At 68.4% G+C, this 47,822-nt stretch carries 46 protein-coding genes; 19 read left to right on the top strand and 27 right to left on the bottom strand.

The features are described from left to right. Positions 1–35 precede the first annotated feature (35 nt). The 5 genes from ATE62_RS18000 (at position 36) to mtgA (ending at position 4,765) form a co-directional block, all read left to right on the top strand. Positions 36–989 carry an RluA family pseudouridine synthase gene (locus tag ATE62_RS18000; protein ID WP_058808979.1) on the top strand — a complete coding sequence of 318 codons (954 nt, stop codon included), beginning with the start codon at positions 36–38 and terminating at the stop codon, positions 987–989. 82 nt (positions 990–1,071) lie between these two features. Continuing rightward, positions 1,072–1,974, top strand: coding sequence for an RNA polymerase sigma factor RpoH (gene rpoH, locus ATE62_RS17995; protein WP_058808978.1), 903 nt, complete (start codon positions 1,072–1,074; stop codon positions 1,972–1,974). Between the two features lie 11 nt (positions 1,975–1,985). Beyond that, positions 1,986–2,822 (top strand): LytR/AlgR family response regulator transcription factor, encoded by an 837-nt coding sequence (locus tag ATE62_RS17990; RefSeq protein WP_058808977.1) that lies wholly within the window; start codon positions 1,986–1,988, stop codon positions 2,820–2,822. 78 nt (positions 2,823–2,900) lie between these two features. Continuing rightward, positions 2,901–4,010 (top strand): M23 family metallopeptidase, encoded by a 1,110-nt coding sequence (locus ATE62_RS17985; RefSeq protein WP_058808976.1) that lies wholly within the window; start codon positions 2,901–2,903, stop codon positions 4,008–4,010. Positions 4,011–4,054: 44 nt separating this feature from the next. Next, positions 4,055–4,765 (top strand): monofunctional biosynthetic peptidoglycan transglycosylase, encoded by a 711-nt coding sequence (gene mtgA / locus ATE62_RS17980; protein WP_058808975.1) that lies wholly within the window; start codon positions 4,055–4,057, stop codon positions 4,763–4,765. 212 nt (positions 4,766–4,977) lie between these two features. Here the strand turns inward: mtgA and ATE62_RS17975 are convergent, their stop codons facing one another. The 8 genes from ATE62_RS17975 to ATE62_RS23695 all read right to left on the bottom strand — a co-directional run bounded on the left by ATE62_RS17975 (position 4,978) and on the right by ATE62_RS23695 (position 12,675). Continuing rightward, positions 4,978–5,394: a hypothetical protein gene (locus ATE62_RS17975; protein ID WP_156420595.1), complete on the bottom strand. Its 417-nt coding sequence runs from the start codon at positions 5,392–5,394 to the stop codon at positions 4,978–4,980. 91 nt (positions 5,395–5,485) lie between these two features. Continuing rightward, positions 5,486–6,022, bottom strand: a complete 537-nt coding sequence (locus tag ATE62_RS17970; RefSeq protein WP_058808973.1) for a J domain-containing protein — start codon at positions 6,020–6,022, stop codon at positions 5,486–5,488. A 55-nt stretch (positions 6,023–6,077) separates the two neighbouring features. Beyond that, positions 6,078–6,863 carry a polyphosphate kinase 2 family protein gene (locus ATE62_RS17965; RefSeq protein ID WP_058808972.1) on the bottom strand — a complete coding sequence of 262 codons (786 nt, stop codon included), beginning with the start codon at positions 6,861–6,863 and terminating at the stop codon, positions 6,078–6,080. Positions 6,864–6,949: 86 nt separating this feature from the next. Further along, positions 6,950–7,891: a hypothetical protein gene (locus ATE62_RS17960; RefSeq protein ID WP_156420594.1), complete on the bottom strand. Its 942-nt coding sequence runs from the start codon at positions 7,889–7,891 to the stop codon at positions 6,950–6,952. Between the two features lie 58 nt (positions 7,892–7,949). Beyond that, positions 7,950–8,822, bottom strand: coding sequence for an alpha/beta fold hydrolase (locus ATE62_RS17955; RefSeq protein WP_058808970.1), 873 nt, complete (start codon positions 8,820–8,822; stop codon positions 7,950–7,952). Between the two features lie 119 nt (positions 8,823–8,941). Beyond that, positions 8,942–10,732 carry an aspartate--tRNA ligase gene (gene aspS / locus ATE62_RS17950; protein ID WP_058808982.1) on the bottom strand — a complete coding sequence of 597 codons (1,791 nt, stop codon included), beginning with the start codon at positions 10,730–10,732 and terminating at the stop codon, positions 8,942–8,944. Between the two features lie 102 nt (positions 10,733–10,834). Then, positions 10,835–12,346, bottom strand: coding sequence for an FAD-binding protein (locus ATE62_RS17945; RefSeq protein WP_058808969.1), 1,512 nt, complete (start codon positions 12,344–12,346; stop codon positions 10,835–10,837). Next, a complete protein-coding gene (locus ATE62_RS23695) occupies positions 12,346–12,675 on the bottom strand; it encodes a hypothetical protein (protein WP_058808968.1) in 330 nt (109 codons plus the stop codon). The genes ATE62_RS17945 and ATE62_RS23695 overlap by 1 nt, the downstream gene beginning before the upstream one ends. A gap of 106 nt (positions 12,676–12,781) precedes the next feature. On the opposite strand from ATE62_RS23695, the gene rnd reads away from it, so the two are divergent. Then, the gene (gene rnd, locus ATE62_RS17935) at positions 12,782–13,972 is read left to right on the top strand and encodes a ribonuclease D (RefSeq protein WP_058808967.1); all 1,191 of its coding nucleotides are present in this window, start codon (positions 12,782–12,784) and stop codon (positions 13,970–13,972) included. Here rnd and ATE62_RS17930 read toward each other — a convergent pair. Genes ATE62_RS17930 through ATE62_RS17915 form a run of 4 tightly spaced genes read right to left on the bottom strand, consistent with a single transcriptional unit; the run spans position 13,969 to position 19,539 of the window. Beyond that, positions 13,969–15,453, bottom strand: a complete 1,485-nt coding sequence (locus ATE62_RS17930; protein WP_058808966.1) for a Ppx/GppA family phosphatase — start codon at positions 15,451–15,453, stop codon at positions 13,969–13,971. The genes rnd and ATE62_RS17930 overlap by 4 nt on opposite strands. 5 nt (positions 15,454–15,458) lie before the next feature. Further along, positions 15,459–17,627 carry an RNA degradosome polyphosphate kinase gene (locus ATE62_RS17925; protein WP_058808965.1) on the bottom strand — a complete coding sequence of 723 codons (2,169 nt, stop codon included), beginning with the start codon at positions 17,625–17,627 and terminating at the stop codon, positions 15,459–15,461. Then, on the bottom strand, positions 17,618–18,271 hold the full coding sequence (locus ATE62_RS17920) for an HdaA/DnaA family protein (RefSeq protein ID WP_058808964.1): 654 nt from the start codon (positions 18,269–18,271) through the stop codon (positions 17,618–17,620). Before ATE62_RS17920 ends, ATE62_RS17925 begins: the two co-directional genes overlap by 10 nt. After that, entirely contained in the window at positions 18,271–19,539 is a 1,269-nt protein-coding gene (locus tag ATE62_RS17915) for a hypothetical protein (RefSeq protein ID WP_058808963.1), read from the bottom strand. Before ATE62_RS17915 ends, ATE62_RS17920 begins: the two co-directional genes overlap by 1 nt. An 85-nt stretch (positions 19,540–19,624) precedes the next feature. Between ATE62_RS17915 and purM the strand changes: the two genes are divergently transcribed. The 4 genes from purM to ATE62_RS17895 all read left to right on the top strand — a co-directional run bounded on the left by purM (position 19,625) and on the right by ATE62_RS17895 (position 22,852). After that, entirely contained in the window at positions 19,625–20,743 is a 1,119-nt protein-coding gene (gene purM, locus ATE62_RS17910) for a phosphoribosylformylglycinamidine cyclo-ligase (RefSeq protein ID WP_058808962.1), read from the top strand. Then, a complete protein-coding gene (gene purN, locus ATE62_RS17905) occupies positions 20,736–21,686 on the top strand; it encodes a phosphoribosylglycinamide formyltransferase (RefSeq protein WP_058808961.1) in 951 nt (316 codons plus the stop codon). The genes purM and purN overlap by 8 nt, the downstream gene beginning before the upstream one ends. A gap of 2 nt (positions 21,687–21,688) precedes the next feature. Then, positions 21,689–22,318 carry a hypothetical protein gene (locus ATE62_RS17900; protein WP_058808960.1) on the top strand — a complete coding sequence of 210 codons (630 nt, stop codon included), beginning with the start codon at positions 21,689–21,691 and terminating at the stop codon, positions 22,316–22,318. 135 nt (positions 22,319–22,453) lie between these two features. Further along, positions 22,454–22,852 carry a hypothetical protein gene (locus ATE62_RS17895; RefSeq protein ID WP_058808959.1) on the top strand — a complete coding sequence of 133 codons (399 nt, stop codon included), beginning with the start codon at positions 22,454–22,456 and terminating at the stop codon, positions 22,850–22,852. A gap of 54 nt (positions 22,853–22,906) precedes the next feature. Here the strand turns inward: ATE62_RS17895 and ndk are convergent, their stop codons facing one another. From ndk to ATE62_RS17875, 4 genes are all read right to left on the bottom strand, one after another. Further along, the gene (gene ndk / locus ATE62_RS17890; RefSeq protein ID WP_058808958.1) at positions 22,907–23,329 is read right to left on the bottom strand and encodes a nucleoside-diphosphate kinase; all 423 of its coding nucleotides are present in this window, start codon (positions 23,327–23,329) and stop codon (positions 22,907–22,909) included. Between the two features lie 99 nt (positions 23,330–23,428). Next, positions 23,429–23,950: a GAD domain-containing protein gene (locus tag ATE62_RS17885; RefSeq protein WP_058808957.1), complete on the bottom strand. Its 522-nt coding sequence runs from the start codon at positions 23,948–23,950 to the stop codon at positions 23,429–23,431. Between the two features lie 72 nt (positions 23,951–24,022). Further along, the gene (locus tag ATE62_RS17880; RefSeq protein ID WP_058808956.1) at positions 24,023–24,472 is read right to left on the bottom strand and encodes a DNA polymerase III subunit chi; all 450 of its coding nucleotides are present in this window, start codon (positions 24,470–24,472) and stop codon (positions 24,023–24,025) included. A gap of 127 nt (positions 24,473–24,599) precedes the next feature. Then, complete coding sequence (locus ATE62_RS17875; protein WP_058808955.1) at positions 24,600–26,042, bottom strand: leucyl aminopeptidase; 1,443 nt, start codon at positions 26,040–26,042, stop codon at positions 24,600–24,602. Positions 26,043–26,172: 130 nt separating this feature from the next. On the opposite strand from ATE62_RS17875, the gene ATE62_RS17870 reads away from it, so the two are divergent. From ATE62_RS17870 to rsmA, 4 genes are all read left to right on the top strand, one after another. Continuing rightward, a complete protein-coding gene (locus ATE62_RS17870) occupies positions 26,173–28,470 on the top strand; it encodes an LPS-assembly protein LptD (RefSeq protein WP_058808954.1) in 2,298 nt (765 codons plus the stop codon). Positions 28,471–28,616: 146 nt separating this feature from the next. Further along, complete coding sequence (locus ATE62_RS17865; RefSeq protein ID WP_058808953.1) at positions 28,617–29,957, top strand: peptidylprolyl isomerase; 1,341 nt, start codon at positions 28,617–28,619, stop codon at positions 29,955–29,957. Then, on the top strand, positions 29,957–30,976 hold the full coding sequence (gene pdxA, locus ATE62_RS17860; RefSeq protein ID WP_058808952.1) for a 4-hydroxythreonine-4-phosphate dehydrogenase PdxA: 1,020 nt from the start codon (positions 29,957–29,959) through the stop codon (positions 30,974–30,976). The genes ATE62_RS17865 and pdxA overlap by 1 nt, the downstream gene beginning before the upstream one ends. Then, positions 30,973–31,800, top strand: coding sequence for a 16S rRNA (adenine(1518)-N(6)/adenine(1519)-N(6))-dimethyltransferase RsmA (gene rsmA, locus ATE62_RS17855; RefSeq protein WP_058808951.1), 828 nt, complete (start codon positions 30,973–30,975; stop codon positions 31,798–31,800). The genes pdxA and rsmA overlap by 4 nt, the downstream gene beginning before the upstream one ends. A 169-nt stretch (positions 31,801–31,969) precedes the next feature. Here the strand turns inward: rsmA and ATE62_RS17850 are convergent, their stop codons facing one another. The 3 genes from ATE62_RS17850 to guaB form a co-directional block, all read right to left on the bottom strand. Further along, positions 31,970–32,524, bottom strand: coding sequence for a tetratricopeptide repeat protein (locus ATE62_RS17850; protein ID WP_231736310.1), 555 nt, complete (start codon positions 32,522–32,524; stop codon positions 31,970–31,972). After that, complete coding sequence (locus ATE62_RS17845; protein ID WP_058808950.1) at positions 32,518–33,708, bottom strand: RsmB/NOP family class I SAM-dependent RNA methyltransferase; 1,191 nt, start codon at positions 33,706–33,708, stop codon at positions 32,518–32,520. Before ATE62_RS17845 ends, ATE62_RS17850 begins: the two co-directional genes overlap by 7 nt. 163 nt (positions 33,709–33,871) lie before the next feature. Further along, positions 33,872–35,329: an IMP dehydrogenase gene (gene guaB, locus ATE62_RS17840; protein ID WP_058808949.1), complete on the bottom strand. Its 1,458-nt coding sequence runs from the start codon at positions 35,327–35,329 to the stop codon at positions 33,872–33,874. Positions 35,330–35,558: 229 nt separating this feature from the next. Between guaB and ATE62_RS17835 the strand changes: the two genes are divergently transcribed. Beyond that, a complete protein-coding gene (locus ATE62_RS17835) occupies positions 35,559–37,148 on the top strand; it encodes an acyl-CoA dehydrogenase family protein (protein WP_058808948.1) in 1,590 nt (529 codons plus the stop codon). Beyond that, the gene (locus ATE62_RS17830) at positions 37,148–38,395 is read left to right on the top strand and encodes an MFS transporter (protein WP_058808947.1); all 1,248 of its coding nucleotides are present in this window, start codon (positions 37,148–37,150) and stop codon (positions 38,393–38,395) included. The genes ATE62_RS17835 and ATE62_RS17830 overlap by 1 nt, the downstream gene beginning before the upstream one ends. A gap of 10 nt (positions 38,396–38,405) precedes the next feature. On the opposite strand, the gene ATE62_RS17825 is transcribed toward ATE62_RS17830, so the two are convergent. From ATE62_RS17825 to ATE62_RS17810, 4 genes are all read right to left on the bottom strand, one after another. Continuing rightward, positions 38,406–39,173 carry an SRPBCC family protein gene (locus ATE62_RS17825; RefSeq protein WP_058808946.1) on the bottom strand — a complete coding sequence of 256 codons (768 nt, stop codon included), beginning with the start codon at positions 39,171–39,173 and terminating at the stop codon, positions 38,406–38,408. A gap of 13 nt (positions 39,174–39,186) precedes the next feature. Continuing rightward, positions 39,187–39,786, bottom strand: coding sequence for an ArsR/SmtB family transcription factor (locus ATE62_RS17820; RefSeq protein WP_058808945.1), 600 nt, complete (start codon positions 39,784–39,786; stop codon positions 39,187–39,189). A gap of 281 nt (positions 39,787–40,067) precedes the next feature. Beyond that, on the bottom strand, positions 40,068–40,700 hold the full coding sequence (locus ATE62_RS17815; RefSeq protein ID WP_058808944.1) for a D-Ala-D-Ala carboxypeptidase family metallohydrolase: 633 nt from the start codon (positions 40,698–40,700) through the stop codon (positions 40,068–40,070). Next, positions 40,697–41,350 carry a 5'-methylthioadenosine/S-adenosylhomocysteine nucleosidase family protein gene (locus tag ATE62_RS17810; RefSeq protein WP_058808943.1) on the bottom strand — a complete coding sequence of 218 codons (654 nt, stop codon included), beginning with the start codon at positions 41,348–41,350 and terminating at the stop codon, positions 40,697–40,699. The genes ATE62_RS17815 and ATE62_RS17810 overlap by 4 nt, the downstream gene beginning before the upstream one ends. A 388-nt stretch (positions 41,351–41,738) precedes the next feature. On the opposite strand from ATE62_RS17810, the gene ATE62_RS17805 reads away from it, so the two are divergent. From ATE62_RS17805 to ATE62_RS17795, 3 genes are all read left to right on the top strand, one after another. Beyond that, complete coding sequence (locus ATE62_RS17805; protein ID WP_058808942.1) at positions 41,739–42,689, top strand: bile acid:sodium symporter family protein; 951 nt, start codon at positions 41,739–41,741, stop codon at positions 42,687–42,689. Between the two features lie 161 nt (positions 42,690–42,850). Then, positions 42,851–44,062, top strand: coding sequence for a toxic anion resistance protein (locus ATE62_RS17800; RefSeq protein ID WP_058808941.1), 1,212 nt, complete (start codon positions 42,851–42,853; stop codon positions 44,060–44,062). 15 nt (positions 44,063–44,077) lie between these two features. Beyond that, positions 44,078–44,797: a hypothetical protein gene (locus ATE62_RS17795; protein WP_231736309.1), complete on the top strand. Its 720-nt coding sequence runs from the start codon at positions 44,078–44,080 to the stop codon at positions 44,795–44,797. A 9-nt stretch (positions 44,798–44,806) separates the two neighbouring features. Here ATE62_RS17795 and ATE62_RS17790 read toward each other — a convergent pair whose 3' ends face one another. The 4 genes from ATE62_RS17790 to ATE62_RS17775 form a co-directional block, all read right to left on the bottom strand. After that, positions 44,807–45,976, bottom strand: a complete 1,170-nt coding sequence (locus ATE62_RS17790) for a helix-turn-helix transcriptional regulator (protein ID WP_058808940.1) — start codon at positions 45,974–45,976, stop codon at positions 44,807–44,809. 222 nt (positions 45,977–46,198) lie between these two features. Beyond that, positions 46,199–46,525, bottom strand: a complete 327-nt coding sequence (locus ATE62_RS17785) for a hypothetical protein (protein WP_058808939.1) — start codon at positions 46,523–46,525, stop codon at positions 46,199–46,201. Then, positions 46,522–47,055 carry an RNA polymerase sigma factor gene (locus tag ATE62_RS17780; RefSeq protein ID WP_058808938.1) on the bottom strand — a complete coding sequence of 178 codons (534 nt, stop codon included), beginning with the start codon at positions 47,053–47,055 and terminating at the stop codon, positions 46,522–46,524. Before ATE62_RS17780 ends, ATE62_RS17785 begins: the two co-directional genes overlap by 4 nt. Before the next feature lie 4 nt (positions 47,056–47,059). Then, positions 47,060–47,704, bottom strand: a complete 645-nt coding sequence (locus tag ATE62_RS17775; protein WP_058808937.1) for a hypothetical protein — start codon at positions 47,702–47,704, stop codon at positions 47,060–47,062. Positions 47,705–47,822: the final 118 nt, after the last annotated feature.

The following is a 47,822-nucleotide window of genomic DNA, read 5'->3' as shown; positions in this document are numbered from 1 at the left end:
TTGAAAATCCGCCCCCCAACCCCATATCGCGGCCAATGCAGGGGGATGACGAAGTTTTGACCGTGGCGCTCGGCGAGTGCGCCGCCGGCCTGCGCCTCGACCGCGCGCTCGCCGAGGCCCTGCCCGAACTTTCGCGCGAACGGCTGAAGACCCTGATCAAGGGCGGCCGCGTCACCGATGCGCAGGGCACCACGCTGTGGGACCCCGCGGCGAAGGCGGTGCCCGCGACGCTCGCCTTGCGGCTTCCGAAGCCCGCCCCGGCGCATAATGTCGCGCAGGACCTGAACCTCGTCGTCGCCTATGAGGACGAACATCTGATCGTCGTCGACAAGCCCGCCGGGCTGGTCGTCCACCCGGCGGCGGGCAATCTCGACGGCACGCTCGTCAACGCCCTGCTCCACCATTGCGCGGGGCAATTGTCGGGGGTCGGCGGGGTCGCGCGGCCGGGGATCGTCCACCGCATCGACAAGGACACCAGCGGGCTGATCGTCGCCGCCAAGCACGACAAGGCGCACGAGGGGCTCGCCAAGCAATTCGCCGCGCACAGCATCGACCGCCGCTACCTCGCAGTCGCGACGGGACGGCCGATGCCCGCGAACGGCCGCGTCGACGCCGCGCTCGCACGCTCGAGCACCAACCGCAAGAAGATGGCGGTGGTCGCCGAAGGCCGCGGCAAGCATGCGGTGACGCATTACCGCTCGATCGAGCCGCTCAATGGCGCGACGCTGATCGAATGCCGGCTCGAAACCGGGCGGACGCACCAGGTGCGCGTCCACATGACGCATATCGGCCATCCGCTGGTCGGCGACCCGGTCTATGGCCGCGCCAAAAAGCCGCTGTCGGACGTGCTCAAAACGCTGGGTTTCGCGCGGCAGGCATTGCACGCGGCCCATTTGGGCTTTATTCATCCGGTGAGCGGTAACGCCATCGCGCTCGACAGCGAAATACCCGCGGATATGCGGGAACTGATCGACAAATTGCGCGTTTAAGTTTCGAATGAAAATCTATCTCGACCGGCGGAGCCAACCGCGGCATATTTTCTCCAAAGACTGATAGGGAAGACGCTCTCCTATGGCTAATAAAAGCAATGTTCCGGCAGTGGTGCCCGCGCTCGGCGGTGAGGCGAGCCTGAACCGCTACCTGGCCGAAATCCGCAAATTCCCCCTGCTCACCCCCGAGCAGGAGTTCATGCTCGCCAAGCGTTTCCAGGAACATGGCGACAATGAAGCCGCCGCGCAGTTGGTGACCAGCCACCTCCGCCTCGTCGCGAAGATCGCGATGGGCTACCGCGGCTATGGCCTGCCGGTCAGCGAGCTGATCAGCGAAGGCAATATCGGGCTGATGCAGGGGGTGAAGAAATTCGACCCCGACCGCGGCTTCCGCCTCGCCACCTATGCGATGTGGTGGATCCGCGCCTCGATCCAGGAATTCATCCTCCGCTCGTGGAGCCTCGTGAAGATGGGCACCACCGCGGCGCAGAAGAAGCTCTTCTTCAACCTCCGCCGGATGAAGAACAATCTCGAGGCGTTCGAGGACGGCGACCTGTCGCCCGAACATGTCGCGAAGATCGCCACCGACCTCGGCGTGACCGAGGACGAAGTGGTCAGCATGAATCGCCGCATGGCGATGGGCGGCGACACCTCGCTCAACGTGCCCATGGGCGAGGATGGCGACAGCCAGTGGCAGGACCTGCTCGGCGACGAAGGCCCGCTGCAGGACGAGCGCGTCGCCGAGGCCGAGGAACGCGACGTGCGCCACGCCCTGCTCAACGAGGCGCTCGACACGCTCAACGAGCGCGAGCGCCACATCCTGACCGAACGCCGCCTGACCGACGATCCCAAGACGCTCGAGGACCTGAGCCAGGTCTATGACGTCAGCCGCGAACGCGTGCGCCAGATCGAGGTGCGCGCCTTCGAAAAGCTGCAGAAGGCGATGCTCAAGCTCGCAGGCGACCGCCGCCTCGTCGGCGCCTGACCCGACCGAAGATGCCGGCGTTCCGCCTTCGCGCGCCCGCGGGCCCGCGCCGGTGGATCGCTGTCGTCCTGATCGGCTGGAGCCTGATCGCGCTGGTCCAGGCGGCGCAGGGCTATGGCGTCGCCGCGTGGCGCGGCCAGCCACAGGCGTGGTGGCCGTCGATCGGCTATAGCGCGGCAATCTATTCGGTCTGGGTGCTGCTCAGCTGGCCGATCGTCCGCGCGGTGCTGACGATCGAGCGCCGCATCCGCCGCTGGTGGCTGCGCGTCGCCGCCTATCTCGCGCTCTGGCCCGTGGTCGCGGGCGCGCATGTCCTGCTCTTCGGGCTCGTCTATTGGCCGCTCTATCGCGGCGAGGCGGTGCCGACGCGCGGCGCGATGGTCGAGCATATGTTCGTGCGCAATTTCGACAGCAATACGATGCTCTATGCCGCGCTGGTGGCGCTGACGATCGGGTGGACGCGCTGGCCGCGCCGCATCGAACCCGTGCAGCGTCCGGCGAACGACGACGCGCTGCTGATCCGCGCGCGCGGCCGCGTCCAGCGCGTCCCCTTTGCGGCGATCGACTGGATCGGCGCCGCGGGCGACTATGCGGAGGTCCACAGCGAGGGCCGCGCCTATCTGATCGAGGAATCGCTGACCTCGCTCGCGGCACGGCTGCCCGCCGACGACTTCGCACGCATCCACCGCGGCGCGCTGATCCGCCTCGACCGCGTCCGCGCCATCGACCCGATCGGCCGCGGCGACGCGCATGTGCGGCTGACCACGGGGCAGGACCTCCGCCTCAGCCGCCGCTTCCGCGACAATCTGGCGGCGCTGCTGCACCCGCCCGCCCAGCCGGCCGAATAATCCCGTTCGCAGATCGGCGCTCGCCGCGCCGCGGCGATCCGGCGCAACCGGCGGGCCCGTCCCGCTGGAGATCGCCCCATGTCGCTGCCCTTCCTCGCCGTCCTGCTTGCCGCACCCCTCGCCGCCGTCCCTGCCGAACCGCCTGCCGATATCCGGCCCTATCAGTCGCTCCACCTCGAGCTGCCCTACACGCCGCCGATCGCGCGCATCGATGGCGAGGACCGGCTGGTCTACGAACTGCACACGACCAATTTCTCGGCGCGGACGCTGGCGATCGCCTCGGTCGATGTGCTCGTCGCGGCCGACGGCAAGCGCATCGCGCGGAGCGACCCCGCGACTACGATGCGGCGGATCGGCGCCGCGACCGGACCCGCGAACCACCTCGCCCCCGGCCAGCGCGCGATCTTCTACCTCTCGGTGCCCTGGACCGGCAGCCGACCGGCGGCGCTGGTCCATCACATCCGCTTCGTCCCGCAGCGCGAGGACGGCACATCCGACCCGGTCACCATCGCCGGCGGCGCCTTCACCCCGCGCCCGGCCTTCGAGGCGAGGCTCGGCGCCCCGCTGCGCGGCGGGCCGTGGGCAGCGATTGCCCTGCCCGATATCGACAACGGCCATCGCCGCTTTCCCTATGCGGTGCGCGGCCGCGTCCACATCCCCGGCCGCCACGCGATCGACTGGATGCCCGCCGCGGGCTTCGACCCGGCCTCGACCGGCACCGGGGTCGCGCCCGACGGATCGGGCGCCGATGTGCTCGCGGTCGCCGATGCCGAGATCGTCTCCGTCAAGACCGGGCCCTCCCCCGGCGCCCGCCCCAATGTCGAGGACGAGACCGGCGCGATGATCGTGCTGCGCCTCGCCGACGGCCGCCACGCCTTCTACCAGCATCTCGCCCCCGGCCTCAGCCTCCGCGCCGGCCTGCGCGTGCGGCGCGGCGAGGTCATCGGCAAGGTCGGCGCCTCGGGCCATGTCACCCAGCCGCACCTGCATTTCCATATCGCCGACGGGCCCACGCCGCTCGATAGCGAGGGCCTGCCCTATCGCTTCGGCGCCGGGCAAATCGCCGGGCGCTACGCCGACATCGCCGACTTCGACGCGGGCAAGCCCTGGCAGGCGGAGGCACGACGCCCGATCGACGGCCTGCCGCCCGCCAATGCAGTAATCCTTTTCGATCCGGCGGCGCCATAGACGCACCGGCTTGCCGCCCGCGGCCAAGCGGCTAAGACACGGGCATGACCACTGCGAAGCCGAAACCCAAACGCCGCAAGCTGCCCTGGTATCTGCGGCCCTTCAAATGGCTGCTGTGGTTCATCGTCATCACGGTCGCCTGGGTGCTGATCTATGCCGTCGTGCCGCCGCCGGTGACGGTGACGATGCTCACCGACGGCAACGGCATCACCAAGGATTGGGAGAGCCTGTCGAACATCGACCGCAACATGGTGCGCGCCGCGATCGCCGCCGAGGACGGCAAATTCTGCAGCCACGACGGCTTCGACCGCGACGCGATCGAGGAGGCGATCGAGCGCAACGCCAAGGGCAAAAGGCTGCGCGGCGGCTCGACGATCAGCCAGCAGACCGCCAAGAACGTCTTCCTGTGGCAGGGCAGCGGCTGGACGCGCTATGTCCGCAAGGTCCCCGAAATCTGGTTCACCTTCCTGATCGAGAAGATCTGGGGCAAGCGGCGGATCATGGAGGTCTATCTCAACGTCGCCGAAACCGGGCTCGGCACCTATGGTGTGGAAGCAGGCTCGCTACGCTATTTCAAGCATGGCGCGGCCAAGCTGACCCCGACCGAGGCCGCGCGCATCGCCGCGATCCTGCCCTTGCCCAAGAAGCGCGAGGCGATCAGTCCGTCGGGTTTCACGCGGCGTTACGGGAACACGATCCGCGCGCGCATCGGAGTGGTCGGGCGCGACGGGCTGGATGGGTGCATTTATAGATAGCGGCCGGCTTGGGGTGGGGAGCGGACGTACTTAATCCTCCCTGTCGCGAAGCGATGGGGAGGGGGACCATGCGAAGCATGGTGGAGGGGTGCGTGCAGCCGAACTCGGCGTATGACCACCCGCACCCCTCCACCACCCTCCGGGTGCTCCCCCTCCCCACGGCTACGCCGCAGGGAGGATTAAGATGGCCGCAACCGCCCGAAACCAGCCCCCTATTCCGACGCGTCGCGCGCCGCGTCGGCGACCAGCAGCCCGCCGATCACCAGCACCGCGACGACGCCGATCGCGATTCCCGCCTCGGTCGAGAGGTTGTTCCGCTGTTTCCGCTCGAGCGCGCGACCGTTGAGGAGCAGGCTCTGTTCGCCGTCGAGCGCGATGCCGACACGGCTTTCGAAGCGCCGCGTCTCGCGATCCGACTGGCGGCTGCCGTCCATGTTGATCGTATCGCGCGCCATGCGCAGTTCGAGGCGCGGCGGCTCGGCCTTGCGGCCGCCGCCCAGCGGCAGCGTGAAGCCGACACCGACGATCCCCTCGGCGCGGCCGAGCCCCTGATCGCGAAAGCCTGCCGACTGGCCCAACGCTGGCGTCGTCAGCGCCGCGGCGAGCAACACGGCCATCATCGTTCTCATATCATCCCCCTGATGTTCGTTATTTATGACTCCATGTTAAAAATATATAACATAGAGTCAATAGCGATCTACATGGACGACAATGCGCGCGTTACGCCGGTTTCCAGCTCTTCCGCTCTTCGGCCTGCTTGAGCACCTCGAACGCCGCCTGCCCCGCGGCGAAGCGTTTCGCCGCCTCGGCATCGCCCGGCTTGACGTCGGGATGGCATTCCTTGGCGAGCGCGCGCCACGCTTTCTTGGTCGCTTCGAAATCGGCATCGGGCTCGAGCCCGAGGATTTCGAGCGCGCGCATCTCGTCGGCGCTGCGGCTGCCGTCGCCCGATCCGCCCCAGGCATAGTGCTGCGCCTTGGCATAGCTGCGCGCGCCGCGCGCTTCCTCGGCGGCGCGTTCGGCGGCGTCTTCGGCGCTCAGGCCTTCGAAATAGTCCCAGCCGCGATTATATTCGGCGGCGTGCGTCTCGCAGAAATACCAGCGTTCGGGGCTGTTCGGCGATTTGGGCGCTGGGCAGTTTCCGGGGTCGGTGCAACCGTGGCGGTCGCAGAGGCGCACCTTCTGCGCCTCGCGCGACGATCCATAGGGGCGCCAGCGGGGAAAACCCCAGTCGTCGGATCTCTTGGCGCGGCTCATCCCACCCCATGTAGCGACCGGGGTGCGAATTGGCTAGCCGAGCGGGCCGAAAAACCTAGTCTTTGGGCTCGTAGCCGAACGCCTTGTGCGCCAGCTTGACCGTCGCGGGGTCGCGTTCGGGGGGCGTCATCGGCACCACGGCCTCCAGCGTGTCGGCGATATGCGTCAGCGCCGCGATGCGCGCGGCCTTCTTGTTGTTGCCGTCGATCACCTTCCACGGCGCCCAGCGCGTGTCGGTCTGCGCGAACATCTCGTGGATCGCCGCCAGATATTCCTTGCGCTTCGACCGGTTGCGATAATCGTCGGCGCCGGTCTTCCACCGCTTCCACGGGTCGTCGAGCCGGTCGGCGAAGCGCTTGTCCTGCTCGTCCTGCGTGATGTGGATGAACAATTTGACCAGGTGCGTCTTGCTGCCGGTCAGCTGCGCCTCGAACTCGTTGATCTCGTCATAGCCCTTGCGCCACTCGCCCTCGCTGGCATAGCCCTCGACGCGCTCGACGAGGACACGCCCGTACCAGCTGCGATCGAAGATCGAGATGTCGCGGTTGCCGGGCAGCCGCTTCCAGAAGCGCCAGAGGAAATGGCGCGCCTTTTCCTCGTCGCTCGGCGCCGCGATCGGCCACACTTCGAAATAGCGCGGGTCGAGCGAGGCGGTCAGCCGCTGGATGATCCCGCCCTTGCCCGCCGCGTCCCATCCCTCGAACATGATGATGCTGCGCTGGCCGTGGATGATGTGCGCCGCCTGCAGCCGCTCGAGACGATCCTCGAGCGCCTTGAGGTCCTCGGCATAGTCGCCGTCATATTTGGCGCCGGATTCGAAGTCGGAGAGGTCGATGGTCATGCGACACGCCTTAGCGCGCCCGGCCTATGATCACCAAGCGCCCTTCGCACGGCTGTCGCCCTTTGGCACAGCGCGGCGCGCCTTCCTTACCGCCCGGCGAGCAGTTGCTGCCGCGCGTCCCAGTCGGCGAGCGCGCGGCGATGGCGGTCGATCCGCGTCAGCCCCTCGCCGATGTCGCGGTTCTTCGACCCCAGCCGCTGCGCTTGCCCGTACCAGTCGATCGCCGCAACGAAGTCGCGCCGCGCCTCGGCGCAGAGGCCGAGGTTGAAGGCGAGCGCCGCGGTCGGCTCGGCGTCGCGGGCGATCGCCGCCCAGCTGTCGCAGGCGCCGGCCTGGTCGCTCTTGGTCTGGCGGATCGCGTTCTTGAACGCGTCCGCGGCCGCTTTGGGGAGGCCCTTGCGATTCTCGTCGACGCGGACATTGTCCGAAAAGCCGCTCGGCGCGAGGTCGTAACGGATCGTGCGGACCTGCGCGTCGATCGTCTGGTCGACGAAGCTTTCGACCGTGCGGTTCGCCTTGCGGTCGGGGCACCAGGTCTGCTCGTCGCGCGCGGTCAGCGGGCGGGTGTAGCGGATGCTGCCGTCGCCCATCGCGACGAGGCGGACGTTGGTGCTGACCGTCGCGACGCGGCGGCGGCAGCGGAGGTCATATTCCTCTTCCTTCAGGCACTTGTTCTTGTCGGCGGGGTCCTGCTCGATGCAGCGCTTGCGCTTCTCGGTGGTGCCCGTCTCGTCGACGGCGGTGCGCACGCTGCCGGTCACCAGCGCGTCGGTCGGCACCCCCGATTCGGGCGCGACGACGCGGAAATAGGGCTGGCCGCCGAAGCGCACCCCGGTGAGTTCGCCCTCGAGCGCCTGCGACAGCGCACTGCCGTCCTCGCCCTCGAAGCGGTCGACCGCGATGCTGATCAGGTCGTTGATGTTTCCGTTGCCCGCGGGGTAGCTCCCCGAAACGGTCAGCGTCTCCGCCGCCGCCGGCACCGCGGCGCAGACCAGCGCCGCACCCAGCATCCATCGTCCCTGGCCCATCTCGTCCCCCCGATGCCCGTCAACCCCGCTGGCTGGCTATCGCAGCCCGGCGGGCCTGTCAAAGCGCGGCGGCGATGAGGTCGGCGAGGCGTTGCGGCGCCTCCATGGGGATGAAGTGGCTGCGCTCGCCCCATTGCTCGTCGCGCACTGCGCCGAGCTTCGCGCCGAGCGCGGGCCAGGTCGGGCTGACCGAGAAATCGAGCGCCCCTGCCCGTTCCCCGGTCTGCGCGCGGATCACGCTGACCGGCGCGGCGATGCCGGCGAACCAGTCGTGCGGGTTTGTGCGAAGCGCGCTCAAATAGACCGAAGCCTCGACCGCCGGCGGGCAAGCCAGCTCATATCCCTCGCCATCGGCCGCGGGCAGCAGCCCGTGACGGCAATAGTCCGCGAGGACCACGGGGTCCCAATGCATATAGGGCGGCCGCTTGCCGAAATGCGCGCGCATCGCCTCCCACGCCTCCCAGCGCGCCCGGCGGCGCGCGACGGGATGCTCGGCGGGATCGGGCAAGGGCTGCCCGACGGCATCGGCGTAGAAGGCCGGGTCCATGATCACCGGGTCGATCAGAAACAGGTGCTTGAACGCCGCGGGCCGCTCGGCGGCGAGCCGCGTCAGCAGATAGCCGCCCATGCTGTGCCCGCAGCCGACGAGCGGCGTGCCCGCGAAACGATCGACCAGCGGCAGCAGGAAATCGGCGGTCTTCGCCCAGTCGAACGGCGCGGCGGGCTTGGCACTGCGGCCATGCCCCAGGCTGTCGGGCGCGACGACATGCGTGTCCGTAGGCAGCGCCGCGACGACCTGATCCCACAGCCGGGCGTGAAAGCCGGTCGCATGGAGCAGCAGCACCGACGGCCGCTGCGAGCGCGCGCCCCATTCGAACCAGCAGAGGTCGCCATCCGGCGTCGCGAGCCGGTGTTCGCGCGGCTGCGCCACCTAGATCGTCATCCCGGCGAAGGCCGGGATCTCGCCGTTACAGCCGAACGAGAGGTCGAGATCCCGGCCTTCGCCGGGATGACGGACAAAATGGCGTCGGTTCCCTTTCAATGCTCGCGTCAGCCTTTCGGCCCGTCCACGAGACGGATGCTCAGTTCCTTGAGCTGCTTTTCGCTGACCGGCGCGGGGGCGCCCATCATCAGATCCTCGGCCTTCTGGGTCATCGGGAAGACGATGACTTCGCGGATGTTGGGCTCGTCGGCGAGCAGCATCACGATGCGGTCGACCCCCGGCGCCGACCCGCCGTGCGGCGGCGCGCCGAACTTGAAGGCGTTGATCATGCCCGCGAAGTTCGTGTCGACGTCGGCCTGACTGTAACCGGCGATCTCGAAGGCCTTATACATGATGTCGGGGCGATGGTTCCGGATCGCGCCCGACGACAGTTCGACGCCGTTGCAGACGATGTCATACTGATAGGCGAGGATGTCGAGCGGGTCCTTGTTCGTCAGCGCGTCCATCTCGCCCTGCGGCATCGAGAAGGGGTTGTGGCTGAAATCGATCTTGCCGGTCTCTTCGTCGGCCTCGAACATCGGAAAGTCGACGATCCAGCAGAATTCGAAGCGGCTCTTGTCGATGAGATCGAGCTGATCGGCGACGCGGGTGCGCGCGAGGCCCGCAAGCTTCGCCGCCTTCGCCTCGACGCCCGCGGCGAAGAAGATGCCGTCGTTCGGGCCCAGGCCCATCGCGTCGGCGATCGCCTTCATGCCGTCCTGGCCATGGTTGTTGGCGATCGGGCCGCCGAACACGCCGTCCTTCTGCGTCGCATAGCCGAGGCCCGGGAAGCCTTCCGACTGCGCCCAGCTGTTCATCTCGTCGAAGAATTTGCGGCTCTTCTCATGCGTTTCGGGCGCGGCGACGGCGCGGACGACCTGGCCTTCCTCGACCATCGCGGCGAAGCGGCCGAAGCCCGAACCCTTGAAGAAGGTGCCGACGTCATGGACGAGCAGCGGGTTGCGCAGGTCGGGCTTGTCGCTGCCATATTTCAGCATCGATTCGCGGTAGGGAATGCGCTGGAACGGCAGCGGCGAGACGGTCCGGCCCTTGCCGTCGAAGTCCGCAAATTCCTCGAACACGCCGTGCAGCACGGGTTCGATCGCGGCGAAGACGTCGTCCTGCGTGACGAAGCTCATCTCGAAGTCGAGCTGGTAGAATTCGCCCGGGCTACGGTCGGCGCGCGCGTCCTCGTCGCGGAAGCAGGGCGCGATCTGGAAATAGCGGTCGAAGCCCGCGACCATCAGCAGCTGCTTGAACATCTGCGGCGCCTGCGGCAGCGCGTAGAATTTGCCGGGATGAACGCGGCTCGGCACCAGATAGTCGCGCGCGCCCTCGGGGCTGCTCGCGGTCAGGATCGGCGTCTGGAATTCGGTGAAGCCCTGATCGATCATCCGGCGGCGCAGCGACGAAATCACGTTCGAGCGCAGCACGATATTCTTGTGCAGCCGCTCGCGGCGGAGATCGAGGAAACGGTTGGTGAGGCGGATTTCCTCGGGATATTCGGTCTCGCCGAACACCGGCAACGGCAGGCGGTCGGCCGCCGACTGGACGGTTACCGCGCTCGGATAGATTTCGATCTCGCCGGTCGCGAGCTTGGGGTTGAGCGTCTCGGGCGAGCGCGCCGCGACCTTGCCGGTGAAGGTCAGGACCGATTCGGGACCGACGCCGTTGACCGTCGGATAGAGCTCCGACCCCGTCTCGACGACGATCTGGGTGATGCCATAATGGTCGCGCAGGTCGACGAAGAGCACATTGGCATGCTCGCGCGTACGGTGCACCCAGCCCGAGAGACGAACTTCCTCGCCGACGTTGGCGGCGCGAAGATCGGCGCATGTATGGGTACGATAGGCGTGCATTTTTTCGTCTTTCGAATGTCCGGGGAGGCGCGCGCGGAAACGCACCGATATGGCCGCGCCCAAGGCAGCACGGCGCGCCATTTGTCAAGACTTGTAGGCGATTCAGACCGTCAGGCCGAGCCCGTCGAGCACCGGACTGCCGAACAGCGCGCGGTGCGCGGGGTCGGGCAGCAGCCGGTCGCGCGCGGCGCGCCAGCGGGTGAGATCGTCGCCATAGTCGCCCGCGATGCGCGCCGCGTCGAGGCGGCAGCTCTTCGCCCAGTGGCGCGTGAAGGCCACGCCCTCGCGGTCGAGCAGGTCGACGACGCGGGCATAGGCGTCGGCGGTGCGCTGGCTGCGCGGGCCGTCGAAGTCGATCACCGCATTATGCTCGAAACGCGCAGGCGCAAGCAGCCCTTCGGCGCGTTCCATGAAGCGGATCGTCACCGCGGTCGAGCCGCCATGCCTGGTATAGACCGCGCAGATCAGCTCGAACACGCGCGCCAGTTCGGCGCGGTCGATCGTGACCGACGCGTTGAACAGGTCGGCGAGCGGCCGGTGCGTATCGAGCCCCTCGCCCCATGTGCCGTAGACCGGCGGGTCGCCCACGTCGGGCCCCGCGGCATAGCCCTGCTTCATCGCGAACTGGAGCAACGCGCCGCGCGCCCAGGGATAATCGTCGAGCAATTTGCCGAGCAGGCTCAGCGCGTCGTAACCCGCGCCCATCTGGCCGGGCGTGGCGTGCGGATAGTCCTGGCGCCATTCCTCGCGATACAGGAAACGCAGCATCGCGGGCCGCTTGAACGGCTTGAAGGGATTGACGATCATCTGCACGAAGTCGGGCTCGCGATCGAGCGCGTAGGCCGCCGAAAAGCGCCGGAAAGCGCCCGCCGCCAGCCAGCCCAGAGCCGCGCAGTCGACTTTGCGCAAATTCTGGATCGGGCGGACGAGGAATTTGGGGACGCTATCGACGACGAGCGCGGTGACGATACCGAGCGCCCCGACGGGAAGCTGGACCGCCGCGAAGAGATCGTCGTCGCGCAGCGGCACCGAGCCGGTGGCGGCGATGAAGGCGTCGCTCATCAGCCCCGCGGCGGGCTCGACCCAGTGGACGCCCGACGGCGTGACGACCTGCACCGCGCGGATATGGTCCTGGATGCCGCCGCGCGTCACCATCGACCCGTGCGTGCCGGTCGCCGCGGCGCCCGCGAAGGTCTGGCCGTTGCCCGCGCCGCTGGTCCAGAGCGAACGCCCCTGCTCCTCGAGCTTGTCGGAAACCTCGTCGACGAGCGCCCCCGCCTGGGCGAGCATCAGCCCCGCAGCATCGACGCCCGGCCGCACGTCGCCCGCGGCGATGCGGAAGCAGCGGTTGAAACGGCGCGTGTGGAGCAGCCACGCCTGCGAACAGATATTGACGTTCGACGGCGACCAGCCCGCGCCGAGCGGGCGCACGCGCTTTCCCTGACGCTGGGCGTCGGCCAGCCATTCGCGCACCGCCGCCGCGGCCGCCGCCAGCTCGTCGCGCCCGCGCGGCGCGTCGCCGCTGCGCAGCGCATAGCGCACCGCGCCCTCGCAGACGCCGGTGCCGTGATAATTGGTCCAGTCGGCCTCCGCGCCGAGCTTCACGATCGGCATCACGCGTCTCCCAGCGGATGGATGCCGGCGTTTGCGCGCCAGGCGATGGTGACCGGCCGCACCGCGCCGAAACTGGCGATCGCGGTCAGCACCTGCTTCCGCGTCGCATAGACGCGCACGTCGCACAGTCCATGATCGGATTCGGGCGTGACGAAGGGCTGGTGCGACTCGGCGGCGAGCCCCCACCAGCGCATGGTGACCGTCATCGACTCCTCGTCGAGCGGGCGCGGATTGGCGATCGACACGAAGATGTCGGCCTGTCCCGCGAGATATTGTCCGAAAAGCAGCGCGAATCCGAGCGCCGCCAGCCCCCAACCGACCCAATGCATGTCGATACCCCTTCGCGTTTCCCGGCCGGTGTTCCGGCTCCACGACCCCGAAGAGCTCGGGCAAATTTTCCTGCCCGTCTGCATCAACTAGCTGTATAGGCGCGGCATGCAAGTCCATCCGCTCATCGAAACCAGCGCCGCGCTCGCCGAATTCTGCAAATTGATCGAGAACAGCGATTTCATCGCCGTCGATACCGAGTTCATGCGCGAGAATACCTTCTGGCCCGAACTCTGCCTGATTCAGGTCGCCGACAGCGAACATGCCGCGGCGATCGACCCGATGGCCAAGGACATGGACCTGACCCCGCTGCTCGACATGCTCGTCGACAATGAGGAGATGCTGAAGGTCTTCCACGCGGGCGGGCAGGATGTCGAAATCATCTTCAACCTGACGGGGAAGACGCCGCACCCGATCTTCGACACGCAGATCGGCCAGATGGCGCTCGGCCAGGCCGAGCAGGTCGGCTATTCGAACCTGGTCGAGGCGTGGATCGGCCTCCATCTCGACAAGGGCGCGCGCTTCACCGACTGGAGCCGCCGCCCGCTCGACAAGCGCCAGATCGACTATGCGATCGGCGACGTCACGCATCTCGCCAAGATTTTCCCGATGATGCTCAAGAAGCTGGTCAAGACCGGGCGCGGCCACTGGCTCGACGAGGAAATGGAAAAGCTCGCCGATCCGGCCAATTACAACGTCGATCCCGACCAAGTTTGGCACCGCATCAAGATCCCGTCGCGCAAGCCCGACGTGCTCGGACGGCTGAAGGCGCTCGCCGCGTGGCGCGAGCGCGAGGCACGGACCAAGAACCTGCCGCGTGGGCGTATCGTCAAGGACGAGACGCTCGCCGACCTCGCCGCGCATCCGCCGAAGGACCAGGACGGGCTCGGCCGCGTGCGCGGGCTGTCGGCGACCTGGCGCTCGAACGACATCGGCAGCCGGCTGATGGACGCGCTCGCCAATGCCGAGCCGCTCGGCCGCGACGACATGCCTGACCGGGCGCCGCGCGGGCCGGGGCTCGGCAAGGAGGGTGTGCTGGTTGCCGACCTTTTGAAGCTGCTGCTCAAGATTCGCGCGCGCGAGCTCAATGTCGCGGCGCGGCTGATCGCACGGAGCGACGACCTCGAGGCGCTGGCGGCGGGGCGGCGCGACGCCATTCCGATGCTCCAGGGCTGGCGCCACGATGTCTTCGGCCATGCCGCGCTCGACCTGGTCGAGGGGCGGATGGGCTTTGCGGTCAAGAACGGCAAGCTGGTGATGAGCGAGATCGAAAACCCCGCGCCGATCGACGCGGCCTAAAGCAGCACGAGTTCGGGTTTGGCGTCGAGCGCCTGCGCGAGCGAGCGCAGGCGGCGATCGACCGATTCGCCCGCCAGATGATGCCAGCCGGCGTCGAGGCGGAGCACCAGCTTGCCATCCTCCTGCGCGATGCGGCTCGCCTTGAGCGGCGCCTCGACCCCGCCGGTCAGCCGCTGCGCGAGGCGGATCGCGAGCCCCCATTGCCGCGCGCGCGCCAGCCGCTCGCTGGACACGAGACTGCCCATCGCCGGGAAATCGCCGTCGGCGCCGCCGAACCCCGCGTGCAGCGCGCGCGCGAGCAGGATGCGCCCGGGAATGTCGATGCCGCGCCAGTTGCCGTGGAGGCCGATCTCGGTGCCGCGCTCGGCGCGGAAATCGGGGTTCGCCGACCAGGCGACGTCGCTGAGCAGGCTCGCGGCGAGGCGGATGCGGCTGTCGGCCTGGTCCTCGCTGGCGAAGAGCGGCGCGATCCACTCGGCGAGCGCGGGGCCGTGCGGCGCAAAACGCGCGAGGCGGCGGCCCTCGAACTCGGCGGCGACGATCAGCGGATCCTGCGCCCGCGTGCCCGCGTCGAGCGCCTGATAGAGCAAACCTTCGCGCAGCCCCGACGACGAGACGGTCATTTCGGGCACGTCGATGATGTTGGCGAGCGCCGCGAGCAGCGCGGCGGCGTCGGGTAGCGAGGCGGCGCGGTTCGACGCCATGCCGGGGATCGCCTTCAGTTCCTCGAAGCTCAGCCGCCGCGTCGCGCGGATCAGGCGGCGGAGCGCGGTGCGCGGCAGCGTGTGCTGGTCGAGCACCGCGAGCGGGTCCTTGGTGAGTTCGAGATCGAGCCGCGCGAGCGCGCGCCACGAGCCGCCGACGAGGTAGAGCGGCAGCCCCGCGCAATCGCCCGGCCAGCCCTTGGCGCGCAGCATCTTGCGCAGCGTGCGCTCGAACGCCTGATGTCCGTCCTTGCGCAGCGCGGGGAGGCGGAGAACACCAAGCGGGAAGCTGTTGCGGCGGCCGACCTGGCCGTTCGAAACCTGCGCCAGCTCGAGGCTGCCGCCGCCGAGATCGACCGCGATGCCATGCGCGTCGGGGATTGCCGCAATCACGCCATTACCCGCGGCCTCGGCTTCCTCCTGCCCCGAGAGCAGCCGGATTTCGAGCCCCGCTTCGGCGGCTCCGGCGATGAAGTCGGGGCCGTTGCTCGCGTCGCGCACCGCAGCGGTCGCGACGCATTGCAGGTCCTGCACCTCCATATGCTTGGCGAGCAGCGCGTAGCGGCGGAGCGCATAGAGGCCGCGCTCGGCATCCTCGGGGGCGATGCGGCCGTCGATCGCGAGGCCGCGGCCGAGGCCGGCCGCCACCTTCTCGTTGAAGATCACCGCGGGCGCGCGCGGCGGGCCTTCATAGACGACGAGGCGCACCGAGTTCGAGCCGATGTCGATGACCGCCGAGCGGTGGACCTTGGGAGCGGGGATTCGGCGGAAGGGCAAGGGGGTCAATCTTCGCGCATATCGAGGATGAGCGTCGGCACGTCCTGACGCTGGCTGAGCGTCGTGCCGCGGCCCGAGAGCGACGGGTTGGTCATGAAATAATGGTGCAAGTTAAAGGGCTTGTCGTCCGGAGTTAAGCGCACGTAGGTGCCGTCGGGCTGGAGCACCCAGCTTTGTTCATTGTCGATGAGGTTCGCGACGAGCACCTGGTCCAATATCTGGTCGTGCACCGTCGGATTTTCGATCGGGATCATATATTCGACGCGGCGGTCGAAGTTGCGCGGCATCCAGTCGGCGCTGGAGATATAGAGCTTCGCATTGCGGCCCGGCAGCGCCGCGCCATTGGCGAAGGCCCAGACGCGGCTGTGCTCGAGGAAGCGCCCGACGACCGACTTGACGCGGATCGTCGCCGACAGCCCGGGCACGCCGGGGCGCAGGCAGCAGATGCCGCGCACCACGAGTTCGATCGGCACCCCCGCGGCGCTCGCCTCGTAGAGCTTGTCGATGATGTCGGGGTCGACGAGGCTGTTCATCTTGGCCCAGACCCCCGAGGGCAGCCCGGCGCGCGCCGCCGCGGTCTCAGCATCGATCAATTCGCTCAAATGTTTGCGCATGTTGAGCGGCGACATGGTAATCATGTCGAGCCGTTCGGGTTCGACATAGCCGGTGATGTAATTGAACAACTGCGCCGCATCGCGCCCCGCGCGCGGGTCGGCGGTGAAGAAGCTCAGATCGGTGTAGATGCGCGCGGTGACCGGGTGATAATTGCCGGTGCCGAAGTGGCAATAGGTCTTGTACCCCTGCCCTTCGCGACGCACGACCATCGAGATCTTGGCGTGGGTCTTCCACTCGATGAAGCCGTAGACGACCTGCACCCCGGCGCGTTCGAGCTGGTTCGCCCAGAGCAGATTCTGCTCCTCGTCGAAACGCGCCTTGAGCTCGACGACCGCGGTGACCGACTTGCCCGCCTCGGCGGCCTCGATCAGCGCGCGGATCACCGGCGACTGGTTGCCCGCACGGTAGAGCGTCTGCTTGATCGCGACGACGTCGGGATCGGCGGCGGCCTGGCGCAGGAAGGAGAGCACGACGTCGAAGCTCTCATAGGGATGGTGGACGAGGATGTCCTTCGAGCGGATCGCCGCAAAACAGTCGCCGCCATGCTCGCGGATACGTTCGGGGAAACGCGCCGAGAAGGCCGGAAATTTGAGGTCGGGGCGGTCGACGTCGACCAGCGCCGAGAGCGCCGCGAGCCCGACGAAGCCGTCGATCTTGGCGACGATCGCCTCATGCCCCTGGATGTCGTCGCCGAGCACCGCGGCGAGTTCGCCGGGCATGTCGGCGGCGAGTTCGAGCAGGATGACGCGCCCGCGGCGGCGGCGGCGGATCGCGGTGCGGAACAGGCGCACGAGATCCTCGGCCTCTTCCTCGAGCTCGATGTCGCTGTCGCGGATGATGCGGAACACCCCGCGCGAGCGGATGCGATAGCCGGGGAACAAGGTGTCGCCGAACAACTCGATCAGATATTCGATCGGCACGAAGGCCGAGGGCTCGGCGGGCACCGCGACGAAGCGCGCGAGCGACGGCGGAATCATCACCAGTTCGCGAATCGTCTCGCCCGTCGCCTTGCGTTCGAGATCGAAGATCACCCCGAGGCCGCGGTTGGGGATGAAGGGAAAGGGATGCGCCGGATCGAGCACCTGCGGGGTGAGGATCGGGAAGATCTGGTCGATGAAATATTGGCGGAGCGCGGTGCGCAGCTTGTTCGCGTCGGAGCCGGGGCCGTGGACGACGATCCCCTGTTCGCCGAGCAGGCGGTGCAGCCGCTGCCACTCGCTCTGCTGCTGGTCGACGAGGCGGTTCACCTCGGCCTCGATCTCGGCGAGCTGCTGGCCGGGCGAGCGGCCGTCGGCGCTGGGATCGTCGATCCCCTGCAGTTGCTGGCCCTTGAGGCCCGCGACGCGGACCATGAAGAATTCGTCGAGGTTGCTGCCCGAGATCGACAGGAAACGCAGCCGTTCGAGCAGCGGGTGCGCGGGGTTGCGCGCCTCCTCCATCACCCGCCGGTTGAAGGCGAGCCAGCTGAGTTCGCGGTTGAAAAAGCGTTCGGGGCCGAAATCGGACCCCGCCGTGTCGGCATCATTGTCGGCGCGAAGAGGTCCACCGGCTATCGACATATCGTTCCATCCTGCCTTTCGAGGAGATCGGGATCGATCAGCCCCTGTGACAGTAATGTTTCACGCGTGAGACGAACGCCGATGGCGCGGCCGCGTTCGAGCGAAGCCTCGTCGAGCGCGGCGACGATGCTGTGGATCATCTTATAGCTGCGCTCCATGCGCGGCACGATATAGGAGGCGACGCCCGGCGCGAGCGCGATGCCGCGCTGCGCGAAGAGCGCCTCGATCAGGTCCCGCGCGAGGCAGTCGTCGGGCGCGCCGATCGTGAGCACCGGCACCGCGGCGAGCCGCGAGCGGAGGTCGGGAAGCGCGATGTCCCATTCGGCGGGCGTCGCGTCGGCGATGATCAGCAAGGGCGTGCCGCTGGCCTGCGCGGCGTTCCAGGCGTGGAAAATCTCTTCTTCGGAGACGCCGTCGTGCCCGTCGATCACGCGCCCGCCGGTTTCGCGCGCGAAAAGGCGGCCGATCAGGCTGCGCCCCGAGCCCGTCGGGCCGGTGAGAACCGCGGTGCGCACGGGCCAGGTCGCGACGTGGCGGAGATAGCGTACCGCATCGGCGTTGCTGGTGCCGACGATCAGCGGGCCGTCGTTGCTGCCCCCCGCGCTCCAGTCGAGCGGGAGCGCGATCTGTCCGGTGCGCGCCATCAGCGGCTGATCCGCAGCGTGCTCCCGCCCGCCTGCACCTTGTAGCCGCGCGCTTCGAGCGCCGCCTTGAGTGCGGCAAGATCGCCGCGGAAGGTCACGCGCATCACCGAGGTACCGCCGAGCGCGAGGCTGGAGGTCGCGGCCGACTGGACGCCGGCGATGGCGCCGACGTTGCGTTCGGTCGCCGACACCGATTCGACGTCGGGCGAGCTGTACTGGACGGTGAAGCTCTGCGCGCCCGCGACGGGCGCGGTCGACACGCTGTTGTCGATTTCGGTCGGCAGCGCGTCGGCGCTTTCGGCGACCTCGGGCAGCTCCTCGACCGCGACCGGCTTTTCGAGCACGAGATAGGTGTCGGTGCGCAGCACCCCGGCGGCGAGCGCGTCGGTGTAGAGGCGGTCCATGCGCGCAACCGCCTTTTCCATCATGTCGGGCAGCGCGGCGGGGCTGGGCCCGGTCATGGTGAAGCCGCCGATCAGCTTGTTGTCGGGGCCGAAGCGCGCGGTGAAATGGCCGGTGATCGGCCCGCCGGGATAGCTGTATTCGACGCGCGCGATCGGCACGAGCACGTCGGCGGCGCCATATTGGTCGAGGATCACGCGCCACCAGACGCGGCCGCGTCGGCCGACCTGCCCCGAATTGAGCAGCAAGGTATCGGCGCCGGTGCCCGCGGTGCGGACATAGTCGATCGCGCTCTGCCCCGTATTATATTCGGCCCAGGCGCGCTGCCAGGCGCTGCGCTGTTCGAACACCTGCTGCATGCCGTCGATCGAATAGACGGGGATGACGAGCAAGGGCGGCGAGCGCAGGGTGCGGCCGCTGACGCCCAGGATCTGCCCCGCGCGGACGCGGTCGAACTGGACGCCGAGCTTTGCGACATAGCGACGCGGGCCGATCTGTTCTTCCTCGACGACGATCGCGGTGACGATGCCGTCGAGCACCGAATCGCCGAGCGCCGGGCCATCGGAGCCATTGGTCGCACGGTAGAGCTGGGCCCAGCCCTTGCGCTGCGCCTCGCGCCAGCCCTTGCTGCGCGCGTCGTCGGCATTGTCGCCGGTGACGTCGACCAATATGCCGCTGGTCAGGAAGTCGCCGCTGCTGTTGATCGGGGTGATGCCGCGGTTGCCGCGGCCGATCTGTCCCTGCACCACCCCGACGACGAGCGCGAGCGCGAGCAGCGCCAGAAGCGCGGCAATCCGCCGGTCGCGGCCAAACAGGCGGGCGAGGTCGAAGCGGGGAGCGAAACGGGAGGGCGCGGCCGAAATCATCACTTCTCTATGCTCTGCCCCGAACCCGCGTCGGGGACAAGGAAATCATGGCATTTGCCGGCTGGAACCGTTAGTCGCGCGTGCCATGGATTCCAAGCAGAACAAGTCGGACGGGCAAGCCGCCGCATACACTTATGCCCAGGCCGGGGTTTCGATCGACGCCGGCAATGCGCTGGTCCGTGCCATCGCCCCGCTGGCGCGTGCGACGCGCCGTCCGGGCGCCGATGCCGACCTCGGCGGATTCGGCGGCTTTTTCGATCTGAAGGCGGCGGGGTTCAGCGATCCCCTGCTCGTCGCGGCGAACGACGGCGTGGGCACCAAGCTCAAGCTCGCGATCGAATCGGGCAAGCACGCCGGGGTCGGGATCGACCTGGTCGCGATGTGCGTGAACGACCTGATCGTCCAGGGCGCCGAGCCGCTCTTCTTCCTCGACTATTATGCCACCGGCAAGCTCGACAACGCGGTCGCGACCGCGGTCGTCGCGAGCATCGCCGAGGGGTGCAAGCAGGCCGGATGCGCGCTGATCGGCGGCGAAACCGCCGAAATGCCGGGCATGTACAGCGAGGGCGACTACGACCTCGCGGGTTTCTGCGTCGGCGCGGTCGAGCGCCACGAAGTGCTGACCGCCGACAAGGTCGCCGCGGGCGACGTCATCCTGGGGCTCGCCTCGTCGGGGGTGCATTCGAACGGCTTTTCGCTCGTGCGCCGGCTCGCGGCGGACAAGGGGTGGAAGCTCGACCGCCCTGCCCTGTTCGACCAGGACGTGCTGCTGATCGAGGCGCTGATGGCGCCGACGCGCATCTATGTGAAGAGCCTGCTGCCGCTGGTGAAGACCGGCAAGGTCCACGCGCTGGCGCATATCACCGGCGGCGGGCTGCTCGAGAATATCCCGCGGATTCTGCCCGCCGACCTGCACGCCTTCGTCGATGCCGATGCATGGGAGCAGCCGCGGCTGATGGCCTTCCTGCAGGCGCAGGGGAATATCGAGCCCGAGGAAATGGCGCGCACCTTCAATTGCGGGATCGGCATGGCGGTGGTCGTGGCGGAAGCCGACGTCGCCGATGTCCGCGCGGCGCTGGAAGCCGCGGGCGAAACGGTGTTCCGGATCGGCCATATCGGCGACGGGCCGAAGGGCTGCACGGTCAGCGGCGGGGCCGAGACGTGGAGCGCGATGGGCGCGTGGAGCGCCACGCATAATGGCTAAGGCGCGCGTCGCCGTGCTGATCTCGGGCGCCGGGACCAATATGGCGGCGCTGCTCTATGCCGCGAAGGCCGCGGACTGCCCCTATGAGCTGGTGCTCGTCGCGAGCAACGATCCCGACGCGCCGGGGCTCGCGATCGCCGATGCCGAAGGCGTTGCGACGTGGAGCCAATCGCACAAGGGCCTCGGCCGCGAGGCCTTCGACGCACTGGTCGATGCGCAATTGCGCGAGGCGGGCGCCGAGTTCGTCGCGCTCGCGGGCTATATGCGCATATTGAGCGACGCGTTCGTCGCGCGCTGGGCCGGCCGGATGGTCAACATCCATCCCAGCCTGCTGCCGCTCTACAAGGGGCTCAACACCCACCAACAGGCCATCGACGCAGGGGACACATTCGGCGGGTGCAGCGTGCATATCGTGACCGTCGGGGTCGACGACGGGCCGGTGCTCGCACAGACGCCGGTGGCGATCGTACCCGGCGATACGGTCGAGAGCCTCGCGGCGCGGGTGCGTTTTGCCGAGCATCAGCTCTATCCCGCGGCCCTCGCCGCCTTCGTCATGCGCGAACGTTCGCCCGATTATCTGCGCAGCCGGGTGCGCGAGCTCGCGCTGGCGCTGCCCGAGGCCGACGAGGTGACCTCGCACGGCATGCCCTGCTTCGGGATCGTGAAAGGCAAGAAATTCGCCTATTTCACCGAGGATCACCACGGCGACGGCAAGATCGCGCTGCTGGTCAAGATCAGCGGCGCCGACGAGCAGGCCGCCTTGATCGAGATGGACGAGGAGCGCTATTATCGCCCCGCCTATTTCGGCGACGGCTGGGTCGGCATCCGCCTCGACCTCGGCGATACCGACTGGGACGCGATCGGCGAGTGGCTGCGCAAGAGCTGGCTCGCAGTGGCGCCGAAGAAGCTGGCGGGGCTGATGGGGGTCGCAGAGGAGTTTTGACGATGCGGTTGTTCGCGGCGCTGTCGATGTTTTTGCTCGCGGGCTGCGGTATCGCCGTTTCGGACAAGCCGATGCTGACCGCCGCCGACACCGCGGGCGCGCCGCAATTCGCCGACGGCGTATGGCTGATGCCCGAATTCGACGAGGAGGTGGACTGCGCAGTCGACGTCACCAAACCTGTGTCGGCTTGGCCCGACTGCGCGACCTGGGCGCTGCACAAGGATGGCCAGTGGTTCGCGCGCCAAGGCAATAGCGGGATCGCGACCAAGGCGGTGCCGCGCGACGCGGTGGTTGTCTCCAACGGCGACATCGCGATCGTCCAGCTCGAATCCGAACCCGGCGAGGACGGGACGGTCGATCCGACGCCCTTCACTTTTATCGCCTTCGACAACAAGCCCGCCGCGACCGCGCCGCTGCGCACGCTCGGCTTCTGGATGGTGATGTGCGGAAAATATGAACCCGTGGAGGGCGCCGCCGAGGATGAAGCGGACAAATTGGTCCGCTTTCCCGGCTTCGACGAGAAGTGCCGGCCCGAATCGGTGCAGGTGCTGCGCGACGCCGCCGCGGCGAGCCGCCCCGCCGCGGATCACGCGATGCCGACGTTCGGCTGGGCCCGCACCGCGCTCGACTGACGGCGGCCCGCGCTTCAGCGCGTCGCCTCGGGCTTCAGAAAGCGCGGCCTTGATCGAGATGGACGAGCACCGCTATTGTCGCCCCGCCTACTTCGGTGATGGCTCGGTCGGCATCCGGCTTGCGGAGGAGTTTTGATGGTCGCGATTTCGTCGCACGAGATTATTGCCCAACAATTCCGCGATCAGTTCACCGAAATCGATGGGCAATATTATTTCTCGATTTCGGACATCGATTGGATGCTGCCCGTCGACGAAGATATTCCGTGGAAGAAGGAAAAATTATTCCACAGGATCTATGGCTTGATGCGTATCGTCATATGGGCGCTGGCGGGCGGAATGGGACTCTACGTAATTTTTAGTCAGAAATGGTCGTCGCTCTTGATTCTGATCCCCTTTTTCATCGCCGGGACATTTGCCCATGTGATGGCATTTGCCCTACCCAACCTCGACCTTTCGCGCCGCTTGCTTGCGCTCAGCAAGCAGCCCGATGAGGTCAGGTCGCGGCTTTTGGTCCGCAAGCCAGAGACCGCGTAAAAAAGGCCGCCGGATTACTCCGGCGGCCTCTTCTGTTTCGCTATCCCGAGGGGATCAGCCGACGATTTCTTCGGGCTTGAAGAAATAGGCGATTTCGATCGCCGCATTTTCGTCGCTGTCGCTGCCGTGCACGGTGTTCGCCTCGATGCTCTCGGCCAGTTCCTTGCGGATCGTGCCGGGCTCGGCGTTGGCGGGGTTGGTCGCGCCCATGATGTCGCGGTTGCGCTGCATCGCGTCTTCGCCCTCGAGGACCTGGACGACGACCGGGCCGCTGATCATGAATTCGACGAGTTCGCCGAAGAAGGGGCGTTCCTTGTGGACCGCGTAGAAACCCTCGGCCTGTTCGCGGCTCATGTGGATGCGCTTCGACGCGACGACGCGCAGGCCGGCGTCTTCCAGCATCTTGGTGACGGCGCCCGTGATGTTGCGGCGGGTGGCGTCGGGCTTGATGATCGAAAAGGTGCGGGTGACCGCCATGGGAAAGCTCCTGCTTTGGTGTGTTCTATCTGCGCGCGCCTCTAGCCGCGCTTTCGCCGCACCGCAAGGCAGGATGGGCAGCCGCGTCCCGCGCCGGGATCAGCCGCCGCCGTAGGTCACCGCGCCGGTGACCGTGCCGCCCTCCTGCGTCGCGGTGACATGGACGCCGTTCTTGCCCTCGCCGGTCTTTTCGGCACCGAACATCAGCGTGTCGCCGGCGCTGACCTCGCTCGTGATCTTCATGCCCGCGCCTTCGGCCTGCTTGCGGAAATGCGCGATGACGTCGGCGGCCTTGCCCTCGACCTCGAAGCTCGCGAGGCCGCTGGCACCGTCCTTGCCCGTTGTCGCCATGCCGCCGGTCATCTTCGACCCCGGATAGGGAGTGAAGCCCGCGGGCAGCTTGGCCGCCGCGCCGCCGCCGAAGCTCATCTCGCCGTCGGCGGTCTTGATGCTGACCTTGCCCTCGTCGCCGTCGGCGCTCGTGGTCACCTTGTAATCGGCGGTCTCGCCGGTGTCGGGGTCGGTATAGCTGCCGCTCGCGACCTCCTTCTCCGACGGCGAGCCGCAGGCGGCGAGGAAAAGCGCGGTGGCGGCGAGAAGGATCGACGGGCCTTTGGTCATGACAAGCTCCTGTTGCTGTTCGCTCATTTCCTAACCGGGTGGGCGCGCGGGCGAGGTGACCGGGGTCACAGCCTAGGGCCCCTCGCTCCAGCGGCCATTTTCGTCCTGTTTCCAGAAGCGGTTGTCGACGTCGTCGCGCGCCGCGAGGGCGCGCCAGAGCGCGCGGGCGTCGTCGATGCGGCTGTTGTCGAAGAAGAGGAAGGTGCGTTCGAAGCCCAGCGCTTCCTCGCGCCATTCGCCGTCGGCGAGCGCGAGATGCGTCGCGCGATTGGGCGGCGCCGCGGCGAGCGTGCCCGCGATGAGGATCGGCTCGATCTCCTCGTCGGGCGAGCCCGCGGCGCCGTGCGGCAGGAAGCTCGCCGGCTGGAGTGTCCACAGCGCCTCGTCGATCGCCTGGCGCTGCATCGCGGGGCCCGCGACGACGAGCAGCCGGTCGCCGTTGGCGAGGATGCGCGTCGCGACCGCGGGCAGCACGCGCTCCACCGGGTCGCGGGTCAGGCGGTAGAAGTCGACGCGGGGCATCGCTGCTACGTCGCCCCCGCGCAGGCGGGGGCCGCCGGCGGTTTACGCGACGACGAGGGATTCAACCCTCCAGCGGCCCCCGCCTTCGCGGGGGCGACGTGGATATTGAATGACGAGCCTAGCGGCATCACCCCTCGAAATTATCGGCGATGAAGCGGTCGAGCAGACGCACGCCGTAACCGGTCGCGCCCTTGGCATAGACCGGGCCTTCCTTGTCGTGCCACGCCATGCCCGCGATATCGAGATGCGCCCATTTGACGCCTTCGTCGACGAAGCGCTTGATGAACTGCGCGGCGGTGATCGAGCCGCCCTCGCGCGGACCGACATTCTTCATATCGGCGATCGGGCTGTCGATCAGCTTGTCGTAGGCCGCCGACAGCGGGAAGCGCCAGAGCTTGTTGTTCGACGCCTCGCCCGCGGCGATCAGCTGGTCGGCGAGGCCGTCGTCATTGGCGAAGATGCCGGCATATTCGTGGCCGAGCGAGATCACCATCGCGCCGGTCAGCGTCGCGAGATCGACGATCACCGAGGGTTCGTAGATCTTCTGCGTCCAGGTCACCGCATCGCAGAGCACGAGGCGGCCCTCGGCGTCGGTGTTGAGCACCTCGACCGTCTGGCCCGACATGGTGGTGACGATGTCGCCGGGGCGCATCGCATTGCCGTCGGGCATATTCTCGACCAGCCCGACGATGCCGACGACATTGGCCTTGGCCTTGCGCCCCGCGATCGCCTTCATCGCGCCCGCGACGGCGCCCGCGCCGCCCATGTCCCATTTCATCATGTCCATGCCCGCGGCGGGCTTGATGCTGATGCCGCCGGTGTCGAAGGTCACGCCCTTGCCGACGAAGGCAACAGGTTTCTGACCAGCTTCGCCGCCGTTCCAGCGCATCGCGAGCAGCCGCGGCGGGCGCGTCGAGCCCTGCGCGACGCCGAGCAGCGCGCCCATGCCGAGCGCCTTCATCTGGCGCTCGTCGAGCACCTCGAGTTCGACACCGAGGTCGGCGAGATGCTGGCAGCGCTCGACGAAGCTCTCGGGGTAGAGGATGTTCGGCGGCTCGGCGACGAGCGTCTGCGTGAAGGCCACACCATCCGCGATCGCCTGCGCCTCGGCCCAGCCCGCGGGCGTGCCGTGCGGCGAGGCGATCACCACCGTCTGGAGGCTGGGCTTCGCATTGTCGGCGAGGCGCGTGCGATAGGTGTCGAGGCGCCAGCCCCGCAACAGCGCGCCGGTCGCGAAAGCGAGCACATCCTGCGCATCGCTGTCGTCCGCGCTTGCGAAATCGACGTGCACCGTCGTGACGCCGCTGGTCTGGAGCTTCGCGGTCAGCGCCGCGCCGCCGCGTTCGAGATCCTGGACCGAGCCTTCGCCGATACCGACGAGCAGCAGCCGCTTCGCTTTGTCGCCGTCGATCGCCGCGGTTTCGGCGACCGCGCCCGCGGCGCCGTCGAAGCGCGCCTGCGTCGCGGCGGCGCCGAGCAGCGCGCCGAGCGCGGCGGCACCGCCCTTGCGGACGGGGAAAGCGACGACGTCGGCAGACGCATCGATTTGCGCGACAAACTGAATGTCCATCTTTTGACTCTCTTATGCGATGATTGATTGGAACGTGGCGGACCGATAGGGGTTTCGCTTGCGAGTTGCAAAAACAAAGCGGGGGGTCCAAGCGGGCTCCAGGCTCCAGGATGTGGGACAAAGGGTTTAGATGACGGGGACTTTGTTCCAGGGGAGCAACCGGCCGCTGTGGTTCGCGACCGCCAGCGCGCTGGCGCTGGTCGCGGTACCCGCCGCCGCGCAGACCGGTGCCGAGCCCCCCGTGGTGCTCGCGCCGCAGGGCGAACCCAGCCTCCAGACCCCCGACGTCTCGACCGCCCCCGGCGACGCGCCGAAGGTCGCGGGCGACCAGCAGGTCGGCTTTGCCGCCGACAATCTCAATTACGACAGCGACACCGAGATCGTCGTCGCCGAGGGCAATGTGCAGATGAATCGCGACGCGATCCAGATGCGCGCGAACAAGGTGACGTGGAACCGCAAGACCGGCGAGGTCGTCGCCGAGGGCGACGTCGCGATCGCCAATCCCGAGGGCGACACGGCTTACGGCGAGCGCATCGTGCTGACCGACAGCCTGCGCGACGGGGTGGTCGAGGACATGCTGGTCGTCCTCGACAACGGCTCGCGCCTCGCGGCCGTCAAGGGCACGCGCTTCGACAACGGCAATATCGAGCTCGAAAACGCCGCTTACACCCCCTGCCCCGTCGTCGACGACGAGGGCTGCCCCAAGAACCCGAGCTGGCAGATCCGCGCGGTGCGCGTGATGTACGACAAGGCGAAGAACAAGGTGCGCTACAAGGGCGCGCGCGTCGAAATCTTCGGCCTGCCGCTGATCCCGCTGCCGGGGCTGAGCCATCCGCTGAACAACGAGCCGAGCAGCGGCATCCTCGTTCCGGAGGTACGCTACGACCGCACCAACGGGCTCGAAATTGCGGTGCCCTATTATCTGCGCATCGCGCCCGACCGCGACCTGACGATCACCCCGCATCTCTACACCGGCGCGGCGCCGATGATCGAGGGCGAATTCCGCGCGCTGACCGACATCGGGTCGTTCCGCATCAACGGCTATGGCACCTACAGCTCGGTCGTCCCGCTCAACAGCCCGAACACCGCCGGCGAGAATGATTTCCGCGGCTATCTGGAAAGCGCGGGCAAGTTCCAGCTGAGCCCGCGCTGGAGCGTCACCTATTCGGGACGCATCGCCAGCGACCGCACCTTCCTGCGCCGTTACGACATCACCCGCGACGACCGGCTGCGCTCGACCTTCGAGGTCGAACGGATCGGGGGCCAGAGCTATCTGTCGATCGCCGGCTGGGCGACGCAGACCTTGCGCGCGGGCGACAAGCAGGGGCAGCAGCCGATCGCGCTGCCGATCCTCGACTATCGCCAGCGGCTGACCGACCCGGTGTTCGGCGGCCAGTTCGAGCTGCAGGTCAACACGCTCGCGATCGGCCGCACCGCGGGACAGGACACGCAGCGCGCCTTTGCGGGGGTGCGCTGGGACCTGCGCCGCCTCACCTCGCTGGGGCAGGAAGTCACCTTCACCGCGATGGTGCGCGGCGACGTCTATCACAGCGACGAAAATCTACTGACCGCCATCCCGGGCTATCGCGGCAAGTCGGGCTGGGAAGGCCGCGGCATCGCCGCCGCCGCGGTCGACATGCGCTGGCCCTTCGTCGGCGAATTCGCGGGGGGCACGCAGACGCTGACCCCGCGCGTGCAGTTCGTCGCGACGCCGCAGATCAAGAATCTCGACATCCCGAACGAGGACAGCCGCGCCTTCGACCTCGAGGACAGCAACCTCTTCGCGATCAATCGCTTCAGCGGCTACGACCGCTTCGAGGACGGCGCGCGCGTCACTTATGGCGTCGAGTGGAATTACAGCCGCCCGGGGTTCAACATCAACAGCATCGTCGGGCAGAGCTATCGCCTGTCGGACAAGCCCAGCCTGTTCCCCGACGGCACCGGGCTCACCGACCGCACCTCCGACATCGTCGGGCGCACCACCGTCGCCTACAAGGATTTCCTGCGGCTGACGCACCGCTTCCGCCTCGACAAGGACAGCCTGGCGGTACGCCGCAACGAGTTCGATGCGACGATCGGCAGCCGCTCGACCTATGCCGTGCTCGGCTATTCGCGGCTCAACCGCGACATCGCGCTGTTCGGCGAGGATCTGCAGGACCGCGAGGAGGTGCGCGCCGGCGGCCGGATCGCAGTGGCGAAGAGCTGGTCGATCTTCGGCTCGGCGATCGTCGACCTGACCAGCAAGAACGACGATCCGCTGAGCCTCTCCGACGGATTCGAGCCGATCCGCCACCGGCTGGGCGTCGCATATGACGACGATTGCCTGTCGATCGCGCTGACCTGGCGCCGCGACTATATCGACACCGGCGACGCGCGGCGCGGCAACAGCTTCTCGTTCCGCGTGGCGTTCCGCAACCTCGGCTTCTGACGGGAACTTCCCGTCCCGCTCAGCTTGCGTTCAGCGTCGGGCATCCAGTATAGCGGCCGTTATGATGTGCAGAGGCGCGTTTGCGCTGGACCATGGGGCGTCTCCGCTGATACGGAGCGGGCCGGAACCTTCTTTATAGGGTGAAAATGACCAAAATTTCGACCTTGATCGGCTTCGCCGCCGTTGCCGCCGTTGGCGTGACCCCGGTGCTGGCGCAGACCGTTCCCGACAGCGACGTGCCGACCACCGCGCTCAACATCCCGGGCAATGTCCAGATCTACGGCGATGCGAAGGCGAATGTCTATCGCCCGTCGGCGACGGTGAACGGCGAAATCATCACCGCGACCGACATCGAGCAGCGCATGGCGCTGATCCGCGTCGCCAATGGCGACGCCGAACTGCCCCCCGAGCAGATCCAGGCGCTGCGCCAGCAGGTGTTCAGCAACCTGATCGACGAGAAGTTGCAGATCCAGGAGGCCAAGGCGGCCGAGATCGAGGTCGACGAGAATGTCGTCAACGACCAGTTCGCGCGGCTCGCGGCGCGCTTCAAGCAGACGCCCGACCAGTTCACCGCCTACCTGGCGTCGAAGGGCTCTTCCGCCGCCGCGGTGAAGCAGCAGATCCGCGGCGAATTCGCCTGGGACCGCCTGCTCCAGCGCAACATCCAGTCGACCACCAACGTGTCGAAGGAAGAGGTCGACATCATCTACAAGCGGACGATGGAGGCCAAGGGCCAGGACGAATTCCACATCGCCGAAATCTATCTGACCGCGACCCCCGAAACGATCCAGTCGGTCGCCGAAAATGCGCAGAAGATCGTCCAGGCGCTGCAGGCCGGCGGCAGCTTCGCCGCCTATGCGCGCCAGTTTTCCGAAGCCTCGACCGCGGTCGTCGGCGGCGACCTCGGCTGGGTGAAGGCCGGGCAGCTGCCGGACACCATGGCCGACGCGGCGCGGCAGATGCAGCCCGGCCAGCTCGTCGGACCGGTCGAGGTTCCCGGCGGCGTGTCGATCATGCTGATGGTCGACCGGCGCCAGGTGCTGACCGCCGACCCGCGCGACGCGGTGCTGAGCCTCAAGCAGATCTCGCTCGATTTCGCCCCCGGCACCAGCGAGGCCAAGGCTTCCGAGCTCGCCGGCCAGTTCGCCGAAGCGACGCGCAGCATCGCCGGTTGCGGCGGCGCCGACGCGGTCGCGCAGAGCCTGGGCGCGACGGTCGTCTCGCGCGACGGCATCCAGATGCGCCAGCTGCCCCCGCCGCTGCAGTCGACGCTCGTCAACCTGCAGGTCGGCCAGACCACCCAGCCCTTCGGTGCCGCGAACGAGGGCGTCAGCGTCCTCGTGCTGTGCGGCCGCGACCTGCCGAGCACGGCCTCCGAGCCCAATCTCGAGGAAATCGAGAACCGCCTGCTCGAGGAAAAGGTGCAGAAGCGCGCCCAGCGCTATCTGCGCGACTTGCGCCGGGACGCGGTGATCGACTTCAGCTGATGCCGGGCAGTATGAACCCGCGCCCGATCGCGGTCACCCTCGGTGACCCGGCCGGGGTCGGGCCCGAAGTGACCGCGCGCGCCTGGGCGGCGCGGCACGAAAACGCCCTGCCGCCCTTCGTTGCGGTCGGCGATATCGCGTCGATCGCTGCGGTGTGGCCCGGGCCTACGCAACGCGTCGGCGACATCGCCGAGGTCGCGCCGGCCTTTGGCGATGCGCTACCCGTCTGGCATCTGGAAGACAGCGGTCCGGTCGTGCCCGGATCGCCGACCAAGGCGGGCGCGACCTGCGCGCTCCATTCGCTCGAAACCGGCATCGGGCTCGCGCGCACGCAGGCCGTCGGGGCGCTGGTCACCGGGCCGGTGTCGAAGGCGCAGCTCTATGGCGTCGGCTATACGCACCCGGGGCAGACCGAATTCATCGCCGAGCGCTGCGGCGTGACCGCGACCAATGCGGTGATGATGCTCGCGGGGCCGAAGCTGCGCGTCGTGCCGCTGACGGTGCATGTCCCGCTCGCCGAGGTGCCCGAGCGGCTGACCAGCGAGCTGATCGTCGCCAAGGGCCGCATCGTCGCGCGCGCGCTGAAGCGCGATTTCGGCATCGCAACGCCGCTGCTGGCGGTCGCGGGGCTCAATCCGCATGCGGGCGAGAGCGGCGAGATGGGCGACGAGGAACTCCGCATCATCCGCCCTGCGGTCGAGCAATTGCTGGCCGACGGCATTGCGGTCGAAGGCCCGATGGCGGCCGACAGCCTGTTCGCACCGCATGTGCGTGCGCGCTACGACGCCTTGCTCTGCGGCTACCACGACCAGGCGCTGGCGCCGTTCAAGGCGCTGCATTTCGACGACGGCGTCAACCTGACGCTGGGCCTGCCGATCGTGCGCACGTCGGCCGACCATGGCACCGCGTTCAACATCGCGGGCACCGGCGTCGCCGATCCGGGCCCGACGATCGCCGCGATCCGCATGGCGGCCGAGCTTGCCGCGATGCGCGAGCGCAGCTGCGCGCCTGCTGCGTGACCAACCCGGTCCTGCCGCCGCTCCGCGAGACCGTGCGCACGCACGGGCTGCAGGCGAGCAAGGCGCTGGGGCAGAATTTCCTGTTCGACGAGCAGCTTCTCGATCGCATCGCGGCGCTGCCCGGCGATCTGGAGGGCGCGGCGGTGTTCGAGGTCGGGCCGGGCCCCGGCGGGCTGACGCGCGCGCTGCTCCGCGCGGGGGCGAAGGTGATCGCGGTCGAGCGCGACGACCGCTGCCTGCCCTTGCTCGGCGAGCTCAGCGACGCGTTCGGCGGGCGGCTGACGGTGATCGCCGACGATGCGATGGCGATCGACGCCGACGCGCTTGCCGGCGGGCCCTACCATATCGTCGCCAACCTGCCCTATAATGTCGGCACCGCGTTGTTCACGCGCTGGCTGGAGCCCGCGGAATGGCCGCCCTTGTGGTCGTCGCTGACCCTGATGTTCCAGCTCGAGGTCGCCGAACGCATCGTCGCGAAGGTCGATACGCCGGCTTATGGGCGGCTCGCCGTGCTGGCGCAGTGGCGCTCGAATGCCAGGATCGCGATGAAGGTCCACCGCTCGGCCTTTACCCCGCCGCCCAAGGTGATGTCGGCGATCGTCCATGTGACGCCGGCGGAGCAGCCCGAGGGGGTAAAACCGCGGATCCTGTCGAAGCTGACCGAACACGGCTTCGGCCAGCGGCGCAAGATGCTGCGGCAGAGTTTGAAGGGCATGCCGGGCGCGATCGAAGCGCTGGAGGCGTGCGGCATCGAGCCGACGCGGCGCGCGGAGACGGTGAGCGTGGCCGAATGGGTGGCGCTGGCGCGGGTGCTGAGCCGGTAACGCACCTCACCCGTAAAGCCGTCCCATAAATCCCGTTCGTGTCGAGCGTAGTCGAGACACCCGAAAGCGTTGCGCGTCCCAAGCGTGTCTCGACTACGCTCGACACGAACGGAAATAGAGGATGGTCTAAGATCCGCTCGCAAAGCCCCGCATCGGCGGGGGCGACGGTTTAGTTCTGGCTGGTGGTCACCACGGTCTTCGGAATCAGCGCTTCCGCCGCGACGACCTTCTTCTCGGCACTGGTATTGATCGTCTTTTCGAGCGCGGCGACCTGCGGGCATTTTTCGGCGCAGACGCGCTTCGCCTCGGCGAGCTTTTCGCGGGCGAGTTCGAGCGCGCCCTTGTCGGCGAGCGCCTCGCCCTGCCCCGTCAGCGCGACGATGTCGTTGGGTTCGAGGATCAGCGCCTCGCGGTAGAGGCCGATCGCCTTGCCCGGCAGGCCCTGCGCGCGCGCGACCTGCGCCAGCGCGACGATCGCGCTGCGGTTGCGCGGATCGGCGGCGAGCGCCGCCTCATAGGCGTCGATCGCGCCGTCGAGATCGCCCGCGCCCTGCGCCTTCACGCCCGCCTGCTGGAGCGCGATCGAGACCGGCAATATGTCGTTGTCGGCGCGCTGCGCGTCGGAGGCCGTGGGCAGGCTGGCAAGGACAAGACCGGCACCGAGGGCCAGGAAACTGACGCGCATCGCATTCTCCCATCGCTTCATCGCCGGCGAAGCTAACATGGCGCGGTCAATCGGGCGAGGAAAAATCCGTCGCAGCGGTCATGCGCCGGGGTGAGCAGAAAACCGCCGCCCGCGGCGCGTCCGATGCCTGCAGGAACCACATCGGCGTCGGCGGTCCAGCCGGGATTGCGGGTCAGAAATTCGTCCACCTGGGCGCGCCCCTCGCGTGCGATGATCGAGCAGGTGGCATAGAGCAATTTGCCGCCGGGCGCCACCAGATCGGCTCCGAGACCCAGGAGCTTCGCCTGGTCGGCGAGATGGCGTTCGAGCCGCGCGGGGGTGAGCCGCCAGCGCAATTCGGGGCTGCGCCTCCAGGTTCCGCTACCCGAACATGGCGCGTCGACGAAGACGCGGTCGGCCTTGCCCATATGGTCGGCGAGCATCGTTGGTTCCTGCCCCGGGTTGAGCAGGCGCGTCTCGATGCGCGTGGCGCCCGCGCGTTCGGCGCGCGGTGCCAGTTGCTGGAGCCGCGCGCGGTTGGTGTCGCAGGCGAGGATATCGGCGGCGCCCTCGGTGAGCGAGGCGATGGCGAGCGTCTTGCCGCCCGCCCCGGCGCACAGGTCGACGATGGTCTGGCCCGGCGCCGCATCCAGCGCCGCGGACGCATATTGGCTCGCGGCGTCCTGCACCTCGAAGGCGCCGTCGGCGTAGGCGGGATGCTGGATCGCCGCGGTTTCGGGGGGCAAGCGCCAGCCGTCGTCGGCGCCCGCGATTGGCTCGCCATCGGGGAAGAGTCCCGCGAGGTCGTCGCGGGTCGCTTTCAGACGGTTCGCGCGAAGGTCGAGCGGCGCGCGGGCGAGCATCGCTTCGGCTTCGTCGGCGCCGACGAGCGGGTCGAAGAGGTCGACGAGCGCTTGCGCGGCAAGGCCGGTTTCGGCGCGCGGCTCGTCGGGGGCGATCGGGACGGGGCCATAGGCGCTGCCGTCGAAGAGCGCAGCGAGACCGGGATCGGCGTCGGCGAGCACGAGCATCGCTGCGCGGCCCGAGGCCGGGGCCGAGCGCACCGCGCGGATCGCGTCATAGACATGCGCGCGGATCGCGCGGCGGTCCTTCGACCCCGCATAGCGCCGCGCGCGCATCGCCTCGGCAAAGATGGCGTCGGCGGGCGCCCCGCCCTCGCGCGCCGCGGCGGCGACGATATCGAGGATTTCGATCGCGGCCTGGATGCGGGCGGCGGGGGTCATGCGATGAAGCCCCTCCCCTTTAGGGGAGGGGTTGGGGTGGGGGCTGTCGAGGTTGCGCAAGGCCGCTGCCCCCCACCCGCTGCGACTAGGCAGCAAGCTGCCAAGTCTCGCTGCCCTTCCCTGAAGGGTAGGGCTTTGGAGGAGGTCGCCCGAAACATGCGCCTCAGCCCACCGGATAGTTCGGCGCCTCGCGGGTGATCGCGACGTCGTGGACATGGCTTTCGCGCAGCCCCGCGTTGGTGATGCGCACGAATTTGGCGCGCTCGCGCAGGTCCCCCAGCGTGCGGCTGCCGGTATAGCCCATCGCCGCCTTCACCCCGCCGACGAGTTGGTGGATCACGTCCTTCGCCGGGCCCTTGAACGGGACCTGGCCCTCGATCCCCTCGGGGACCAGCTTCATCTGGTCCTTGATGTCCTGCTGGAAATAGCGGTCGGCCGAGCCGCGCGCCATCGCGCCGACGCTGCCCATGCCGCGATAGCTTTTGTACGTCCGGCCCTGAAACAGGAAGGTTTCGCCCGGCGCTTCGGCGGTGCCGGCGAGGAGCGAGCCGACCATGACGCTCGACGCGCCCGCCGCGAGTGCCTTGGCGATATCGCCCGAGGTGCGGAGGCCGCCGTCGGCGATCACCGGCACGCCGAGCTTCGACGCCGCCTCGACGCTGTCGAGGATCGCGGTGAGCTGCGGCACGCCGACGCCCGCGACGACGCGCGTGGTGCAGATCGAGCCCGGCCCGATGCCGACCTTCACGCCGTCGGCGCCCGCGTCGATCAGCGCCTTGGTCGCGTCGCCGGTCGCGACATTGCCCGCGAGCACCTGGACGCGGTTCGAGAGCTTCTTGATCCGTTCGACGGTGGCGCCGACGCCCTTGCTGTGGCCGTGCGCGGTGTCGACGACGATCAGGTCGCATTCGGCCTCGAGCAAAGCCTCGGCGCGTTCGATGCCGCTGTCGCCCGTGTTGGTCGCCGCCGCGACGCGCAGGCGGCCGCTGGCGTCCTTGGTGGCGTCGGGGAAATTGACCGCCTTTTCCATGTCCTTGACGGTGATCAGCCCGATGCAGCGATAATCGTCGTCGACCACGAGCAATTTCTCGATCCGGCGCTGGTGGAGCAATTTGCGCGCCTCGTCCTGCCCGACCCCGGGGCGCACGGTCGCGAGATTCTCGGCGGTCATCAGCTCGCGCACCGGCTGGCCCGGGTTGTCGGCGAAGCGCACGTCGCGGTGGGTCAGGATGCCGACCAACTTGCCGCCGGTCTCGACCACCGGAATGCCCGAGATGCGGTGCTGGTCCATCAGCGCGGTGGCATAGGACAGCGGCGCGTCGGGGGTGATGGTGATCGGGTTGACGATCATCCCGCTTTCGTAGCGCTTGACCTGGCGCACCGCCGCGGCCTGTTCCTCGATCGTGAGGTTACGGTGGAGCACGCCGATGCCGCCGATCTGCGCCATCAGGATCGCCATGTCGGCCTCGGTCACCGTGTCCATCGCCGAGGAGAGGATCGGGATGTTGAGCGTGATGTCGCTGGTCAGCTGCGTCTGCAGATTGGCGTCCGACGGCAGGATGTCCGACGCGCCGGGCACCAGCAGCACGTCGTCGAAGGTCAGGCCGGTGATGATTTCCATGGGGTGCCACTTTCTGCTCTTGGCGGCGCCTGGCTCCCTCGAAAGGTGCGGCACACGCGATTCGTTTGGTGGCGGCCCATGTAACCAGTCGGCGCCGCGCGCGCCAGTGGGCGGGGCGCGATTATTTCGCGGCACGCGAACGGGGGATAATCGGCACATAGTATACTAACTGAGACTTGCAGAGCGGCCGCGTTCGGTGCATCGCCGCGGCGACGAACGGGATGAGCGAATGAGCGATTTGAGGCAGGCGCTGGCCGCCGCGCAAGATTACCGGGCCGCGGCGCAGGCGGCGCTCGCAGCGCGGCTGGAGGCGGCGCCGATCGACGCCGAGCAACGCGCCGCCCATGGCTTTGCCTGGGTGGCGACGACGGTGGCGGCGCTCGAGGCGACGCTCGGCTGGTACGAAGCGGGCGAGAAGCCGCGGGTCGATGCGCTGGTGACCGGACTGGCCTTTGCCGAGGGGATCGCGCAGCTCGTCGGCGGGCTGCCGATGGGACAGAATGAGATATTCCGGCCGGCGGACCTGGGGCTGGCCGAGACGGCGGCGGAGCTGGCGGCGGATTGCAACGCCTTGCTGCGGGCGGGTCAGGCCGCGCCGCGCGCCGAACTGACTGCACTTCTAGCAAGCGGGCAATGGCCGAGCGAAACGCTGCACGACACCGACCTCGACGCGATCCGCGCGCAATATCGGCGCTTCACCGACGCCGAAATCTTGCCGCACGCGCATGGCTGGCACCTCGCCAATGCGCTGATCCCCGATGCGACGGTCGCGGCGATGGCCGAGCTGGGTACCTTCGGCGTGTGCATTCCCGAGGAATATGGCGGGCTGGGGCTCGGCAAGCTGGTCATGTGCATCGTCACCGAGGAATTGTCGCGCGGCTGGATCGGCACCGGGTCGCTCGGCACAAGGTCCGAGATCGCGGGCGAGCTGATCGTGCTCGGCGGCACCAATGCGCAAAAGGCCGAATGGCTGCCGAAGATTGCGAGTGGCGAGATATTGCCCACCGCGGTATTCACCGAACCCGATGTCGGATCAGACCTGGGCGCGCTCCAGACGCGTGCGCGCCGGACAAGCGATCATTGGGTGATCGACGGCGCGAAGACCTGGATCACCCACGCGGCGCGCTCGGACCTGATGACCCTGCTCGCGCGCACCCTGCCCGATGCCAGGGGCTATGCCGGGCTGTCGATGCTGCTGGTACCCAAGCCGCGCGGCAGCGAGGAAACCCCCTTCCCCGCCGCCGGCATGACCGGCAGCGAGATCGAGGTGCTCGGCTATCGCGGCATGCGCGAATATGCGCTGCAGTTCGATGGGATGCAGGCGCCCGCCGACGCGCTGCTCGGCGGCGAGGAGGGGCAAGGGTTCAAGCAGCTGATGCGCACCTTCGAGGGTGCGCGCATCCAGACCGCGGCGCGCGCCGTCGGGGTCGCGCGCCGCGCGCTCGAGCTGGGACTCGACTACGCCATGACACGCAAGCAGTTCGGCAAGGCGATCCTCCATTTCCCGCGCGTGTCGGACAAGCTCGCGATGAACCTCGTCGATTTCGTCACCGCGCGCGAGCTGAGCTATGCCGCCGCGCGCGCCAAGGACGGCGGCAAGCGCTGCGATATCGAGGCGGGCATGGCGAAACTGCTCGGCGCGCGCGCGGCCTGGTCGAACGCCGATGCCAGCCTGCAGATCCACGGCGGCAACGGCTATGCCATGGAATATGAGATCAGCCGCGTGCTGTGCGACGCGCGCATCCTCAACATCTTCGAGGGCGCGGCGGAAATCCAGGCGCAGGTGATCGCGCGCGGGCTGGTTGGAGGCCGCAACTGATGGCCGATGGCGGCGAACAGCGCCCAGCGCCCGTCTCGCCGCTCGCGCCCTTTCAATTCCCCGCCTTCCGCGCGATCTGGATCGCCAATCTGGCGTCGAACATGGGGTCGATGATCCAGTCGGTCGGCGCGGCCTGGCTGATGACCGAGCTGACGCAGTCGCATTTGCTGATCGCGCTGGTCAATGCGGGGGCGACGATCCCGATCCTGATGCTCGGCGTGTTCGCGGGCGCCATTGCCGACAATTACGACCGGCGGCGCGTGATGCTATGGTCGCAGATCGGGATGCTGGCCGCGTCGGCTGCGCTCGCTGTCGTGACCTGGGCTGGCGCGATCGGCCCCCTGTCCTTGCTCTTCTTCACGCTCGCGGTCGGCTGCGGCACCGCGGTCAATTCGCCGGCGTGGCAGGCGTCGGTGCGCCAGCAGGTCGGCCATGCGCACCTGCCGCAGGCGATCGCGCTCAACAGCATCGCCTTCAACCTCGCGCGCAGCGTCGGGCCGGCGCTGGGCGGCCTGCTGATCTCGCTGACCGGGCCGGCGCCCGCCTTCGCGCTCAACACCTTGAGCTATCTGGTGCTGATCGTCGTGCTGCTGCGCTGGAAGCCCGAAACCGAGCCACCGAAGCGCAGCCCGATGCTCGCCGCGATCGCGACCGGGCTGCGCTTCTGCGCACAGTCGGACCCGGTGCGCCGCGTGCTGATGCGCGGCTTTTCCTTCGGGTTCGGCGCCGCGGCGTTCCAGGCGCTGCTCCCTTCGCTCGTCCGCGACCAGCTGAAGGGCGGCGAGCTCGACTACGGCCTCTGCCTCGGCGCGTTCGGGCTGGGGTCAATTATATGCGCGTTATGGGTCGGCGCGGCGCGGCGGCGCTGGGGCAGCGAGACCGTGGTCAGCGTTGCGACCTTGGGTTTTGCCGCGGCGCTGGTCCCGGTCGCGCTGACCGATCAGGTGATCGCGGTGCTCGCCGCCGCCTTCGTCGCCGGGATGGCGTGGGTCGGCACGCTCACCTCGCTCAACGTCGCGATGCAGCTCCGCTCGCCCGACGCGATCCTCGGGCGCTGTCTGTCGATCTATCAGGCGGTGACCTTCGGCGCGCTGGCGCTCGGCGCGTGGATCTTCGGAATGATCGCCGACCTGTCGACGCTGACCGCGGCGGTGCTCGCCGGCGGCGGCTGGCTGGCGCTGTCGGTGCCGATCCTCCACGCCGTCGCGCCGATGCCGGGGCGCGACGAAGGGCGGATCGCGCCCTGACTATATGCCCCTAGCTGCACGCCTCGGCGCTCGGCGGCGGCGCGTCGTAATGCGTGTCCCACCAGCTCCGCCAGCGCGCCTCGAGTTCGGCGAAGGCCGCTTCGGACAGGCCGTAGGTGGTCAGGATGACCATGCCGCGGCCGTGCGGGGCGGTGTCCTTGACCGATTTGTCGGTGACGATCAGCAGGCCATTGCCCCACTGCGGCACGGTGAGACCCAGCTGCCAGGGGGTGCGGTGCCACGCCTGCCCTTCGACCACCTCGCCGGTCGAGAGGTCGGCGACGAAGGCGGCGCCGTCGGGCACATCGCGCAGGCCCGTAAGTCCAAGCGCGGCTATCGGGCCCGAGCCCCCTTCCTTCGCATGACCCTCCAGATAGAGCGTTCGGCGCGGGGCGATATCGTGCTGTTCGATCGCGAGGCGGAGCTGCTGGACGAAGCTGATCCAGCCCTCGACCATATCCTCATAAATACCTTCCCAGTTCGACCCCGCGGGCGAGGCACGCACGACGCGCAGGATGCAGGTTTCGGCGCCGGTCGACTCGACCTCGAAGCGGTCGGGGACGCCCTCGAACCAGAGGATGCCGGCCTCCTCATCGGGCCTGGTATATTTGAAGAAGATGAAGTCTACCTCTTCCTCGAGGCTCGGCGCGTCCCAGCCGAACCATTGCATGAGCTTGTCGCGGTCGCGCAGCGCGTCCCACACCTCGGCGGCGGGCGCGGCGATCGTCATCTCGACCAGGATGCGGTCGACGGTCGGCTGGTCGGCGGGTTCGCTCATCTGGGATCCTCCCTCAATTGATCTTGGGTTTGGCGCGGCTATTGGCGGCGGGATGGCCGGCGACGGTGACGCGGTAGCTGCGCCCCTCGCCCGCGGGCGCAAAATCGGCGGCGATGGTCGCGAGCGCGTCGGACAGGCGCGCGGCGAAGACTTCGATATCGGCCGGGCGCGCAAAGGCGACGTCCGCCTCGACGGTGAAGGTGAGCAGGCGGCTGCCCTCGCCCGCCGCGGCCTCGCGCATCCGCGACACGTCGCGCACGATCCCCGCGGCGGTGCGCACCAGATGGTCGGCGGCGAAGCGGTCCTGCTTGTCGACCATATCGGGGTCGGCGAGCGCGAGGATCATCGGATCGATCAGCAGCGCGTCGCTGCGCGCCTCGAACAGCGTCTCGGTAAAACCGCGCCGCCGCCGGGTCTCGACCGCGGCGATCAGCCCGGCCTTCTCGAGGAGGCGGAGGTGATAGCCGATCTTCTGTCGCGGCATGTCGAGCGCCTCGGCGAGCCCCGCCGCCGAGGTCGGCGTGCGGAGGCGGCCGAGCAATTCGCGGCGCAGCGGCGACAGCGCGACGCGGGCGGTCGAGGCGTCGTCGAGGAGGGCCAGCGAGTCGCTCATGGCGATTGGGTATAATAGACAAATTATTTTGTCAATTATGGGAGCACCCGGCCAGGTTTTGCGGCCGCCGGCTGCGGCTTTGGGGTGGGGAGCGGACCTTCCTAATCCTCCCTGCGGCGCAGCCGTGGGGAGGGGGACCGCCCGCAGGGCGGTGGAGGGGTCGATGCGATAGGCGTCGGCGTTAGAGGCTTCCACCCCTCCACCATGCTTCGCATGGTCCCCCTCCCCATCGCTTCGCGACAGGGAGGATTATTAGGTCCGATCCCCCCGCAGGCCGACATTCAGCGGCACGGCGAAGACGCCGCATGATAGTCGGCGCCCCAGCGGCGGCGGCCGGCCGTGTCGATGTGGAAGCGTGTGACCTTGTAGATGCCGAGGCCGACGGCGAAACGCGCGCCGGTGCGGGCGTGGAGAGGGCAGAGCTTGGCGATCAGCTCGGCACGGCTCAGGGGGCGGACGGGGGTCAGATCGAGCGCGGCGAAGTGGAGATGGCGGCTCGCTTTCGCGCCCTTGAAACAGGCGTTGGCGACGGGGTCGCGGTAGCCCGACACCACGCGGACGGGACCGGTGACCGGGACCAGTTCGTCGCGGATGTAGCGCAGGGTCGGGACCATCGAAGGCCAGAGCCCCCGCGGCGGGACGGCGAAGGGCTGGCCCGCCTTGCACGTCCGCCAGCGCGCGTCGCTGCGCAATATGTCGGCGAGCGGGAGGATGTCGGCGACGCCCTCCTTCTCGAAATAGGCCTCGATCGCAGCCACATCCTCCTTCGCGGCGCCGAGGCGCCAGGCGGCAAAGAGGTCGGCGTCCTGCTGCGGCGCGACCCGCGCGATCGGGGCGACCGCGCGGGTGAGCAATAGCCAGATCGCGGCGGCAGCGAGGGCGAGAAGCAGCGCGGCGACCAGCGCGCGCTTCACAGCATCGCGACCAGTCGTTCGACCTCGGCCGCGGCCTGGCGCGCGGCGCGGAGGAGGTTGGCCTGGAAATCCCCGCCGCTGGCGTCGTTGGCATCGTCGGTCACCGCCTTGATCGCGGCCCAGGGCTTGCCGAGGCGCGCCGCGACCTGCGCCACCGCGCCGACCTCCATGTCGACGAGCGTCGCGCCGAGGCTGGCCTTCAGATCGGCGGCAGCTTGGGGACAGGCGACGAAGCTGTCGCCGCTGGCGATGCGCGCATGCGGCAAGCCGAGGCCGGGGTCGGGCATCGCGGCGAAATGCGCCTCCCCGGCCTCGCCCATCGGCCAGTCGCCGGCGCGGTAGCGGCGAAAGCGGCCGGGCTCGTTCGCGCCATAGTCGTGCTGCACCGCCTCGGCGAGCCAATAGGCGCGGCCGGGCTCGGCACCGAGCGCGCCGCAGGTGCCGCTCATCAGCAGGACGTCGGCGTCGGCGGCGAACAGGCCCGCGGCGAGCGCGGCGTTGACCTTGCCGAGGCCACAGGTGGCGACGGTGATGGCGTGGCCGTGCGCGACGAGGCGGCGGACGGGGAAGGCGCCGTGGATCGGGGTGCTGGTGCCGGGGAAGAGGGAGTCACCTTCTTCGGGGAGGGCGGCGAGGATGAGGAGGTTCATGGGGTGGGTTTAGCGGGTGCGGCGATCATCGCCAGTGTTGATGACAGGATTCGCGCCGAGCCGCGGAGCCGGAAAATTTGGTTCACGCGGAGGCGCGGAGGCGCGGAGGCGTCTCCACCAGCCGTTTGCCCTGAGCTTGTCGAAGGGCCGTTCTTTCTTTTAACGTTGGAGAGAAGGACGGTGCTTCGACAAGCTCAGCACGAACGGAGATGAGAAAATCTCTCCGTGTCTCCGCGTCTCCGCGTGAACTATTGCCACAGTTGGTTGGTGAGGCGACGTTGCTGACCCCTCCACCACCGCTTCGCGGCGGTCCCCCTCCCCATGGCTTCGCCACGGGGAGGATCTGAGTGGCTTGCCAACCCGCCCTTCCCCCGCCATCGCTCGCTCCATGCTTTCGCGCATCTTTCCCGACCGTTTCGTTCCTCTGCTCCTCGCGACGATCCTGCTCGCCAGCCTGCTGCCGGTGCGCGGAAGCATGGTGCCCGTCGCGCAGGGCGTTTCGACCGCGGCGGTGGTGTTCCTGTTTTTCCTCAACGGCGTGCGGCTGCCGCGCGACGAGGTGCTGCACGGCATCCGCAACTGGAAGCTCCAGGGCGGCGCGCTGGCTTTCTGTTTCGGGGCGATGGCGCTGCTGGGGCTCGGCGCGCAGGCGGCGACTGCGGCGTTCCTGCCCGCGACGCTGGCGCTGGGGTTCCTGTTCCTCGGCATCCTGCCCTCCACCGTGCAGTCGGCGACCGCGGCGAGCGGGCTTGCCGGCGGCAATGTCGCGGCGAGCGTCGTCGCGGCGGCGCTGCTCAACCTGACCGGGGTCGTCGCCTCGCCTTTGCTGTTCGCGGGGCTGGCGGGGAGCGCGGGCGAGATTCATGGCGAGGCGGTGCTGCGCATCGTCGCGATATTGCTGCTGCCCTTCGTCGCGGGGCAGCTGGTGCAGCGCTGGCTGCGGCCGTGGGTGCTGGCGCACAAGGAACTGGCGACCTTCATGGACCGCAGCGCGATCGCGATCGCGGTCTATGTCGCCTTTTCGGCCGCGGTGGTCGCAGGGATCTGGCAATTGCTCGACGCGCGCGAGATCGGGATCGTGTGCGGCGTCGTGGCGGTGCTGCTGGCGCTGGCGTTCGGCGGGGCGTGGGGGTTCGGCGCACTGCTGAAGCTGGCGCGCGCCGACCGGATCACGCTCCTCTTTGCGGGGGCGCAGAAGAGCATCGCGGTCGGCGCGCCGCTCGCCGCGACACTGTTTCCGCCCGCGGTCGCGGGCATGGTGCTGGTGCCGATCCTCGTCTATCATATGGCGCAGCTGATCCTCTCGGCGTGGATCGCGCCGGGGCTGAAGAAGAATTAGCGGTGCCGGCCCGCTCCCCCACCCAGCCTCCCGACAGGGTATGCTGTGGGAGGCTGGGTGGGGGAGCGGGCCGGCGCCGCGAACATCAATAGGTGTAGTGCTTGAATAACACAGGTCCGCATGCCATATAGGCTGGCGGCAAAGGGGTGGAAGGAAGACGAATGAGCGAACTGACCGCAACCGCGACGGCGACCGACGAGCTGAAACTGACGCCGCCCGAGCCGATGCCCCCCGTGACGCCCGAGAAGGCCGCCGGCCTGGTGCCGCTGTCGAGCGAGCAGCGCACCAAGCTCGACGAGCGCGTCGACAGCTTCATCGACGACCTGGTCGCGCAGGACGAGAATTCGCCCGCCTTCGGCCAGAAGATCGACCAGATCACCAATATGGGCCGCAAGGAGATGCTGGAGGCGGCGAGCCAGTCGAATCGCTTCCTCGATCGCCCGGTCAAGGCGATGGACCGCGACACCGACATCGGCAAGAACCTCATCGAGCTGCGCAACACCGTCGAGCGGCTCGACCCGTCGGCGAACGGCAAGCTGCTCGACAAGCGCGGCTTCCTCGACAAGATCTTCGGCAGCAAGATCACCAATTATTTCGCGCAATATCGCAGCGCGCAGACGCATATCGGCGGCATCCTCACCGCGCTCAGCAACGGCAAGGACGAGCTGCTGATGGACAATGCGGCAATCGACGTCGAGCGGCGCAAGCTGTGGGAGGCGATGGGCAAGCTCGAGCAGATGATCCACATCGCCGGCAAGCTCGACGAACGGCTCGAGGCGAAGGCGACCGAGCTCGACGGCACCAACCCCGCCAAGGCGAAGGTGATCCGCGAGAATGCGCTCTTCTACGCGCGCCAGCGGACGCAGGATTTGCTCACCCAGATGGCGGTGACGGTCCAAGGTTACCTCGCGCTCGACCTGGTCAAGAAGAATAATGTCGAGCTGGTGAAGGGCGTCGACCGCGCCTCGACCACCACCGTCGGCGCGCTCAAGACCGCGATCACCGTCGCGCAGGCGATGACCAACCAGAAGCTGGTGCTCGAACAGATCACCGCGCTCAACACCACCACCGCGAACATCATCGACGGCACGTCGCAGATGCTGAAGGACAATACCGCGCGCATCCACGAGCAGGCCGCGTCGAGCACGATCCCGATGGAGACGCTGCAGCGCGCCTTCCAGAATATCTATGACACGATGGACGCGATCGACACCTTCAAGCTGAAGGCGCTCGACACGATGAAGACCACGGTCACGACGCTGGAGGGCGAGGTCGCCAAGTCCAAGGGTTATATCGCGCGCGCCGAGGGCGCGAGTCAGGCGCAGGCGAGCGTCGGCGGCGCCGCGAGCCCGCTCGCCGCGCTAGAGGGATAAGTGGCGACGATGAGCATGAGCGAAGTCGACAAGGTCCGGCTGTCGGCCGCCTCCGCGATCGAGCGGTCGCGCGAGCGGCGGCGGCCGATCGGCACCAAGAGCGTCGCGCTGCGCCGCCAGCATCTCTACAAGAAGCTGGGCCGGATGCTGATCGCGGCGGGCGTGGTGCTGATCGGCGCGGCGCTGTTCGGCGCGCTGATCCAGCCGCTGGGTTTCACCGGGCTGCTGGCGCTGTTCGTGCTGCTGATCGGAGTCGCGGTCTTGTTCGGGCGGTCGCCCTTTCCCGAGCCGCAGCAGGCCGACCTGCCCAAGGCCGACCTCAAGCAGCTCGCGGGGCGCACCGAAATCTGGCTCGAGGCGCAGCGCCCCGCCCTGCCCGCGCCCGCGCGCCAGCTGGTCGACGGGATCGGGGTGCAGCTCGACCTGCTCGCGCCGCAGCTGCAGACGCTCGACGCATCGAGCCCCGCGGCGGCGAATATCCGCAAGCTGGTCGGCGAGGATCTGCCGGAGCTGGTCGCGGGGTACCAGCGCATCCCCGCGGGGCTGCGTAGCGAAGCGCATGCCGGGCGGACCCCCGACGAAACCTTGCTCGGCGGGCTCAAGACGCTGGAAAGCGAGATCGGTCAGGCCGCGCGCAGCCTGGCGGCGGGCGAGCTCGACAAGCTCGCGACGCGCGAGCGTTACCTGCAGCTCAAATATCAGGGCATCGACGACGAGGACGGCGCGCCCGCCTGATCGGCGGCGTCAGGCCTCGCTCGTCGCGGGCAGGCGCGCGAGCGTCGCGAGCAATTGCGCCTGGCTGGTCGCGCCGGTCTTGCGGAACACGCCCTTCAGGAGGAAGCGCACGGCGTTGAGGCTGATCGCGCGCTCGGCGGCATAATCGTTGAGCGACTGGCCGGCGTCGAGCGCAACCGCCAGCCGCGCCTCGGCGGGGGTGAGCCCGAACCATTGCGCGATGCGGTCGACCGCGACGACGGGCGTCTCGCCCGGCGCGCTGCCCAAAGTGACGATCAGCGAGGCGCCGAGCGCGACGCCGCCGATCTGCGGCACCGACTGGCGCGTGATCCGCGCGGCGAGCACGGGGCATTCCTTGCCGCCCTTGCCCAGCGTCTGGAAAGCGAGCCCCGCGGGGTTGGGGTTGCGCAGCAGATCGAGCACGACCTTCTGGCTGGCGGGATGGGTGAAGGCGAAGCGGTCGCCCTCGAGCCGGACGAAGCCCGCGCGCTCATATTGCGGGGCGCGGCCGTTGGCGGCGAGGATATTGAGCTGGTCGTCGAGGCTGAAGATCGCAAAAGGGGCGACGTCGGCGGCGGCGCGCGCGGCGCCCGCGGCGAGTTCGAGCGTCGCCACCCGGTCGCTGATCCGCATCGCGCGCTGGATATGCGGCGCCAGCGTGCGCAGGCCGCGCTTCAGCCGCTCGACGTCGCGATCCCCGGGGCCGGGCATCAACAGTCCCAGATGTTCGCTGCCGCGGCGATCGAGCAGCACCGCGACGAGCCGGTCGATGCCCCAGGGCGCGAGGAAATTGCGCGAGAATTCGGTCTCGGCGAATTCCTCGCGGGTCATGATGTCGTTGCTGTCGACGACGCTGCCGCTGGCATAGCGCATCATCTTGCGCGACCATTCGTGGCGGCCGGCATAGACCGCGGCGTAGATTTCCTGCACCCCCGCCGCGAGCCCGGTCGCGGCGACGAAGCGCGCGGCGGGCGGATTGCCGCTTTCCCAGAGCAGGAAGGCGGCGTCCCAGCCGAGCGGGCAGAGCGTGTTGGTGATGCGCGCGAGCGTGTCGTTCCAACGTTCGGGGTGGAGCACCGAATCATAGATTTCGCCGATCAGCGCGTTGAGGACCTCCCATTCGGCCGCCGCATTGTGACCGGGCGGAAAAGGCGAAAGCACTTCGTTCGGCATCGACATCCCCGGCAGGAAGATCGGTGGGAGGGAGCGGCGGAAAAACGCGCCTGATCAATATGTAATCGCGGGCGACAAAAAACTTCGCCCCCTACCCATATGGGTAGCGCGGGCCGCGGTCAAATCGGTCATTCCATGGGGGCGACCCAAGGACAGGATGGCCCCGCCGGGACCATCCTGTTCGTTTGAAGCCCGCCGGGAAACCGGCGGGCTTCCTTTTTGGGCGGATCAGGCGCTGCGCAGCCTTTGCGTGCCGCCGAACCACAGCAGCAGGATCAGCAGCAAGGGCGGCGCGACGCCCCATTGGCCGGGGCCGGCGAGCGGCGCGAGCAGGGGCGTGCCCGAGAGCAGCCAGAGGCCGGCAAGCAGCGCCGCGACGGCCAGCGCCTCAAAGGCGAAGCTGGTCCAGAAGCGCGACCGCGCGCGGGCATAGGCGGCCTGCGCATCGATCGCGCGATCGACCTGCACCGCGAAGGCGCGGTCGCCGGCACGCGCGGGAGGCGCGAGCATGGTGCCCAGCATCGCGTCGATCGCGCTGTCGTCCGAGCCGGTCATGCCGCGCCTCCTTCGCCGATCAGTTTCTGCGCCTTGGCGCGGCCGCGCAAGACCAAAGATTTGAGCGTGCCGAGTGGCACCCCCATGATCTCGGCCGCCTCGCCGTGCGACCAGCCATGGCCGAAACAGAGGGTGAGCGCGGCGCGTTCCTGCACCGACAGGCCCGCGAGGAGGCGGTCGGCGTCGATCGCGGCGTCGGTCGCGCCGTGCGGGTTGCTGCTGGTGACGGCATCCTCGTCCTGCGCGGCCAGGCCCTCGCGGCGTTTCGCGGTGCGGCGCTGGTCGAGGAAGAGGCGCCAGCCGATCCCCATGACCCACGCCGCATAGCTCCCCTGCCCGCGATAGTCGCCCGCGCGGCGCCAAGCGCGGACAAAGGCCTCCTGCGCGAGGTCGTCGCCGTCGGCCTCGCTGCCCGCGGCGCGCGACAGGAAGGCGCGCAGACGCCCCTCGTGCCGGAGCACGAGGAGCTGGAAAGCGGCGCGGTCTCCCCCGGCGACACGCTGGTTGAGGGCAAAGTCCTCATCGGCCACGCTTTCATCCGTGGTCCGCGATGCGGTCCTCGGCGGCCGCCGCGCGCGCGACGCGGCGGCGGACCAGCAGCGCGATGCCGACGAAGGCGGGGAAGAGCGCGGCGCCGGCGGCCTCGCGGATCATCTGCTCGTCGCCCTGGATCAGTCCGAAACCGGCCATGGCGAGGCCGATCGCGAGCAGCACCAAGCCGTTGCGGTCCTCGTTGTTGCCGCTGCTGCTGCCGGTGGTGCCGAGCTTCCAAGGACCGATATGCTCATAGGGCTTGTTGAGCTTTTCGATCAGCGGGGTGACCGAGTCGGACTTGGCGTCGAGCGCGCGGCGGATCGAGCGGTGCATCATCCACGCGTGGATCAGCCGCGACACGAGGAAAAAGCCGACGACGAACAGCGCCACCATCGTGATATTTTCCATCAGGCGGAAGAAGCTGTCGCTGATCGCCACCATCTCGGTGGTCGGCGGCGGCGCGGGCAGATAGGCGGCGATATCGCGCGGGTCGATATAGGCCGCGACGTCCGACGCGCTGATCGTCTGCGCCGGGATAGTCTGCGCGGGCACGGCGATGGGGACGGCGGCCGCGGCGGCGGGCGGAGCAGCCGGCGGGGCGGCGGCGGTGGCGGCGGCCTGCGTTGCGGCCAATATCTGGAACATATTTTACCCTCCCTGCATGCCCCGGGGGCATGGTGAAACCACAGGCGGCGACCGCGGGCAAGGCCGGTCTGGCGGGGCGCCCCGGGGAGAGCGGCTGCCCGCCGACGGCCCGCATCGC

It is taken from the genome of Sphingopyxis sp. HIX (assembly GCF_001468285.1).
In the GTDB taxonomy this organism is placed as follows: Bacteria; Pseudomonadota; Alphaproteobacteria; order Sphingomonadales; family Sphingomonadaceae; genus Sphingopyxis.
This window is presented reverse-complemented; position numbering and strand designations above follow the sequence as displayed.

Coding starts and splice junctions, on each gene's coding strand:
- ATE62_RS18000 (WP_058808979.1), top strand. CDS start 36: ATGCAGGGGGATGACGAAGTTTTGACCGTGGCGCTCGGCGAGTGCGCC.
- rpoH (WP_058808978.1), top strand. CDS start 1,072: ATGGCTAATAAAAGCAATGTTCCGGCAGTGGTGCCCGCGCTCGGCGGT.
- ATE62_RS17990 (WP_058808977.1), top strand. CDS start 1,986: ATGCCGGCGTTCCGCCTTCGCGCGCCCGCGGGCCCGCGCCGGTGGATC.
- ATE62_RS17985 (WP_058808976.1), top strand. CDS start 2,901: ATGTCGCTGCCCTTCCTCGCCGTCCTGCTTGCCGCACCCCTCGCCGCC.
- mtgA (WP_058808975.1), top strand. CDS start 4,055: ATGACCACTGCGAAGCCGAAACCCAAACGCCGCAAGCTGCCCTGGTAT.
- ATE62_RS17975 (WP_156420595.1), bottom strand. CDS start 5,394: ATGAGAACGATGATGGCCGTGTTGCTCGCCGCGGCGCTGACGACGCCA.
- ATE62_RS17970 (WP_058808973.1), bottom strand. CDS start 6,022: ATGAGCCGCGCCAAGAGATCCGACGACTGGGGTTTTCCCCGCTGGCGC.
- ATE62_RS17965 (WP_058808972.1), bottom strand. CDS start 6,863: ATGACCATCGACCTCTCCGACTTCGAATCCGGCGCCAAATATGACGGC.
- ATE62_RS17960 (WP_156420594.1), bottom strand. CDS start 7,891: ATGGGCCAGGGACGATGGATGCTGGGTGCGGCGCTGGTCTGCGCCGCG.
- aspS (WP_058808982.1), bottom strand. CDS start 10,732: ATGCACGCCTATCGTACCCATACATGCGCCGATCTTCGCGCCGCCAAC.
- ATE62_RS17945 (WP_058808969.1), bottom strand. CDS start 12,346: ATGCCGATCGTGAAGCTCGGCGCGGAGGCCGACTGGACCAATTATCAC.
- ATE62_RS23695 (WP_058808968.1), bottom strand. CDS start 12,675: ATGCATTGGGTCGGTTGGGGGCTGGCGGCGCTCGGATTCGCGCTGCTT.
- rnd (WP_058808967.1), top strand. CDS start 12,782: ATGCAAGTCCATCCGCTCATCGAAACCAGCGCCGCGCTCGCCGAATTC.
- ATE62_RS17925 (WP_058808965.1), bottom strand. CDS start 17,627: ATGTCGATAGCCGGTGGACCTCTTCGCGCCGACAATGATGCCGACACG.
- ATE62_RS17920 (WP_058808964.1), bottom strand. CDS start 18,271: ATGGCGCGCACCGGACAGATCGCGCTCCCGCTCGACTGGAGCGCGGGG.
- ATE62_RS17915 (WP_058808963.1), bottom strand. CDS start 19,539: ATGATTTCGGCCGCGCCCTCCCGTTTCGCTCCCCGCTTCGACCTCGCC.
- purM (WP_058808962.1), top strand. CDS start 19,625: ATGGATTCCAAGCAGAACAAGTCGGACGGGCAAGCCGCCGCATACACT.
- purN (WP_058808961.1), top strand. CDS start 20,736: ATGGCTAAGGCGCGCGTCGCCGTGCTGATCTCGGGCGCCGGGACCAAT.
- ATE62_RS17900 (WP_058808960.1), top strand. CDS start 21,689: ATGCGGTTGTTCGCGGCGCTGTCGATGTTTTTGCTCGCGGGCTGCGGT.
- ATE62_RS17895 (WP_058808959.1), top strand. CDS start 22,454: ATGGTCGCGATTTCGTCGCACGAGATTATTGCCCAACAATTCCGCGAT.
- ndk (WP_058808958.1), bottom strand. CDS start 23,329: ATGGCGGTCACCCGCACCTTTTCGATCATCAAGCCCGACGCCACCCGC.
- ATE62_RS17885 (WP_058808957.1), bottom strand. CDS start 23,950: ATGACCAAAGGCCCGTCGATCCTTCTCGCCGCCACCGCGCTTTTCCTC.
- ATE62_RS17880 (WP_058808956.1), bottom strand. CDS start 24,472: ATGCCCCGCGTCGACTTCTACCGCCTGACCCGCGACCCGGTGGAGCGC.
- ATE62_RS17875 (WP_058808955.1), bottom strand. CDS start 26,042: ATGGACATTCAGTTTGTCGCGCAAATCGATGCGTCTGCCGACGTCGTC.
- ATE62_RS17870 (WP_058808954.1), top strand. CDS start 26,173: ATGACGGGGACTTTGTTCCAGGGGAGCAACCGGCCGCTGTGGTTCGCG.
- ATE62_RS17865 (WP_058808953.1), top strand. CDS start 28,617: ATGACCAAAATTTCGACCTTGATCGGCTTCGCCGCCGTTGCCGCCGTT.
- pdxA (WP_058808952.1), top strand. CDS start 29,957: ATGCCGGGCAGTATGAACCCGCGCCCGATCGCGGTCACCCTCGGTGAC.
- ATE62_RS17850 (WP_231736310.1), bottom strand. CDS start 32,524: ATGTTAGCTTCGCCGGCGATGAAGCGATGGGAGAATGCGATGCGCGTC.
- ATE62_RS17845 (WP_058808950.1), bottom strand. CDS start 33,708: ATGACCCCCGCCGCCCGCATCCAGGCCGCGATCGAAATCCTCGATATC.
- guaB (WP_058808949.1), bottom strand. CDS start 35,329: ATGGAAATCATCACCGGCCTGACCTTCGACGACGTGCTGCTGGTGCCC.
- ATE62_RS17835 (WP_058808948.1), top strand. CDS start 35,559: ATGAGCGATTTGAGGCAGGCGCTGGCCGCCGCGCAAGATTACCGGGCC.
- ATE62_RS17830 (WP_058808947.1), top strand. CDS start 37,148: ATGGCCGATGGCGGCGAACAGCGCCCAGCGCCCGTCTCGCCGCTCGCG.
- ATE62_RS17825 (WP_058808946.1), bottom strand. CDS start 39,173: ATGAGCGAACCCGCCGACCAGCCGACCGTCGACCGCATCCTGGTCGAG.
- ATE62_RS17820 (WP_058808945.1), bottom strand. CDS start 39,786: ATGAGCGACTCGCTGGCCCTCCTCGACGACGCCTCGACCGCCCGCGTC.
- ATE62_RS17810 (WP_058808943.1), bottom strand. CDS start 41,350: ATGAACCTCCTCATCCTCGCCGCCCTCCCCGAAGAAGGTGACTCCCTC.
- ATE62_RS17805 (WP_058808942.1), top strand. CDS start 41,739: ATGCTTTCGCGCATCTTTCCCGACCGTTTCGTTCCTCTGCTCCTCGCG.
- ATE62_RS17800 (WP_058808941.1), top strand. CDS start 42,851: ATGAGCGAACTGACCGCAACCGCGACGGCGACCGACGAGCTGAAACTG.
- ATE62_RS17795 (WP_231736309.1), top strand. CDS start 44,078: ATGAGCGAAGTCGACAAGGTCCGGCTGTCGGCCGCCTCCGCGATCGAG.
- ATE62_RS17790 (WP_058808940.1), bottom strand. CDS start 45,976: ATGTCGATGCCGAACGAAGTGCTTTCGCCTTTTCCGCCCGGTCACAAT.
- ATE62_RS17785 (WP_058808939.1), bottom strand. CDS start 46,525: ATGACCGGCTCGGACGACAGCGCGATCGACGCGATGCTGGGCACCATG.
- ATE62_RS17775 (WP_058808937.1), bottom strand. CDS start 47,704: ATGTTCCAGATATTGGCCGCAACGCAGGCCGCCGCCACCGCCGCCGCC.